Here is a 57,536-nt window from a genome sequence, read left to right as displayed (position 1 = left end):
GAACGAGGCCGACCGCAGCTTCAGCCGCCAAGGCGTCTTCTCGCCGCGCGACACCAGGTAGTACCCGTTCAGCCCGAGCGGGTTCTCGGTCCAGGCGTAGGTCTCCCCTTCGGGGGCCTTGAGCACCTTGGGCAGCCGCAGGTTGATCGGTCCGGAGGGCATCTCCGCCAGCCGGTCGAGGCACGCGTCCGCGAGGTCGAGCGAGTTCACGGTCTGTTCGAGCAGGCACTCGAACCGTGCGAGGCAGTCGCCCTCCTCCCGGACGGGCACCCGCAGGACGTCCTGGAGCTCGCCGTACGCGAGGTACGGCTCGTCGCGGCGGAGGTCGAAGTCGACGCCGCTGGCGCGCGCGATCGGCCCGCTGACGCCGTACGCGTGGACGTGCTCGCGGGACAGGACGCCGATGCCCGCCGTCCGGCCGCGGAAGATCTCGTTGCCGAGCACCAGGTCCTCGAAGACCGGCAGTTGCGAGCGGACGACGCCGACGGCCGCCCGGACCCGGCCGAGCCAGCCGGCCGGCAGGTCCTCCTTCAGGCCGCCGACGCGGTTGAACATGTAGTGCATGCGGCCGCCGGAGGCTTCCTCCAGGACGTGCTGGAGTTCTTCGCGGCCGTTGAAGGAGTGGAAGATCGGGGTGATCCCACCCAGTTCCAGGGGGTAGGAGCCCAGGAACATCAGGTGGTTGAGCACCCGGTTCAGCTCGGCCAGCAGGGTCCGCAGCCAGACGGCGCGTTCGGGGACCTCCATGCCGAGCATCCGCTCGACGGCGAGCACCACGCCGAGTTCGTTGGCGAAGGCGGACAGCCAGTCGTGCCGGTTGGCCAGCATGATGATCTGCCGGTAGTCGCGGGCCTCGAAGAGTTTCTCCGCGCCGCGGTGCATGTAGCCGATGACGGGTTCGACGGAGTTGATCCGCTCACCGTCGAGGACGAGCTTCAGGCGCAGCACGCCGTGCGTGGACGGGTGCTGGGGACCGATGTTGAGCACCATGTCGGTGCTGTCGGGCCCGCCGGGCAGGTTCTGTGCGCCCGGGCCGATGCCGACCGTGGTCTCCGTCATGGCCGTCGACTCCTTCATGAGGGGAGAGTCTGCCATCCCGGCAGGCCCGTGAGGTCGTCCGGTACCGGCATGCGGACGGCCTGGACCAGCCAGTGGAACGCTCCGAGTCCGGCCGGGTCGGTGAGTTCGGCGGCCTCGCCGGCCCCGCCGAGGGCCCGCAGGTAGCCGGCCGGGTCGGTGGTGGCGAGCGCGAGCGGGGGGCGGGCGCCGCTGACGCCGAGGGCGTGCAGGGCGGTGCGCTGGGTGGTCAGCAGGGTGGGGTGGCCGGGTGCGGCGGCGGCGTCGAGGGCGACGTGCGCGGTCAGGTCGCAGCTGCCGTCGGGGACGGGCGCGGTCTGCCGACCGTCGCGGAAGCCGGTCAGGGTGCCGAACGGGGGGCGGGTGTCGCGGGTGTGCGCGTAGTCGACGGCCACCGCGAGGCCGCTGCCCAGGGCGCCGACGGCGTCGGCCCAGGCGGCGTCCCGGGGTCCGCCGAGTTCGATCCGCTCACCGTCGGCCCACCACCGCTCGGCCCATCCGGTGTCGTCCGGGTCGAGCGGCGCGCCGAGCCGTTCGCTGCCGTCGGGGGCGACCTCGACGTACCGCAGCCGCCCGTCCTCGTCGCGTTCGGCGAGGTCCAGCGGCACGTTGTCGAGCCACTCGTTGGCGAACAGCAGGCCGGTGACGCCGGACGGCAGGTCGGGGCCCCAGTCGATCCCGGCGGGCAGACCGGCGGGACGGTCGGCGAGTTCGACGGCGTGGAACGCGACCCGGGCGCGCAGTTCGGCGGGCAGTGCGTCACGGACGGCGACGGTGAGTTCGCCGCGGCCCGCGCCGACGTCCACGAAGGCGAGCCGGGGCGGCGAGCCGAGCGCGGCGTCGACGCCCGCCAGCAGGCGGGCCACCGCGCCGGCGAACCGGGCGGACGCGTGCACGGAGGTGCGGAAGTGCCCGGCCGGGCCCTCCGGCCTGCGGTAGAAGCCGCCGTCGGGCCGGTACAGCGCGTGTTCGATCGCGGGCCGCCACCGCATCCATGTCATAGCGGAGGACGTTACCGGGAGGGGGCGATCTCCACCTTGGGGAGTAGCCGTGGATCGCTCCTACGACGGACCTGAGCACGACGTCCGACTCCCTAGGCTGGACATGTGCATCGACTCAACGCCTGGCTCCGCCGACACCCCATGGTGGTGGACTCCGCCTGGGCACTGATCGTGCTGGTCTTCGGCGTGCTGGTGGCGGCCGAACAGGTCGACGTGAACGGGAACCGGGTCACCGGGCCGCAGCTGTGGGCGGGCCTGGCGATCGCGGCGGTCCTGCCCGGCCTGATGGTGGTCCGGCGGCGCTGGCCCGACGTCACCACCGCGGCCGCCGTCGTCCTCGGCCTCAGCCAGATCGCCGGCCGGATCGAACCCGGCCTGTCCTCCGTCGCCTACCTGGTGTTCGCGTACACCGGCGCGGCCTTCGGCCGGGCCTGGACGTCCAGACTGGCGCTGGCCGCCAGCCTGGCGGCGGGGCCGCTCACCGTGTGGCGGCTGGTCCCGTCCCCCGACAGTGCGAACGACACCCTCACCAAGCGGGTGGTGCTGTCCGCGCTGATGACCACTCCGTTCGTGCTGTGCTGGGCGTGGGGCCGGCTGACCCGGGTCCGCCGCGCCTACCTGGTCGAACTGGAGGACCGGGCCGCCCGGCTGGAGCGCGAACGGGACGCCCAGGCGCAGGTCGCGGTCGCCGCCGAACGCGCCCGGATCGCCCGCGAGCTGCACGACGTGGTCGCGCACAACGTGTCCGTGATGATCGTCCAGGCCGACGGCGCCGCGTACGTGATGGACACCTCCCCGCAGCAGACCAAGGAGGCGCTGGGCACCATCGCCTCCACCGGCCGCCAGGCGCTCGCCGAGATGCGCCGCCTGCTCGGGGTGCTGCGCACCGCCGACACCACCGGTGAGTACGTTCCGCAGCCCGGTGTCGAGGAACTCCCCGAACTCCTCGAACAGGTCCGCACCGCCGGCCTGCCGGTCGAGTTCACCGCCACCGGCGAGGTCCGCGAACTGCCCCGCGGCCTGGAGCTGACCGTCTACCGGATCGTCCAGGAAGCCCTCACCAACGTCCGCAAGCACGGCGGCCCCGGCGCCAGCGCCCAGGTCACCGTCGACTTCCGGGACGGCGACCTGGAGGTCCTGGTCGAGGACGACGGCCGCGGCAGCACCCGCGAACAGCTCACCGCCGGCGGCGCCGACGGCCTAGGCCACGGCCTGATCGGCATGCGTGAACGGGTCGGTATGGTCAGCGGCAGCCTGGACGTCGGGCCCCGGCCCGGCGGCGGCTTCCGGATCAGGGCCGTCCTGCCCCTCAAAGTGTCCAAGTGAAGGAGACCCGACCGATGCCGATCCGCGTGATGCTGGTCGACGACCAGGAACTGCTCCGCACCGGCTTCCGCATGGTGCTGCAGTCGCAGGGCGACATCGAGATCGCCGCCGAGGCGGGCGACGGCCAGCAGGCCCTGGAGGTGCTGCGCACCGCCGAGGTGGACGTGATCCTGATGGACGTCCGGATGCCCCGCCTCGACGGCGTCCAGGCCACCCGCCGGATCTGCCTCGACGACCGCGGCACTCCGATCGAGGGCGCGCCCCGGGTCCTCATCCTCACCACCTTCGACCTGGACGAGTACGCGTTCGCCGCGCTCAAGGCCGGCGCGTCCGGCTTCCTGCTCAAGGACGTGCCGCCGATCGAACTCGTCGCCGCGATCCGGGCCGTGCACGGGGGCGACGCGGTGGTCGCGCCGACCACCACCCGCCGCATGATCGACCGCTTCGCGGAAGTCCTCCCCACCCCCGCCTCGACGCCCGGCTCCGCCGTCCTCGGCCCGCTCACCGAACGCGAACGCGAGGTCTTCCTGCTGGTCGCCCAGGGCCTCTCCAACGGCGAGATCGCCGCCCGCCTCGTCCTCTCCGAGGCCACCGTCAAGACCCACGTCGGCCGCATCCTCGCCAAGCTCGGCCTCCGCGACCGCGTCCAGGCCGTCGTCCTCGCCTACGAGAACGGCCTCGTCCGCGCCGGCGAGACTCCCTGACACCCTGCGCCCACCCACCCCACCCGAGCACCCGCCGTCTGCCGCTCGCCGGCGGGTCACGGGTGGGCGGGTGGGCGGGAAGGAACGGCCCCGCCCGCGGCCAGATCGCAGGCACGGGCAAGCCACGGCCCTCATCGCGACCTCGCTGCCGGACGCCTTCCGCTTCGCGCAGCTCCCCCTCTCGCCGGCGGGTCACGGGCGGGCGGGTGGGCGCAGGAAGGGCGGCGACCGTTGCCCGTACCATTGACCGGTACGTCTGGTACCCGTCGAGGACTGGAACGGAAGAGTGCTGCACGACTTCGGAGACCCCTCCGACCCCGGTAACCGCCCGGCCCGGCTTGCTGTCGGGGTGGTCGGGGCCGGCCGGGTCGGTCCTGCGCTGGGTGCGGCGCTGCAGTTGGCCGGGCACCGGGTGGTTGCCGCGTCCGGCGTGTCCGCGGCTTCGCGGCGTCGCGCCGAGTCCCTGCTGCCGGGCGTCCGCCTGGTGACGCCGCCGCAGGTGATGGCGGCGGCCGATCTGGTGCTGCTGACCGTCCCGGACGACGTGCTGCCCGATCTGGTGAGCGGTCTGGCCGCGACCGGTGCCGTCCGTCCGGGCCAGCTACTCGTCCACACCTCGGGCGCCCACGGCGTGGCCGTGCTGGAGCCCGCCACCCGCAAGGGCGCGCTGCCGTTGGCGCTGCACCCGGCGATGACGTTCACCGGCACCTCGGTGGACGTGGCCCGGCTGGCCGGCTGCCCGTTCGGGGTGACGGCGCCCGAAGAGCTGCGTCCGGTCGCGGAGGCCCTGGTGGTGGAGATGGGCGGCGAGCCGTCCTGGATCCCCGAGGACGTCCGGCCGCTGTACCACACGGCTCTCGCGCACGGCGCGAATCACCTGGTCACGCTGGTCGCGCAGGCGATGGAGCTGTTGCGCACCGCAGGTGTCGCCGAGCCCGGCCAGATGCTCGGCCCGCTGCTCGGCGCGGCCCTGGACAACGCCCTGCGCTCCGGTGACCTGGCCCTCACCGGCCCGGTCGCCCGGGGCGACGTGGGGACGGTGCGCAAGCACCTCGACCGACTCGCCACCGTGACCCCGGACATCGGCCAGGCCTACCGGGCGATGGCGAAGGCGACCGCGCAACGTGCGGTCGCCAACGGATCGTTGAAGCCGGAACCGGCGGCGGCGCTGCTGGACGTACTGAACGAGGAGAAGCACTGATGGCACGCGACAGGCGCCCGGCGAAGGCCCCGAAGGCCCCGAAGGTCCGCAAGGCGGTGCTGACCCGCACCGTGGAGGAGTTCGAGGCGGCGTTCTGGCCGGACGAGCAGCCGGTGGACAACGCCGTGGTGATGACCATGGGCGCGCTGCACCAGGGCCACGCGGCGCTGGTCCGGGAGGCCCGCCGCCAGGTCGGCAAGGACGGCCGGGTGGCCGTCACGGTGTTCGTGAACCCGCTGCAGTTCGGCGCCGGCGAGGACCTGGACCGCTACCCGCGCTCCCTGGAGGCGGACGTCGCGCTCGCCGAGGAGATGGGCGCGGACGTGGTGTTCGCCCCGTCCGCGGACGAGGTGTACCCGAACGGCGAGCCGCTGGTGCGGCTCTCGGCGGGCCCGATGGGCGAGGGCTTCGAGGGCGCGTCCCGCCCCGGCCACTTCGACGGCATGCTGACCGTGGTCGCCAAGCTGCTGCACATCACCGACCCGGACTTCGCGGTCTTCGGCGAGAAGGACGCCCAGCAGCTGGCGATCGTCCGCCGGATGGTCGCGGACCTGGACTTCGACGTGGAGATCGTCGGCGTCCCGACCGTCCGCGAGGAGGACGGCCTGGCGCTGTCCTCCCGCAACCGCTTCCTCTCCGACGACGAGCGCACCCGGGCGCTCGCGCTGTCCCGCGCCCTGTTCGCCGGCCGTGACGCCGGCGCCAAGGGCGCCGAGGCCGTCCGCGAGGCGGCCGCCGCCGTGCTGGACGGCGCGGACGGCATCTCCCTCGACTACCTCGCCCTGATCGATCCGATGTCCTTCACCGAGGCGCCGGACGACTTCCAGGGCGAGGCGGTGCTCGCGCTCGCGGCCAAGGTCGGCTCGACCCGGCTGATCGACAACGTCGGCATCATCGTTCGGTAAGTAGATTCGGCAGTAGCCCCGGCATGCACTCAGAGAGGCGTGACCACATGCTCCGCACCATGCTCAAGTCCAAGATCCACCGTGCCACCGTCACCCAGGCCGACCTGCACTACGTGGGATCGGTGACGGTCGACGAGGACCTGCTCGACGCCGCGGACCTGCTCCCCGGCGAGCTGGTCCACATCGTCGACATCAACAACGGCGCCCGGCTGGAGACGTACACCATCGCCGGCCCGCGCGGCTCCGGCATCATCGGCATCAACGGCGCCGCCGCCCGTCTGGTCCACCCCGGCGACCTGGTGATCCTGATCGCCTACGGGCAGATGGACACCGCCGAGGCCAAGGGCTACCTGCCGAAGGTGGTGTTCGTGGACGAGCACAACCGGATCACCGGCCTGGGCGGCGACCCCGCGGACGCCCCCGAGGGCAGCGGACTGCTGCGCGGCGACGCCGCGTACGGTGGGGCCGACGGCGCGGCCGTCGCCGCGCACTGAAGGAGCAGCTGAAGCCATGTCGCACCGCCTGACCGCCCCCGCCCCCGGCTGGACCACGAGCACCGACGTCGTCGTGGTCGGCTCCGGCGTGGCCGGGCTCACCGTCGCGCTGAACGTCCGCAAGGCCGGCCTGCGGGCCATGGTGGTCACCAAGTCGATGCTCGACGACGGCTCCACCCGCTGGGCCCAGGGCGGCATCGCCGCCGCCCTGGGCGAGGGCGACACCCCCGAGCAGCACCTCCAGGACACCCTGGTCGCCGGGGCCGGGCTGTGCGACGAGGACGCGGTCCGGACGCTGGTCACCGAGGGGCCGGACGCGGTGCGCCGGCTCATCGAGGTGGGCGCCGAGTTCGACCTGGACGAGGACGGCGAGATCGTCCTCACCCGTGAGGGCGGCCACCACCGGCGGCGGATCGCGCACGCCGGCGGCGATGCCACCGGCGCCGAGATCGAACGCGCCCTGGTCGCCGCCGTCGAGGCCGACCCGGGCCTCGAACTCATCGAGCACGCCCTGGTCCTGGACCTGCTCACCGACGCCGGCGGCCACGCCTCCGGCGTCACCCTGCACGTGATGGGCGAGGGCCAGCGGGACGGCGTGGGCGCGATCCTGGCCCGCGCCGTGGTGCTGGCGTCCGGCGGCATGGGCCAGGTGTTCTCCGCCACCACCAACCCGGCGGTCTCCACCGGCGACGGCGTCGGGCTCGCCCTGCGGGCCGGCGCCGAGGTCACCGACCTGGAGTTCGTCCAGTTCCACCCCACCGTGCTGTTCCTCGGCGCGGACGCGCAGGGCCAGCAGCCGCTGGTCTCCGAGGCCGTCCGCGGCGAGGGCGCGCACCTGGTGGACGCCGACGGCGTGCGCTTCATGCTCGGCCAGCACGAGCTCGCCGAACTCGCCCCGCGCGACATCGTCGCCAAGGCCATCACCCGCCGGATGCTCGCCCAGGACACCGAGCACATGTACCTGGACGGTCGGCACTTCGGCGCCCGGATGTGGGAGCACCGCTTCCCGACCATCCTGGCCGCCTGCCGCACCCACGGCATCGACCCGGTCAACGAGCCGATACCGGTCGCCCCCGCCGCGCACTACGCCTCCGGCGGCATCCGCACCGACCTGCACGGCCGCACCACCGTCCCCGGCCTGTACGCCTGCGGCGAGGTCGCCTGCACCGGCGTGCACGGCGCCAACCGCCTCGCCTCCAACTCGCTGCTCGAAGGCCTGGTGTTCGCCGAACGGATCGCCGCCGACCTGGCCGGGCTCGCCGAGGCCGGCCGGCTCCCCGCCCGCACCGTCAACACGGACGCGGCGCACGCCGCCGCGCCCGTTCCGCTGCTGCCGGCGGAGAGCCGCGGCGCGATCCAGCACCTGATGTCCACCGGGGCGAGCGTGATCCGCTCGGCGGAGTCGCTGTCCGCCACCGCGAAGGGCCTGGCGGCCCTGGCCGACCCGGCCCACCCCGCCTCGCCCTCCGTCGAGACCTGGGAGGCCACCAACCTCCACCAGGTCGCCACCGCCCTCACCGCCGCCGCGGCGCTCCGCGAGGAGACCCGCGGCTGCCACTGGCGCGAGGACTTCCCCGACCGCGACGACGCCCACTGGCAGCACCACATCACCCACCCGCTCGGCGACTGACCGGCGTCCCGCGTGCTTCGCGCCCCGCAGGGGCGCGAAGCACAGGTCGACCGACCGAATACCTTTGACCCGACAGCCGGTTGCACCGCCCGAGGAGCCCGGCCCCGCCGACACCGGATCCGACTCCTCGCCCGCCCGACCTCGCGCAGTTCCCCGCGCCCCTGGTTTCACTCCCCTTTGGAGCCCCCTACATGTCCCACGACGAACTCCCCCTCCTCACCGCCGAGTCCGCCGAAGGCGGTTGCGGCGACGGCTGCGCGTGCGGTGACGGCGAGGTGTACGAGACCGGGCTGGACCCGGCGCTGGCCGAACTGCTGGAGGCCGCGGGCCTGGACCCGGTCGAGGTCGAGGACGTGGCGATGATGGCCCTGTCCGAGGACCTGGCCGGCGGCGAGGACGTCACCTCGGTGGCGACCGTCCCCGCCGAGGCCGTCGCGACCGCGGACTTCACGGCCCGCCAGGCGGGCGTCGTCGCGGGTCTGCGGGTCGCCGAGGCGGTCGTCTCGCTGGTCTGCGAGGACGAGTTCGAGGTCGAGCGGCACGTCGAGGACGGCGCCGCGGTCGAGGCCGGCCAGGTGCTGCTCTCGGTGCGCAGCCGCACCCGGGACCTGCTCACCGCCGAGCGTTCGGCGCTCAACCTGCTGTGCCACCTGTCCGGCATCGCCACCGCCACCCGCGCCTGGGCGGACGCCCTGGCGGGCACCGGGGCGGTCGTCCGGGACACCCGCAAGACCACGCCGGGCCTGCGCGCGCTGGAGAAGTTCGCGGTCCGTGCGGGCGGCGGCGCCAACCACCGGATGGCGCTCTCGGACGCGGCGCTGGTGAAGGACAACCACGTGGTGGCCGCCGGCGGCGTCGCCGAGGCGTTCACCGCCGTCCGGGCCGCGTTCCCGGAGCTGCCGATCGAGGTCGAGGTCGACACCATCGAGCAGATCACCCCGGTGCTGGAGGCCGGCGCGGACCTGATCCTGCTGGACAACTTCAGCACCGAGCAGCTGCGCGAGGCGGTCGCCCTGGTCGCGGGCCGGGCCAAGCTGGAGGCTTCCGGCGGTCTGACCCTGGCCACCGCGCGCGAGGTCGCGGAGACTGGTGTCGACTTCCTGGCCGTCGGCGCCCTGACGCACTCCTCGCCGATCCTGGACATCGGCCTGGACCTCCGCAGTTCCTGATCCTTCCAAGCAGAAAGCGCCCCATGCTCCTCACCATCGACGTCGGCAACACCCAGACCACGCTCGGCCTGTTCGACGGCGAGGAGATCGTCGAGCACTGGCGGATCTCCACCGACCCGCGCCGCACCGCCGACGAAATGGCGGTGCTGCTCCAGGGGTTGATGGGCGCCCACCCGATCGTCTCGGCGGACGACCGGGTGGCCGGCCTGGCGATCTGCTCCTCGGTGCCGGCGGTGCTGCACGAGCTGCGCGAGGTGACCCGCCGGTACTACGGGGACGTGCCGGCGGTGATCGTGGAGCCGGGCGTGAAGACCGGCGTGCACGTGCTGATGGACAACCCGAAGGAGGTCGGCGCGGACCGGATCGTCAACGCGCTGGCCGCGAACCACCTGTACGGCGGGCCGTGCATCGTGGTCGACTTCGGCACCGCCACCACCTTCGACGCGATCAACGCGCGCGGCGACTACGTGGGCGGTGCGATCGCCCCGGGCATCGAGATCTCGGTCGACGCCCTGGGCGGCCGCACCGCGATGCTCCGCAAGATCGAGCTGGCCCGCCCGCGCAACGTGATCGGCAAGAACACCGTCGAGGGCATGCAGTCGGGCATCCTGTACGGCTTCGCCGGGCAGGTCGACGGCCTGGTCAACCGGATGGCCAAGGAACTCGCCAAGGACCCGAACGACGTCCAGGTGATCGCCACCGGCGGCCTGGCCCCGCTGGTCCTCGGCGAGGCCGACTCGATCGACGTGCACGAGCCGTGGCTGACCCTGATCGGCCTGCGCCTGATCTTCGAGCGCAACCGGCCGGCCACCGCCTGACGGCGGCTGACGCCCGGTCGGCCGCCGACCGGGCGTCAGATGCACCATCTCATAGGCCAATCGGGACAAACACGTCCTCAATCGCCATAAGTCGGACGTACGCCACGTACTGTCGAGCCATGCCAACGCCACACGGATCGCGCGGCGGCATGGCCTTCAGCGCCGACGAAGTCCGGGTGCTGCGCCGTGTCCTCGCCCAAGCCCTCTATCCGGCCGCGCCCGACCGGCTCCCGATCCCCACCGCCGCGGGCGAACTGTGGGCCGAGGACGTCCAGGACGCGCTTCGGCTCACCGAGGCCATCGACGAGGCGGTCCAGGAGGGCGGGCGGCTGCGCTCCTTCCTGCTGGCCGACCTGGGCCGCTACCGCTCCGCGCTGCCCGGCAGCGCGGGCGGCTACCTGGAGCGGCTGGAGGAGGCCGTCACCGACGGCTACCTGCCCACCGCCGAGGACCTCTCCGCCCTGCGCGCCCTGTCCCGCCAGCCGTGCGGACAGCACGAGCACGCCCGCCGCTCCCGCCTCGCCGGGCGCTGCCACGCACTCGCCGAGGCGGAGGTCCGCGAGCGGCTCTCCCTCGGCTCCGGGCAGCGCCACCTCGCCGCCGTACCGAGCCCCGCGTCCGAACCCCACCCCGCCATCCCAGTTGGAGGACGGTTCCCGATGAGCGACCAGCACCCGCAGTCCCCCGCCGACCGCCCCCGCCCGCGCCGGATGCCCACCCCCGCCGAGCTCTTCGGCCGTCGCACCCGCCCCGCCCCCGAACCCCCCACCGACACCGACCAGCAGGAACTCGCCACCGGCACCGACGGCTGACGCCCCGTCGGCTCCTCCGGCCCCCTCCCCGGAGGGGGCTTTCCGGTCGGCGGCTCGACCGCCCCGCCCGCCGACCCCTCCCCTCCCGGACCGCCCGGCGCGACAACTGACGGCATGTCACTTCCTCGGGGGAGGCCCGCTAACGCTCGGGTAACGATCCCGGACCGATACGAACGATCCTGCCCCGAAGTGTCCGATTCGGGCCGGAACGGCGTTCGGATCCGCCCCCTAACGTCGGGCGCGCACATCATGTGCACACGATTCTTTCTGGGGGGAAGATGCACATCTCACGCTCCCGCTCGCTCGGGCTCGCCTCGACCCTGGCCGTGCTCGCCCTGGGCAGTGCCACAGCGACTCCGGCGCACGCCGCCGATGCCACGCTGAAGATCGAGGCCCCGGACTCCGTCGCCGTGGACCCGTCGTCCACCGCGCCGGACCACGGCAGCGGCTCCACGGCGGTCCAGCTCCACCTGACGCTCAGCGACCACCCGGCGCCCGCCACGGGCCGCGTCACGGTCGACCTCGCCCCGCTGCAGGGCATCGCCTCCGTCATGCCGCAGTCCGGCTGCACGATCGCCGGCCAGGTGCTGACCTGCGACCTGCAGACCATGTACGACGGCAAGCTGGACCTGCGCTACTACCTGTACGGCCCCGCCGCCGCCCGCGAGGCCGGCAGCAGCGCCGTGCTGCACACCACCGCGGTGTTCGACGGCCGGACCGCCACCGCGGACACCAAGGTGACCCTCGGCGGCAGCAACCTGACCGCGAAGGAGGTCGACACCAACCGCGGCCTCAAGCCGGGCGACACCTGGACGCCCGACATCGCCGTCACCAACAAGGGCCAACTCCCGTCCTCCCAGCTGTACTTCACCTTCACCGGCGGGATGGACCTGTCCTTCGTCCCGCGCTTCTCCAACTGCGAGTACGGCACCAGCGCCGACGGCGACGTGGCGATCTGCACCGTCCACTCCGAGGTGGCGGCCGGCGAGACGGTCCACCTGGACCCGATCGGGTTCAAGGTCGACTCCACGGCGTACTACGCGTACGAGGACGTCCGGGTCACCGCCACCGCACCGGCGAAGGACGGCTGGCTCGGCGGCTACACGTTCACCCCCGGCCCGACCGGCGGCCCCCGGCTCACCGTCGGCAAGCCGGAGACCCAGGGCGCGCCGAACGGCGTGATCGACTTCGGCCGCAACAACGAGACCGCACTCGCAGCGGTCGTCCCGAACACCGCCGACTTCTCGGTGGAGGGCGGGTGGGCCCCGGACCAGGGCAGCGGCCTGGGCGAGCTCACCGTCGGCATGGCCAACAACGGCCCCGCGTCCATCTTCTGGCGCTCCGGCTCGTACCCGGCGATCATCCGGGTGACGGTCCCGAAGGCCGTCAAGGTCCTCAGCGGCTCGCAGCCCAAGTGCGAGCTCAACCGGCAGAACCAGGACCCGGCGGTGACCGTCTGGGACTGCACCACCAACCCGTACATCAAGAACGGGCAGCGCTACTGGTCCTTCTTCACCCTGGACCTCGACCACAACGCCGGCCTGTCGGCCAAGGTCACCCTCCCGTCCATCGGTGAGGACGGCCAGGACGGCGGCATGCCGTGGGACCCGAACAAGAGCAACAACGAGGTGGTCATCCCGCTGGGCACCACCACGAACACCACCCGGCCGACCGTGCCGGGCGGCTCCGCCTCGCCCGGCACGCCCACCCCGAGCTCCTCGGCCTCGGGCTCCCCGGCCGCCACGCCCAGCACCTCGCCGTCCACCGGCGCCACCGCCTCCCCGTCGACGTCCTCGTCGACCTCCGCGGTCGGCGGCAGCCTCGCCTCCACCGGCGCGGACGGCATGGGCACCACGGCGACCGCCGGCGGCGCCGCGATCCTGCTCGGCGGCGGCGTGCTCGCGCTGGCCAACCGTCGTCGCAAGCGCGGCGCGCACGAGTGACCGTCACGGCCTGAGCGGCCGTCAGCACGCCCGGAGCCCCCGGGGTCCGCACCTGCGGACCCCGGGGGCTCCGGGCTTCTCACGCGCCGACTCGTGGAGATGTGTCGACATCGTGGGGCGTTGGCGGAGGAACGGCGATCAAGATTCGGTAACGGGTGCGGGCGAAAGCGGCCGCCGCGTCCCGAACTGTCCGAAATCACACTGCTCGGATGTCCGAAAGCCACCCTATGGTCTGGGTCGATCGCATCCGAAAGATCGAAGGATCACCGTGGGCAACTCGCGCATCACGCGCCCGGCCGCCATCGGCGCACCGCTGGCCGCCGCCGCCATCCTGGCCCTTACCTCGGCTCCCGCGCACGCCGCGGACGAGCTCCGGCTCGACGTCCCGTCCGCCTTCACGCTCCCGGCCGCGCCCGCCACCGGCGACGCCACCCCGGTGGAGCTGCCGGTCGGCTCGTCCGGCCCGATCGCCGCGAACGCCTCGCGGGAAGTCGTCGTGACGTACGACGCGACCGGCCTGGCCGGCATCGCGAGCTTCGCGCTCAACCCCGGCTGGGGCACCGGCTGGGGCACCAAGTGCAACACCACCGGTCAGGTGTCCACCTGCACGTTCACCGTGCACTCCTGGCCGCATTCCACCACCTTCGGCAGCCAGTTCAACCCGACGCTGACCGCCGTAAAGGGCGCGCCGCAGGGCCAGGCCGGCCACCTGAGGATCAGCCAGGGCTGGGCGGGCGGTCCCACCGGCCCCGCCGCCGACGTCGCGGTGTACGCCGGCGGCCCGAAGCTGGAGCTCGACCAGAACCTGGGCAACCGGCCGGTCGACGCCGGCAAGCCCGGCGCGGTGATCAAGCAGCCGCTCCGGGTGACCAACAACGGCACCCTGGAGAGCGGCCAGCTGGTGGTCGGGGCCCAGCTCTCGCCGGGTCTGACCTTCAAGCAGCACTACGCCAACTGCTCGTACGGCACCTACGCGGGCGGCGAGAAGAACGAGGTGTTCAAGGACACCCAGGCGGCCATCTGCACCATCAACACCTCGGTCAAGCCGGGCCAGACGGTCACCGTCGACCCGATCGAGGCCGTGGTCGGCTCCGACGCGCTGTACCCGGACATCGACTTCGTCGTCTCCTCCGGCGTCAACGACGACCTCAAGTACGTGCGCGGCGGGTACACGTTCACGCCCGCCTCCAACACCGGCCCGCGGCTCACCGCCGGCCTCCCGGAGAACCCCGCCGCCAAGCCCGGCCCGCCGAACATCGGCCCGCAGGCGCGGAACTCGGCGATCGTCCAGTACAACGTCACCACCAACGCGGACCTCTCCGCCCGCGGCGCCTGGACCCCGGCCGACGGCGGCCGGAAGGGCACCCTGGCGGTCACCGTGCACAACGGCGGACCGGCCTCGGTCGCGTACCTGCGCAGCGGCAACCCCATCGCCTCCGCCCTGGTGACGCTGCCGTCCGGCGTCACCGTCGCCGGCAAGCTGCCCGACGGCTGCGGCGCCCGCGAGGAGCGCCCGAACGTCGTCGCCTGCAGCCTCCCGATGTGGCTGCTCAACGGCGCGGACCGGACCTTCGACCTGCCGCTCGCGGTCTCCGCCCCGGCCACCGGGCCGAAGGCCGTCATCGCGCTGACCACCGAGCAGGGCGTGTACGAGAACAAGGTCGAGGCGCTGCCGTACGACACCGAGAACGCCAACAACACGGTCTCCGTGACGCTCGGCTCCACCGCCGTGACCGCCACCCCGAGCGCGCCGGCCACCCAGCCGGCCGGCGGGCAGTCCACCGCGCCCACCGGGAACGGCTCCGGCGCCGGCACCGCCCCGAGCACCGGCGCGACCCCGACCGCCACCGGCAGCAGCACCGCGGGTGCGGGCAGCGGCGGCGGCCTGGCGTTCACCGGCAGCGAGGGCACCGGCACCATGGTCGGCCTGGGCGTGGGCGCCATCGTGCTGGGCGGCGGCGTGATCGCCGTGGTGGCCCGCCGCCGGCGCGGCGCGCACGGCTGACGCGACGTCAGGAGCCCCCGGGCCGCCAGGTCGGCGGCCCGGGGGTCCGGCGTCGCCGGGCCCGGGGGCCGCGCGGTGCGATATCCCGTGGCGGAACAGCCCGTGAGCCTGGCTACCCTGGTGGGGTGAGCGATCAGAGCACTCTCCCCGCGACCGACGACCTTCCCGAGCAGATGCGCGTCCGGCGCGAGAAGCTGGACCGGCTGCGGGCCGCCGGCATCGACCCGTACCCGGTCGGTTTCCCCCGTACCTCGACCATCGCCGAGCTGCGGGACAAGCACCCCGACCTGGCGCCGGACACCGCGACCGGCGAGCGGGCGGGCATCACCGGCCGGGTGATCCTGGCCCGCACCGGCGGCAAGCTCTGCTTCGCCACGCTGCGCGACGGCTCCGGCGACCTCCAGGTGATGCTGTCCCTGGACAAGCTGGGCGAGGAGCGGCTGGCCGCCTGGAAGGCCGACATCGACCTCGGCGACCAGGTCGGCGTCGAGGGCGAGGTGATCACCTCCCGCCGCGGCGAGCTGAGCGTGATGGTGGACCGCTGGGAGCTCACCGCCAAGTGCCTGCGTCCGCTGCCGGACAAGCACAAGGGCCTGACCGACCCGGAGGCCCGGGTCCGCCAGCGCTACGTCGACCTGATCGTGAACCCCGAGGCGCGCGAGATCCTGCACCTGCGCAGCAAGGTCGTCCGCTCGATCCGCCGCACCTACGAGGAGCGCGGCTACCTCGAGGTCGAGACCCCGATGCTGCAGCCGGTGCACGGCGGCGCCAACGCCCGTCCGTTCACCACGCACATCAACGCGTACGACATCGACCTGTTCCTGCGCATCGCCCCCGAGCTGTACCTCAAGCGGCTGGTGGTCGGCGGCGCCGAGAAGGTCTTCGAGATCAACCGGAACTTCCGCAACGAGGGCGCGGACTCCACCCACAACCCGGAGTTCACCTCGCTGGAGTCGTACGAGGCCTACGGCGACTACAACACCCAGGCCGAGCTGATCCGGGCCACCATCGTGAACGCCGCGCGGGACGCGCTGGGCACCACCGTGGTCAGGGGCCTCGGCCCGGACGGCGCCGAGCACGAGATCGACCTCGCCGAGCCCTGGCAGGAGGTCTCGGTCTACCCGGGCATCTCCGCCCACCTGGGCACCGAGGTCACCCCGGCCACCTCGGTGGACGAGCTGCGCAAGCTCGCCGACGAGGCCGGCATCCCGTACGAGAAGGAGTGGGGCCACGGCCAGATCGTCCTGGAGATGGTCGAGCGCCTGCTGGAGCACCACGCGATCAAGCCGACCTTCATCAAGGACTACCCGACCGAGGTGTCCCCGCTGACCCGCCAGCACCGCTCGATCGAGGGCGTCGCGGAGAAGTGGGACCTGGTGATCTTCGGCACCGAGATCGGCACCGCCTACTCCGAGCTGATCGACCCGGTCGAGCAGCGCGCCCGCCTGACCGCGCAGTCGCTGCTGGCCTCCGGCGGCGACGTCGAGGCGATGCAACTGGACGAGGACTTCCTGCGCGCCCTGGAGTACGCGATGCCGCCCACCGGCGGCCTCGGCCTCGGCGTGGACCGCCTGATCATGCTGCTGACCGGCAAGAACATCCGCGAGACGGTGCTGTTCCCGCTGGTCAAGCCCCAGAAGGCGGAGAAGACCGAAGAAGCGGCGAAGGCAGCCGGCGCCGAGGCCGACGAGGACACCGAGGAGTAACCCCATGGAGTACGTCAGCGCGATCGTGCCGCCCCTGGTCATGGCGATCGGTTTCGCCTTCCTGGTGCGGGCCATCATCCGCACCCAGGGCGGCGCCCAGAAGGCCAAGGAGGACGCCGCCGCCGAGGCGATGGCGACCCGTTCCACGGCCGAATAGTCCGACCGCAGACCGGCGCGTCGTTCCCCCTTTCGGGGAGCGGCGCGCCGGTCTTTTCAGTATTTGCCGCTCTTTGTCCGATTCCGGCCTATCCTGGGCCGCACTATGGTGCGGCAACTCGGAGAACTCGAGAACGACATCATGACCCGGGTGTGGCAGTGGAACCGCCCGGTCACTGTTCGAGAGGTTCTGCAGGATCTGCGTTCAGAACGTGAAATCGCGTACACGACCGTGATGACGGTGCTCGACAAGCTCTATCGAAAGGGCTGGGTGCGCCGGGAGCGCGCCGGGCGCGCATACCGATATGAGCCGGTCTCCTCACGCGAGGCTTACACCGCCGCGCTGATGAACGACGCCTGGGCGACGAGTGACAATCCGGCCGCGGCGCTGGTGCACTTCTTCGGGATGATGTCGCCGGAACAGCGCGAGTGGCTGCGCGACGCGCTGCGAGTGGCCGGCGCCGATACCGAGGAGACCCGCGCGCCCGAGGCACGATAACGTTCCACGGCATGGAGGTCACCATCCGCCGTGCGCGGACCACCGACGTGCGCGCCGTTCGCCGACTCATCGACGCGTACTCGCGGGACGGCATTCTGCTCGACAAGCCGACCGTCACCCTGTTCGAATCCGTCCAGGAGTTCTGGGTCGCCGAACGCGACGAGGACAGCCGCGTGGTGGCCTGCGGCGCGCTGCACGTGATGTGGGAGGACCTGGCCGAGGTGCGCACCCTCGCGGTCGACCCGGTCTGCAAAGGCCTCGGCATCGGCCACCAGCTGCTGGACAAGCTGCTGGAGACGGCGCGCTGGCTCGGCGTCCGTCGGATTTTCTGCCTGACGTTCGAGGTGCCGTTCTTCTCGAAACACGGCTTCGTCGAGATCGGCGAAAACGACGATCGTACGGCAGACCCGGCAGCCGTGGCCACAGAAGTCTATGAAGAACTTCTGCGCTCGTACGACGAAGGCGTCGCCGAGTTCCTCGACCTGGAGCGGGTGAAGCCGAACACGTTGGGCAACTCGCGCATGCTACTGCACCTCTGATGCGCCGCTGCGGCCACGACGGGCGGCACAGGGGTTTGTGTTTTCCGGGAAAAGGCGCTTTCCTTTCACTAGGCAATGGATCGTTATCGCGGAAAGGGAAGCCCGTGGCACAGAGGGTTCAGGTCATTCTGGAAGACGATCTCGACGGCGGCTCCGCGGACGAGACGGTGACGTTCGCCCTGGACGGCGTGGCCTATGAGATCGACCTGAAGAGCGACAACGCGGAGAAGCTCCGCGGTCTGCTGGCCCCGTACGTCGAGAAGGGCCGCAAGCAGAGCGGTCGACTGACCGCCCCGCGGCGCGGCGGCGGCACCCGGGGCGCCGGTCGCTCCGCTTCTTCCGCCGGACAGGCCGACACGGCCAAGATCCGTATTTGGGCGAAGGAGAACGGCCACCCGGTCAACGACCGCGGCCGCGTCCCGAGCAACGTGCGCGAGGCGTACGAGAAGGCGCACGCCTCCTGAGCCCTCGCGGACTACCGCGGGCGGGCGGGCGGCAGGCCCGGACGCGCCCGCGCACCGGCGCCCCGTGGGGGCGTCCAGCAGGCAGAGCGGGTCGGGCGGGAGCAGGTCTTACAGGGGCCGCCCGGCACCGGCCCGCAGCCGGTCGGCGACCCGCCCCGCGCCGGTCGGCCGACGCCTCCCCGGGCGGGCGGCGGCCGGCGGCGAAGTGGTCACGACCTGTGCAACGCTGGAGTGAGCGACGCTGTCACGACCGTCCACCACGCGGCGGTACGTCACGCGCGGCCGACTTGACGGCCCGTCACTCCGGGTGCCCGGTCGGCCGACTTCTCGCCAGGCGAACAAGCGCCCACCGGAAACCGCGCGAAACCCGCCGCGCAACCGGGTATGAATGCAGGTGGACGGGGTCGTAGGAGCCCGGCCGCAGCACTGCGCGGGGCCGGTCCACCGGTTCCACCGGTTCGTGTTCGCCGTTGGCGTAGCGGTATCCGGTGCATCGGGCCCGCCGCTGGGAACACCGTCTCCCAGCATCAGGTTGGGAAAGGTGTCGGCTGGTCGCGCAGCATGTTTCTCCCGCTCCGGCGGGAGTTCCGTAGCCGCGCCGCTGAGCGGGACTAGCATGCGGAAGGACAGGGCGGGGACGGCCCCCGAACTGACCGACCGCTCTGAGGAGCGATTAACGATGTTCGAGAGGTTCACCGACCGCGCGCGGCGGGTTGTCGTCCTGGCACAGGAAGAAGCCCGGATGCTCAACCACAACTACATCGGCACCGAGCACATCCTCCTGGGCCTGATCCACGAGGGCGAGGGTGTCGCCGCCAAGGCGCTGGAGAGCCTCGGCATCTCGCTCGAGGCGGTCCGCCAGCAGGTCGAGGAGATCATCGGCCAGGGCCAGCAGGCCCCGTCCGGTCACATCCCCTTCACCCCCCGGGCGAAGAAGGTGCTGGAGCTGTCGCTCCGCGAGGCCCTTCAGCTCGGCCACAACTACATCGGCACCGAGCACATCCTGCTCGGCCTGATCCGCGAGGGCGAGGGCGTCGCCGCCCAGGTCCTGGTGAAGCTCGGGGCCGACCTGAACCGGGTGCGCCAGCAGGTCATCCAGCTGCTGTCCGGCTACCAGACCAGCGGCGGCAAGGAGTCGGCCACGGCCGGCGGCCCCGCCGAGGGCACCCCGTCCACCTCCCTGGTGCTCGACCAGTTCGGCCGCAACCTGACGCAGGCCGCCCGCGAGGCCAAGCTCGACCCGGTGATCGGGCGCGAGAAGGAGATCGAGCGGGTCATGCAGGTGCTGTCCCGCCGCACCAAGAACAACCCGGTGCTGATCGGCGAGCCCGGCGTCGGCAAGACCGCGGTCGTCGAGGGCCTGGCCCAGGCGATCGTCAAGGGCGAGGTCCCGGAGACGCTGAAGGACAAGCAGCTCTACACGCTGGACCTCGGTGCCCTGGTCGCCGGTTCGCGCTACCGCGGTGACTTCGAGGAGCGCCTGAAGAAGGTCCTCAAGGAGATCCGCACCCGCGGCGACATCATCCTGTTCATCGACGAGCTGCACACCCTGGTCGGCGCGGGCGCCGCCGAGGGCGCGATCGACGCCGCCTCCATCCTGAAGCCGATGCTGGCCCGCGGTGAGCTGCAGACCATCGGCGCCACCACGCTGGACGAGTACCGCAAGCACCTGGAGAAGGACGCCGCGCTGGAGCGCCGCTTCCAGCCGATCCAGGTCGCCGAGCCGTCGCTCCCGCACACCATCGAGATCCTCAAGGGCCTGCGCGACCGGTACGAGGCGCACCACCGAGTCTCGATCACCGACGCCGCCCTGGTCGCCGCCGCCACCCTGGCCGACCGGTACATCTCGGACCGCTTCCTGCCGGACAAGGCGATCGACCTGATCGACGAGGCCGGTTCCCGGATGCGCATCCGCCGGATGACCGCGCCGCCGGACCTGCGCGAGTTCGACGAGAAGATCGCCGAGGTGCGTCGGGAGAAGGAGTCCGCGATCGACGCGCAGGACTTCGAGAAGGCCGCGTCGCTGCGCGACAACGAGAAGCAGCTGCTCCAGGCGAAGGCCAAGCGGGAGAAGGAGTGGAAGGCCGGCGACATGGACGTCGTGGCCGAGGTGGACGAGGAGCTCATCGCCGAGGTCCTGGCCACCGCCACCGGCATCCCGGTCTTCAAGCTGACCGAGGAGGAGTCCTCGCGTCTGCTGCGCATGGAGGACGAGCTCCACAAGCGGGTCATCGGCCAGGAGGACGCCATCAAGGCGCTCTCCCAGGCGATCCGCCGTACCCGCGCCGGTCTGAAGGACCCGAAGCGCCCCGGTGGTTCGTTCATCTTCGCCGGCCCCTCGGGTGTCGGTAAGACCGAGCTGTCCAAGACCCTGGCGGAGTTCCTGTTCGGGGACGAGGACGCGCTGATCGCGCTCGACATGTCCGAGTTCTCGGAGAAGCACACCGTGTCGCGGCTGTTCGGCTCCCCGCCCGGGTACGTGGGTTACGAGGAGGGCGGCCAGCTCACCGAGAAGGTGCGCCGCAAGCCGTTCTCGGTGGTGCTGTTCGACGAGGTCGAGAAGGCCCACCCGGACATCTTCAACTCGCTGCTGCAGATCCTGGAGGACGGTCGCCTGACCGACTCCCAGGGCCGGGTCGTGGACTTCAAGAACACGGTCATCATCATGACCACCAACCTCGGCACCCGGGACATCTCCAAGGGCTTCAACCTGGGCTTCGCGGCCACGGGTGACGTCCAGACCGGCTACGAGCGGATGAAGGCGAAGGTCGGCGAGGAGCTCAAGCAGCACTTCCGCCCCGAGTTCCTGAACCGTGTCGACGACATCGTGGTGTTCCACCAGCTGTCGGAGGCGAACATCATCGAGATCGTCGACCTGATGATCGCGAAGGTGGACCAGCGGATGAAGGACCGCGACATGGGCATCGAGCTCAGCGCGGAGGCCAAGAGCCTGCTGGCGAAGCGCGGCTACGACCCGATCCTGGGCGCCCGTCCGCTGCGCCGCACGATCCAGCGGGAGATCGAGGACCACCTGTCCGAGAAGATCCTGTTCGGTGAGCTGCGGGCCGGCCACATCGTGGTCGTCGGCGTGGAGGGTGAGGGCAAGGCTGCCAAGTTCACCTTCCGCGGCGAGGAGAAGTCCCCGGTGGCGGACACCCCGGCGGCGGTCACGGCGACCGGTCCGGATCTGACGAAGTAATAGCGCCACAAAGCGCGTTCCAAGCCGCCGCCCCCGACCTGATCAGGTCGGGGGCGGCGGCTTTTCGGCGTTCGGGTTTTCAGTTGAAAAACTGTTTAGGTTTCCGTGCGCTGTGAATCCCAAGGGGCGGACGGCCGAACGGGTGGGCTCCGGCGCGGTGCGAGTGCGACCGACCCCGCCATGCCTTGCACCGTAGGTAGATTGACGGATCGTCAGATCATTTGAGTTGGCGGAGCATAGCGGCGTGGCCATGCCAGGGTCAAGGTCTTTCTTTTTTACCCGACCTTGGGTCAAATGTCGTCCACCTGTCTTGCATTGGTTCACCGGCTCGGCCACCGCCGCACCGGTAAGGGGAGGACGTCCCACGTTGAAGATGACCAAGAAGGTCGCCGCGGCCTCCGCCGCCATCGCGGTCAGCGCCGCGCTTGGCGTCGGCATGCTGCCCGGCATCGCCACCGCCGCACCGGCGACCCCGGCCGTGACGGACCCGGCCGACGCCATCCAGAACGACAGCGTGCCGCGCGAACTGCAGAGCCCGCTGGCCGACAAGGTCGAGGCCGAGCAGAAGGCTGCGATAGAGCAGCTGGTCAACGGCACCGCCCAGGTCGAGAAGCACGGCAACGGCTCCTCGGTCAAGCTCGGCCGTGACAAGTACGTCGAGCTGTCGCGCGAGCGCACCGACCGGATCTTCACCATCCTGGTCGACTTCGGCGACCAGGTGGACAGCACCACCAAGACCCCCGACGGCAAGGTGAAGTACGGCGGCACTCCCGGCCCCGCGCGCAACCAGATCGCCGCCCCGGACCGCACCAAGGACAACTCCACTGCCTGGCAGGCGGACTACAACCAGGCCCACTACCAGGACCTGTACTTCGCGCCGAACAAGCCGTCGCTGAAGACCTACTACGAGAAGCAGTCCTCGGGCCGCTACTCGGTCGACGGTCTGGTCACCGACTGGGTCCGCGTTCCGTGGAACGAGGCCCGCTACGGCTCGGACTACTGCGGCCAGCACGTCTGCGCCAACGCGCAGGACCTGATCCGCGACGGCATCAACGCCTGGGTCGCCGACCAGAAGGCCAAGGGCCGCACCGACGCGGACATCAAGGCCAACCTGGCGCAGTACGACCAGTGGGACCGTTACGACTACAACGGCAACGGCAACTTCAACGAGCCGGACGGCTACCTGGACCACTTCCAGATCGTCCACGCCGGTGAGGACCAGTCGGCCGGCGGCGGCGTCCAGGGCACCGACGCCCTGTGGGCGCACCGCTCGTACGTGTACGCCAACCAGGCCGGCAAGACCGGCCCGGAGAACAACAAGCTCGGCGGCACCCCGATCGGCGCCACCGGCCTGTGGGTCGGCGACTACACCATGCAGCCGGAGAACGGCGGCCTGGGCGTGTTCGCCCACGAGTACGGCCACGACCTGGGCCTGCCGGACCTGTACGACACCAGCGGCCAGGGCATCGACAACTCGGTCGGCTTCTGGTCCCTGATGTCCTCGGGCTCCTGGCTGGGCGAGGGCCGCAACGAGATCGGCGACATGCCGAACGACCTGGACATCTGGTCGAAGCTGAAGCTGGGCTGGCTGGACTACGACACCGCCAAGGCGGGTCGGACCACCACCACCCTGCTCGGCCCGGCCGAGTACAACAACAAGCGCAAGCAGGGTCTGGTCGTCGACCTGCCGGCGAAGACCGTCACCACCGAGATCAACACCCCGTTCGCGGGTGGCAACGAGTGGTGGAGCGGCAGCGCCGACAACCTGAACGTCACGCTGACCCGTGGCGTCGACCTCACCGGGAAGACCTCGGCCACGCTCACCGCCAAGGGCTGGTTCGACCTGGAGCAGGACTACGACTTCGCGTTCGCCGAGGTCTCCACCGACGGTGGCAAGAACTGGTCCTCGCTGGCCGGCACCTTCAACGGCACCGCGCTGCCGGAGAACTCCATCACCGGTAACTCGAACGGCTGGGGCGACCTGTCGTTCCCGCTGGACGCGTACGCCGGCAAGGCGATCCAGATCCGCTTCCACAACACCACCGACCCGGGCGTCCACCTGAAGGGCCTCGCCCTGGACGAGATCGCGGTGACCGCGAACGGTGCGACCGTCTTCACCGACGGTGCGGAGAACGGCGACAACGGCTGGACCGCGTCGGGCTTCTCCCGGATCTCCGGCAAGTTCAACAAGGACTACGACCAGCACTACCTGGTCGAGAACCGTCAGTACGTGTCCTTCGACTCCACGCTGAAGACCGGCCCGTACAACTTCGGTTCCGCCGCCCGCCCGGACTGGGTCGAGCACTACGCCAACCAGAACGGCGTCCTGATCTGGCTGTGGGACTCCTCGCAGTCGGACAACAACGTGGCCAACCACCCGGGCCAGGGCCTGATCCTCCCGATCGACGCCCACCCGACCCCGCTGAAGTGGAACGACGGCTCCCTGATGCGTCCGCGCTTCCAGGCGTACGACTCCACCTTCCGCTTCGACCGCACCACCGGCCTGCAGCTGCACAAGGCCGACGCGCTCACCAAGATCCCCAGCGAGCGCGGCGTGACGGTCTTCAACGACCGCAAGAACACCTACTGGGACAAGTCGAACCCGTACAGCAGCGTCCAGGTGCCGAACACCGGTACCCAGATCGAGGTGCTGTGGCAGTCGAACAACCAGCTTGAGGCCCTGATCCAGGTCAAGCACGCCAAGTGACGCTTGCCTGAACACGGCTGAACGGCAGGGCCCCGACGGTTTTCGAACCGTCGGGGCCCTGCTCCGTTTCCCGCCGCGGTCGCTCAGAGCAGGGCGAGGAAGGCCGTCATCGCCTCGGTGACGTCCTCGGCGCTCCACTCCAGTGCGTCGGCGGCCACCGTCACCTCGGTCATCGCCGCGCCGGGCTGCGGGCCGGGCTCCCACCAGCCGCCGAACAGCGACACGCCCTGCTCCTCGGCCTGCCGGTGGCCGGCCTCGATCAGCTGCTCGGCCGGGTGCGGCAGCCAGAGCTGGAACTGGTGGGTGTGCGGCGGCTCCGGGTTGATCCGGGCGCCCGGGGTCCCGGCGAGCGCGGCGGCGACCACCTTGGCGTGCGCCACGTAGTCGGGCAGCCGGGGCAGTTCGCGGTCCAGGCCGGCCAGCGCGGACAGCACGGCGGGCCACTGCTGCCAGATCCGGCCGCCGTAGCGGTGCCGCCAGACCTTGATCCGGCGGACGAACTCCTCCTCGCCGGCGACCAGCGCCCCGCTGTGGCCGCCCAGCGACTTGTAGCAGGAGACGTACACCGACCCGGCGCGGGCGCAGATCTCCGGCAGGCTCCGGCCCAGGTGCGGGGCGGACTCCCACAGCCGTGCGCCGTCCAGGTGGACCGGCAGGCCGCGGTCGGCGGCGAAGTCGTACAGCGCGGACAGCTCCTCCCAGCCGGGCAGCAGGAAGCCGGCGTCGCGCAGCGGGAGCTCCAGCATCAGCACGTCGAACGGCTCGTCCAGGGCGGCCAGCTGTGCGGCGGTGGGCTGCTGCGGGCCGGTGGCCTGGGAGACCGACCGCAGGCCGCTGAGCACCTGGTGGGCGCGGCGTTCGTGGACCTCGGGGTGGGCGAGCGGGTGCATCGCGACCACCGGGCCGTGGGTGTCGGCCCAGGTCTTGAGGGCAGCCTGCTGGGCCATCGTGCCGGTGGGGAACCAGGCGGCGTCGGGCTTGCCGAGCAGGTCGGCGGTGCGGCGTTCCAGGGTGCGCACGATGCCGTCGCCGTACCGGTCGGTGGGCTCGTCCAGCGGGTAGGGGCCGTCGGCCAGCGCGGCGAGTTCGGCGAGCGATTCGCGGACGGTCTGCGGGCGGCCGCCGGACAGCAGGCGCTCGGCCTGGCGGCGGGCGGTGAAGCGGCGGTCCTGCACCGGAATGTCGTTCATCAGCTGATCATCTCCGACGGCTGGGTGGATCGGACGGTGCAGCTGGTTCGGAGGCCGGTTCTACCCGGGCCGCTTCGGACTCAAACCGGCCGCTTCCCGGTGGCGATGGTCACAGGCCTCCGGCGACCTACGACCGGAAGTAGGAGGTTTACGCCTCGATGTACCGGTCTGTCCGATGCTCCGGACCGTTGTTCCGTGAGCTTCACCCACTACCCGTCGTCGTACGTCACACCTTTGGGCCCACCCCGGGAGGTCGTTTACACCGGAGTCGTTCCCCCAGTTCGGCGAGCCCCCCGGCTCGGCCCCGCTCTGGCCCCGTCCGTGAGGTACCGACTCCGATGCGTTCTTTCCCCGCCACCGGCCGCCGGATTCTCCAGGCGATCAGCACCCGCCACGTCTACACCGTCACCGGCTCCGACTCCGCCGTCGCGGCCCCGGCCCGCCGGACCCCCGCCAAGGCACTCGCCACCGGCGCCGCCGTGGTCGCCTTCGGCGCCATGCTGATCCCCGGCGGGCACGCCGTCGCCGCGCAGGCCCAGCCGGCCGCCCTGGGCGACTCCCCGTTCGCCTCCGCGGACGTCCAGCCGGGCGAGCTGCAGCTGTCCGAGCCCGAGACGCACCAGGCCGACACCACCAGCCCGCTGGCCGTGGTCGCCGCCAACCTGGAGCAGCTGACGAACCCGGTGGACGAGCACGCCGCGGACCAGCACCCGGCCGACGAGCACGCCGCCGACGAGCACCAGGCGCAGCCGCAGCAGAACGAGCAGCCGGCCGCCCCGGCCGAGCAGCCCGCCGAGCAGCCCGCCCTCACGCCCGAGCCGGCCCCCGCGCCCGCTCCCGCGCCGGAGCCCGCCCCGGCCCCCGCGCCGGTCAACCCGGACTGGTCCTCCCCCGCCCCGGGCGCGCCGATCAGCAACCCGTACCACAGGACCAACCCGTCGTACGCGGCCGGCTACCACACCGGCACCGACTTCGCGGTCTCCGTGGGCACCCCGCTGATGGCGGTCGGCAACTCGACCGTGGTGTCGTCCGGCTGGGCCGGCGCCTACGGCAACCAGGTCGTGCTGAAGCTGTCCGACGGCCGCTACGCCCAGTACGCGCACCTGTCGCAGCTGGAGGTGAAGGCCGGCCAGCACGTGAACGCGGGCGACCGGATCGGCAAGTCCGGCAACACCGGCAACTCGACCGGCCCGCACCTGCACTTCGAGATCCGCACCGCCAACCAGTACGCGAAGGTGATCGACCCGATCGGTTACCTGAAGGGCCACGGCGCGAACAACTTCTGATCCGCCGCCCCGCCCCCTCGCAGGGGACCCCGAGCCGTCCGCGTCAGTGCGCGGGCGGCTCGATGTGTGCGGCGACCTCCAGGGCGACCTCCAGGGCCGCCTCCATCGCCTCGTCCAGGCTGACGCCCGTCGCGCAGGCGACCGGTTCCCGGCCGGGCTCGCACAGGTCGGCCTTGAGCAGGAACATCGCCGAGTGCATGGAGGTCAGCGCGACGGTGGCGCGCAGCTTGTCGCGGAAGCTCGGCTCCGGCCCGTGCAGCAGGGTGATCATCTTGATCATCCGCTCCTTGAACGCCAGCCCGGCCGCGGACTCCCGCAGCGCGGGCTGGTTCTCGTGGAAGAAGCGCAGCAGCGGCGCCCGCTCGCCCATGCCGGCGGCGAACCGGCGGAGCAGTTCGTCGCGCAGTTCGGGCGACCAGTCCTTGCCCTCGCCGAACGCGATGGCGTCGTCCAGCGGGGCGGCCATCTTCTCGACGATGCCGCGGACGATGTCGTCCTTGGTCTTGAAGTGGTAGTACAGGGCGGCCTTGGTGACGCCGAGGCGGTCGGCGATCTCACGCAGCGAGGTCTTCTCGTAGCCGTGCTCGGCGAACAACTCCAGTGCCACGTCGATGATCCGCGCTCGGGTGTCGCTACGGGGGCTCTGGGGAGTGGTCATCGCTGGCGGCCTGCCTCGTTGAAGCGGTGCGGACGGGTGTCAAGGCCCGGTTCTGTTCGCATTCTCCCTGCCCAGAGGGGCTGCTTCGAAACTGGCTTGACGACCGGCTAGGTAACAACTTACCGTGCCGAACGGCAATTAACTAGCCGGTCGTCAAGTAAGTACCGTCGCGGGCAGCACCGCGGCACTGCGCCCCGGGAGAGACGCACCATGACAACCCAGCAGTCCGAGGCGGCTCCGGAGGAGCCGCCGGTCGAGCTCGGCAAGGCCGACGACGACGGATTCGAGCAGCGGCCGCACCGCGAGGTGCGCCTGGTGATGATCGGCCTGGTGATCACCATGCTGCTCGCCATGCTCGACAACCTGATCGTCGGCACCGCGATGCCCACCATCGTCGGCGAGCTGAACGGCGCCGAGCACATGTCCTGGGTGGTCACGGCCTACACCCTGGCCACCGCCGCCTCCACCCCGATCTGGGGCAAGGTCGGCGACCTCTACGGCCGCAAGGGCTCGTTCCTGGTCTCGATCGCGATCTTCCTGCTCGGCTCGGCGCTGTCCGGCATGTCGCAGTCGATGGACCAGCTGATCGCCTTCCGCGCCGTCCAGGGCCTGGGCGCCGGCGGTCTGATGGTCGGCGTGATGTCGATCATGGGCGCGCTGGTGCTGCCCCGCGACCGCGGCAAGTACCAGGGCATGTTCGCCGCCGTCATGGCGCTGGCCACCATCGGCGGCCCGCTGATCGGCGGCTTCATCACCGACCACCTGAACTGGCGCTGGACGTTCTACGTCAACCTGCCGCTGGGCGCGATCGCGCTGGCCTTCATCGTCGTGGTGCTGAAGCTGCCCAAGATCCGCTCCAACGCCAAGATCGACTACCTCGGTGCGGCGCTGCTCACCATCGGCATCGTCTCGATGGTCCTGATCACCACCTGGGGCGGCCACGAGTACGCCTGGGGCTCCAAGCAGATCCTCGGCCTGGGCGCGCTGTCCGTCGCCTCGGTGATCGGCTTCTGCTACGTCGAGCAGCGGGTCGCCGAGCCGATCATCCCGCTGGGGCTGTTCCGCAACCGGAACTTCACCATGGTCTCGATCATCGGCTTCATCGTCGGTTTCGCGATGTTCGGCGCGGTCACCTTCCTGCCCACCTACCAGCAGATCGTCCAGGGCGCCTCGGCGACCAACTCCGGTCTGCTGCTGATGCCGATGATGTTCGGCATGCTGGTGATCTCGCTGGTGGTCGGCCAGGCCATCACCAAGACCGGCAAGTACCGGATCTTCCCGATCATCGGCACCGTGGTGATGGGCGGCGGCTCGCTGCTGCTGTCCACCCTGTCCGTGGACACCTCCAGCTTCGCCTCGTCCTGCTACATGGTGGTGCTCGGCGCCGGCATGGGCTTCCTGATGCAGGTCACCATGCTGGTCGCGCAGAACAGCGTGGAGATGAAGGACATGGGCGTCGCCTCGTCCTCCGCCACCCTGTTCCGCACCATCGGCGGCTCCTTCGGCGTGGCCCTGTTCGGCACCCTGTACATCAACCAGGTCAACAAGAGCGTCGAGAAGCTCCCGCCGGAGGTCCTGCAGCACATGCAGCAGAGCGGTGGCGGCGGCGAGGGCATGTCGGCGATGAACCCGGCCACCCTGAGCAAGCTGCCGCCCGACGTGCTGAACGCCTACCAGCACGGCATCTCCAACGGCATGCACACCGTCTTCCTGTGGGGCGCGGTGATCAGCCTGGTCGCCGTCGTCGCCTCGCTGTTCCTGCGCGAGGTCAAGCTGCGCGGTGGCGCGGACGCCGCCGAGGCCAAGGCCGAGGCCGCGCTGGAAGGCGCGATCTGACGATCGCCCCCGCATGACGTGCGGCCCGGGACCGGACGGTCCCGGGCCGCTGCGCGTTACTGGGGCAGCCGGTAGGTGCCCGGTCCGACGGGTTCCACCAAGCCGTCGGCGACCAGGCCGTCCAGGGCCCGGGCGCGCTGGATCGCGTCCGGCCACACCACGTCCAGCCGGCCCTGGGTGACCAGGCCGTGGGCGTCCCGCAGCACCGCCAGCAGCTTGCCGCGGACCTGCCGGTCGGTGCCCTCGTAGGTCTGGCCGCGCCGGGCCGGGCCCTGGTACGGCGGGCAGCCGGCCCGCTGCCAGGCGCACTCGGCGAACAGCGGGCAGGCACCGCACTCGGGGCCGCGCGCGGTGCACACCAGGGCGCCCAGCTCCATCACGGCGACCGCCCAGGTCGCGGCCCGCTCGTCGCCGGCCGGCAGCAGCTCGTGCGCGGTGCGGCGCTCGGCGGCGGTGGTGGCGTTCGCCGGGTACTCGACGCCGGTGACGGCGCGGGCGAACACCCGGCGCACGTTGGTGTCCAGCACCGCGTGGCGCTGCCGGAACGCGAACGAGGCGACCGCGGCCGCCGTGTACTCGCCGACCCCCGGCAGCGCCAGCAGCGCCGCGTGGTCGTCCGGGACGACGCCGTCGTGCTGCTCGGTGATCGCGGTGGCCGCCGCGTGCAGCCGCAGCGCGCGGCGCGGGTAGCCGAGCCGGCCCCACATCCGCACCGCCTCGCCGGGTGCGTCCGCGGCCAGGGCGGCGGGGGTGGGCCAGCGCTCCAGCCAGGCCGCGTAGGCGGGCAGCACCCGCTTCACGGGCGTCTGCTGGAGCATGAACTCGCTGACCATCACCGCCCAGGGCGAGGCGTCCGGGGTCCGCCAGGGCAGATCGCGGGCGTTGGCCTCGTACCAGCCGATGACAGTGGTGTGCAGCGCCTGGACGGCGGCGGGGGCGGGAGTCGAAGCAGTGGCAACCATGGCACCCCGATCCTGCCACGAGGTGCCGTGCGGGCTTAAAGCCCCAGGTCGTCGAGCTCCTTCAGCAGGTCCGCGCGCGGGCCGGCCGACGCCCCGCCGCTGTTGCCGAGCACGGCCGGGGCCGCGGACGGCTCGGGGTCCGCGGCGGCGGTCGCCGTCCGCTTCGGGCCGCGGGTGCGGAAGATCCAGGCGCCGGCCAGGCCGCCGACCAGGCCGCCGAGGTGACCCAGCCAGGACACTCCGGGGGTGCCGGGGATCGCCGTGGTCAGCAGGTACGCGAAGGACGCGCCCATCACCAGGCCGATCAGCGAGTCGATCAGGTTGCGGTCGAACAGGCCGCGCAGCACCACGTAGCCGAAGTAGCCGAAGATCACGCCGCTGGCGCCGACCGTCACCACGTGGTCCCGCTCGAACAGCCAGACCGCCATGCCGCTGGTCACCACCAGCAGCGCCGTCAGGCCGAGGAACTTGCGCACGCCGCGGTAGGCGGCGAGGAAGCCGAACACGAACAGCGGGCCCGAATTGCCTTCCAGGTGCTGCCAGTTCAGGTGCAGGAACGGCGCGGTCAGCAGGTCCGGCAGGCTGCTCGCCTGGCGCGAGACGATGCCGTGCTGCAGGGCGAGCTGCTCGTCCGTCGCCCAGTTCGCCAGTTGCACGGCCCAGATCAGGCAGAGGAAGCCGAACATGGTGAAGAACGCCCGGCGCGCCTCGGCGATCAGCTGCGCGGGGTCGAGGGTCGCGGGAGCGGAGTCGTGCGGGGAGGCCATGAGGGCGACTATAGGGCGGCGCACCGTCGTGTCGAGTCCCTCTGACGGAGCAAATGGCGGATCATGTGAAAGAAGTGCCCCTGCTGCGGTGTTGATGCGTCAACAGATGCACAAGGTCTCGTAGAGTTTGCCCGTGCCTTCTCTGCGCCAGCCCGTCGGACCGCTGCCCGCCTCGATCTACTGGCGGCGGCGCGTCGTGGTCCTCGCCGTCCTCGCCGTCGTCCTGCTGCTGGTCGGCTGGCTCGCCTTCGGCACCGGCGGGGACGGGAAGCAGAAGAAGGCGGCCGACACCACCAATCCGCTGCCCGCGCCCGCGCAGTCCATCACGCCCGGCGCCTCCCCCAGCGGCTCCGCCATCACCAGCCGCCCCGGCGGCGGCTCGGGCTCGGGTTCCGGCGGCACGGCCGGCGACCTGAACGTGACCGGCGGCAGCGGCAGCGGTGGCGGCTCGGGCACCGGTGGCGGCTCGGGCACCGGCGGTACCGGCGGCACCGGTTCGAACGGCGGCAGCGGCGGCGGGCGCGCCGCCACGCCCGGCCCCTCGCCGGCCGTCAACACGCCCGAGGTGATGGCCCTCCCGGTCTGCGCCACCTCGCAGCTGTCGCTGGAGCTGGCCCCGGCGCAGAACTCCTTCGCCGCCAAGGACAAGCCGCGCCTCGCGCTGACCGTCCGCAACTCCTCGGGCTCCGGCTGCCGGGTCAACCTGTCGCACGAGCACTCGGCGCTGACCATCACCTCCAGCACCAACGAGCGGATCTGGTCGTCCGCCGACTGCATCCCGGAGCGGGTCGACGCCTGGGCGCAGATCGCCGGCAACAGCGGCGTCACCGAGACCTTCGGCTGGGACCGCAACCGCTCCAAGCCGCAGTGCGCCACCGCCGACCCCACGCCGGCCCAGCCCGGCAACTACCTGGTCCAGGCCGACCTGACCGGCCCGGCCGGCGGCCCGCTGTCGGCCCGCACCTCGATCCGCCTGGAGGGCTGACGCCCCGGGCGGCCGGACACGTCCCACGGCCTGTCTTCACACCGCCGCCTGCCCCACGACGCACCCCCAGGCACCCGCTCTCATCGCACCGGGCGAAGAGCCGAGGACACCCAGTGCGAGGCCTTCCACCCGGCACGCCGAGCGCACGCACCCGACGCAGCGGGGCTGCGGCGCGGGTCGGAAGACAGGCCTCAGGCCAGGCCCAGTGACCTGATCAGCTGGGCGAGTTCGACCCGGAACAGCTTGTCGGGCGAGACCGTCTGCACGCCCAGGTGGCCGTAGACCTCCAGGGCGACCAGGCCGTGCAGGTGGCCCCAGATCCGCAGGGCCAGGGCCACGCCGGCCGGGGGCAGGGCGGGGAACGCCGGGCGAACCTTGTCGAGCAGGCCGGCGTCGAAGTCGTCCCAGTCGAAGTCCGCGCCGCCGTGCGCGGGTTCGGCGTGCGCCCAGGCGGCGTCGGCGAGGGCGGCGATGCCGACGCAGACCCGGCGGGCCGCGTCGGGTGCGGCGCCGCCCCCGGGGGCCCGGTAGCCGGGGACGGGGTCGCCGTAGATCAGCCGGAAGCCTTCGGGGTTGGCCAGCGCCCAGGCCCGGAACGCGTCCGCCCAGGCCCGGATCCGGGCCGCCGGGGGTTCGGCGGCGCCGGCGGCCCAGGCGGAGTCCACGGCGTCGGCCAGCGCCGTGTAGACGTCGGCGATCAGGGCGGTGACCAGGTCGTCGCGGGTCGCGAAGTAGCCGTAGATGGCGTTCGCGGTCATGCCCATCTCGCGGGCGATGGCCCGCAGGGTGATCGCGTCGGGGCCGCCGGAGCGCATCAGGTCCAGGGCGGTGCGCTTGATCTCGGCGGTGGTCTCGGCGCGCAGTCGTTCGCGCCGTCCGGTGCTGGGGGTGGCTGCCACGGGTCGAATCTACAGCGTCACGGTCCTGATTGCCGTGCGAAAACTTCACGCCGTATAGTCACTGCATGGCGTGCAGCACCCGGCTGCCCGCAGGCATGAGACCAGGGGAGAACCATGCACATCGGCGTCATCGGAGCCACCGGCACCATCGGCAGCCGGATCGTCACCGAAGCCCTCGGCCGCGACCACCGGGTCACGGCGTTCAGCCGGGACGCGTCCGCGATCACCGACCGGCGGGAGAACCTCGACTGGGCGAGCATCGACGTCCTGGATCCGGCGAGCGTCGCCGCCGCGCTGCCGCCCGGGCTGGACGTCCTGATCAGCGGCTTCCAGCCCGGCAACGCCTCGCTCGACTTCCACGACACCGTCCGGCGTTCGATCGCCGACCCGGGCGTCTACGCGCAGGCCGCCCGCTCGCTGCTCACCGCGCTGGACGGCCGCCCGCGGGTCCGGCTGATCGTGATCGGCGGGGCCGGCAGCCTGGAGCTCGCACCGGGCGTGGTGCGCGCCGACCACGACGGGCTCCTCCACGCCGCCCTCGACGAACTCGGCCTGCCGCGCGAGTACGCCGCCGCCGTCCGCGGCCACCGGGAGGCGCTCGACGTGCTGCGCACCTCCAACCGGCTGTGGACCTACTTCAGCCCCGCCGAGCAGATCGGCCCCGGCGAGCGCACCGGCCGCTTCCGCCTCGGCGGCGACCAGCCCGTGCTGGACGCCGACGGGCTCAGCCGGATCTCCGCCGAGGACGCCGCCGTCGCCCTGGTCGACGAGGCCGAGCTGCCCCGCCACGTGCAGCGCCGCTTCACCATCGGGTACTGAAGCACCCGGCACCGGGACCTCGGGCACTGAAACCCGCGGGCGCCGTCCCGGCCCCGCGGCTCACGCCTTCGGCCAGCTCGTGCCGCGCAGCGAGCGGCCGAGGGTGAGCGGGAGCAGCCCGGCGGCGAACAGCGCGGCGAGCAGGGGCAGGACGGTGGTGGCGGGGAGGTGGTCGAGCAGCAGGCCGGCCGTCATGGTGCCGACGGGCAGGCCGGTCATCAGCAGCGTCATGGTGGCGGCGACGGCGCGGCCGCGCATCGCCTCCGGGACCTGCTGGAAGACCAGCACGTCGAGCATGACGCGCAGCGCGGGCACGCCGAGGGACATCGCGGCGAGGGCGGCGAACACCACCACGGGGCCGACGGCGAAGGCGGGGACGAGGAACAGCAGCGCGGCGCTCCAGGCGACGGCGAGCAGCAGGGGGCCGGGGGCGAGGGTGCGGTGCAGGCGGGTGACGAGGGGGGCGCCGAGCAGGCCGCCGACGGCTTCGCCGGTGAGGGCGAGGCCGGTGCCGGCCTCGGAGGTGCCGTGGTCGCGCAGCAGCACCATGACGGCCAGCAGCATCGCGGAGCCGGCCAGGTTGAGCGCGACGGTGACCAGCACGGTGGCGCGCAGCGCGGGGTCGGTGAGCAGGTACCGCAGTCCGGCGAAGACCGCGCCCTTCTCCTTCCCGCCGTCCGCCGCACCGTCCGCCGCGCCGCCTGTCGTCCCGCCCGCCGCCCCGTCCGTCGTCCCGCTGTCGAAGCGGACGGCGATCGACGCGCCGAGCGCGGCCGCGGAGGCCAGCACGGTGGCGAGGAACGGCACGGCCCGGCCGAGGCCGAGCAGCAGGCCGGCCAGCGGGGGCCCGGCCAGGGCCGCACCGTTGACCCGGAGTTCGTCCTGGGACAGCGCCTGGCGCAGCTGCTCGGGCGGGACGACGGCGCGCAGCGCGAGCATCCGGGCGGGGCCGCCGTAGGCCATGGTGGCGCCGATGGCGGCGGCGGCCAGCAGGGCGTGCGGGACAGTGAGGCGGTGGGCGAGCAGGGCGACGGCCACGCTGAGCGCGGTGAGCAGGCGGACGGCGTCGGCGACGATCAGCACCCGCCGCCTGTCGTGCCGGTCGGCGACGGCGCCGCCGTGCAGGCCGAACAGCACGGACGCGCCGAACTGGACGGCGCCGAACGCCCCGGCGAGGGTGGGCGATCCGGTCATGGCGAGCAGCAGCAGCGGGTACGCGGTGTCGGCGACGCAGGTGCCGAGCATCGCGGCCGCGGATCCCGCCCACAGCGTCTGGAACCTTCGGTTGCGGCGCAGCGGCACCGTCCCGGGCGCCACCGTCGTCGGGTTCTCGGCCACCGTCATCACTCCACCCCGTTCACACATCGGCAACCATTCACGTTGGCGTGAATAGTTGCACGGGCGCGAATGATTGCACAAGACCTGAACGCTGTGGCTGAATGTGAACGTGGTTGATCAGATGAAGGAACGCGAGGTCACCGACGTCGCGACGCTGAAAGCGCTCGCCGACCCGCTGCGCCTGGCCGTGCTCAGCGCGCTGATGAAGCGGGATCCGCAGCCGCTGTCGGTGAAGGAGATCGCGACCGAGCTCGACGAGGCGCCGACCAAGCTGTACCGGCACATCAAGCAGCTGGAGCAGACCGGGCTGGTGTACGTCGCGGAGACCCGGCTGGTCTCCGGGATCGTGGAGAGTCGCTACCGCTCCGCCCAGCAGTCACTGCGGCTGTCCCCGCAGGTCCTTGCGGAGGGCGAGCAGCCGCCGGCCGCGCTGGACACCATGCTGGCGACGATGGACCTGGTGCGGGCCGACTTCCGGCGCAACTTCCTGGCCGGCCGGATCGACCTGACCCCGGCGTCCCAGGGCAACCCGCGCCCCAACAAGTTCGCGCACACCTCGGTGCGGCTCACCCCGGAGCGGCTGCGCAAGCTGCGCTCCCGGCTGGACGAGGTGCTGGACGAGATGTTCGCGGAGGACGACTCCGCCGCGCCGGACGCCGTCGAGGTGACCCTGTTCGCGCTGATGTACGCCGTGCTGCCCGCCGACGACTGACGGGCCCTCAGACGTAGCGTTCCAGGATGGAGGACTCGGCGAGCCGGGACAGGCCCTCGCGCACCGAGCGGGCCCGGGTCTCGCCGACGCCCTCCACGGTCTGGAGGTCGTCGATGGACGCGGCCAGCAGCTTCTGCAGGCCCCCGAAGTGGTCGACCAGCCGCTCGATGACGGTGTTCGGCAGTCGCGGCACCTTGGCCAGCAGCCGGTAGCCGCGCGGGGAGACCGCGGAGTCCAGCGACTCGGGGGCGCCGGTGTAGCCGAGCGCCTTGGCGACGGTCTGCAGGTCCAGCAGCTCGGCGTGGGTCAGCGCCTCCAGGTCGTCGAGCACCTCGGCGACGGTGCGGCCCTTCTTGGCGGCCCGGTCCGGGAAGTAGTCGCGGACCACGAGTTCGCGCTCCGGCTCGACGCCGGCGATCAGCTCGTCCAGCTGGAGCGACAGCAGGCGGCCGTCGGTGCCGAGTTCCAGCACGTACCCGGCAATCTCGCCGGCGATCAACCGGACCATCTCCAGGCGCTGCACCACGGCGGAGACGTCCCGGACGGTGACCAGGTCCTCGATCTCCAGCGCCGACAGCGTGCCGGCCACCTCGTCGAGGCGCAGCTTGTAGCGCTCCAGGGTGGCCAGCGCCTGGTTGGCGCGGGACAGCACGGTGGTGGAGTCCTCCAGCACCCGGCGGGTGCCGTTCACGTACATGGCGATCAGCCGCATCGAGTGCGAGACCGCGACCACCGGGAAGCCGGTCTGCCGGTTGACCCGCTCGGCGGTGCGGTGGCGGGTGCCGGTCTCGTCGGTGGGGATGTTGGCGTCCGGCATCAGGTGCACGCCGGCCCGCAGGATCTTGGTGATGTCCTTGTCGAGGATCACCGCGCCGTCCAGCTTGCACAGCTCGCGCAGCCGGGTGGCGGTGAACTCGACGTCCAGCACGAAACCGCCGGTGCACAGCGCGTCCACGCTCTTGTCGAAGCCGAGGACGATCAGACCGCCGGTGTTGGCCCGGAGCACCCGCTCCAACCCGTCCCGCAGCGCCGTGCCCGGCGCGACCGCACTGAGGGAAGCCCGCAGCAGGGCCTCCTCGCGGGTGGACTTGTCCGCCCGGTCGATGGCTGCCACGTGACTCCTTGGGCCGACCCGGACCGTGTGGCGCGGCGCCCGACGGTCTGTCTGTTATTACTGCACTTGATGGCAATTAGCAGGTGCAGTCTAACTGCGTGCGGCAGCAACAGGACGTGGGTCAGGCCAGTTCGTCCGAGTCGAGCGGCTCCCAGCCCGCCATCAACTCGTCCGGGTACGCCGGCACCGGGGCGGCGGCGCGCTCCCGCGCGGGGGCCCGCCCGGCCGGAACGCCCTGCGGCGCGGCGTCCTGACGGGGCTTCGAACGGGCGCGGCGGCCGGGGATCGCCCGCAGCGCCTCGCCGATGTCGGACACCTCCACCACCTTCATGCCCGGCGGCACCTTGCCCGGGTCCGGTGGCACCAGGGCGTGGGTGAATCCGAGCCGGTGCGCCTCGGCGAGCCGCCGCTGCACACCCGTCACCCGGCGTACCTCGCCCGCGAGTCCGACCTCGCCGATCGCCACCAGGTTGTTCGGCAGCGGCGTGTCGGTCGAGGAGGACGCCACCGCGAGAGCGATCGCCAGGTCCGCGGACGGCTCGGTGAGCTTCACGCCGCCGACCGTGGCGGTGTAGATGTCCTGCTTGCCGAGCTTCACGCCGCCGTGCCGCTCCACCACCGCCAGGATCATCGCGATCCGCGGCGACTCCAGGCCCGAGGTGGTGCGCCGCGGCGAGGGGATCTGCGAATCGACCATCAGCGCCTGCACCTCCGCCACCAGCGGGCGCTTGCCCTCCAGGGTGACGGTCAGGCAGGTGCCGGCCACCGGCTTGTCACGGCGCGTCAGGAACAGGCCGGACGGGTCGGCGAGGCCCACGATGCCCTCGTCGTGCAGCTCGAAGCAGCCGACCTCGTCGGTCGCGCCGTAGCGGTTCTTCACGCCGCGGATCAGCCGCAGCCGGGCGTGCCGGTCGCCCTCGAAGGACAGCACCACGTCGACCAGGTGCTCCAGCAGGCGGGGGCCGGCGATCTGGCCGTCCTTGGTGACGTGGCCGACCAGCAGCGTCGCCATGCCGCGCTCCTTGGACGCCCGGATCAGCGCGCCCGCCACCTCGCGGACCTGCGCGGGGCCGCCGGGCGCGCCGTCGAGTTCGGCGGACGCGATGGTCTGCACCGAGTCCAGGATCAGCAAGCCCGGGTTGACCGCCTCGATGTGGCCGAGCACCGCGCCGAGATCCTGCTCGGCGGCCAGGTACAGGTGCTCGGAGAGCGCGTTGATCCGGTCGGCGCGCAGCCGGACCTGCCCGGCGGACTCCTCACCGGTGACGTACAGCGTGCGGTGCCGGTCGGTGGCGGCCTTCGCCGCGACGTCCAGCAGCAGGGTGGACTTGCCGACGCCCGGCTCGCCCGCCAGCAGCACCACCGCGCCCGGCACCAGGCCGCCGCCGAGCACCCGGTCCAGCTCCGGCACGCCGGTGGAACGGGCGGTGGCCACCTGGCCGTCGACCTGCGCGATCGGCTTGGCCGGCGCGGAGACCGGCCCGGCCGCCGTGGTCCGGATCGGCACCGCGCCGTACTCCTCGACCGTCCCCCACGCGTTGCACTCGGGGCAGCGGCCGACCCACTTGGGCAGCTGGTGGCCGCACTCGGTGCAGCGGTATGCCGGGCGCGGCTTGGCGGTGGTCTTGGTACGGGCAGCCATGCGCGCCACGGTAGCGCCTCGCACCGACAGTCCACGGCGGACGGCGGCCGGGGCGTCAACGGGCGAGGTCAACGCTCGGCGTCAACGGGCGACGTCAACGCTCGGCGTCAACGGGCGACGTCAACGCTCGGCGTCAACCAGGCGAACAAGGAAGCGGTGGTGTTACCCGAAAGAAGGACAAGCGGCGCAAACCCACCGGGCGGAGGGTTTGCGCTGCCTACCGTCGATGACGTGACCACCGGCCAGCTCCACCCCGTCGCCCCCTCCCCGGCCCTGCGGGCGTACGGCGCCAGCGTCGACGGGCTGTTCACCTACTGCCTGTCCGTGCTCTGCGACCACGACGCCGCCACCACCGCCGTGCTGGAGGTCCGCGACCTGGCCCGCCGCCACGGCGACCGGCTCACCGAACCCGCGCTGCTGCGCGCCTGGCTGTACGCGCTGGCCCGGCACCGCTGCCTGGCCCGGCTGAACGGCGCCGGCCCCGCCGCGTCGCTCGCGCCCGGCACCGCCCGCGAGCTCGCCTCGCTGGCCTGGCCGGAGGCGGCCGGCACCGACCCGGAGCAGCGCGAGGCGCTGGAGCTGGCGGTCCGGCACCGGCTGGACGCCGCCGAGGTCGCGGCGGTGCTCGGCCTGACCGGCGAGGCCGCCGCCGCGCTGCTGGACGCCGCGGGCGCCGAGGTCGGCCGGACCAGGACGGCGCTCCTGGTGCTCGGTGTGGGCTCCTGCCCGCAACTGGCGCAGCTCGGCGGGACGGGCGCGGAGTCCTGGCGGGGCTGGGTGCTCGGCGCGGCGCTCCGCCGGGAACTGGTCGACCACCTGGTGGAGTGCCCGACCTGCCGGGGCACCGCCGAACGAGTGGCCGGGCAGCTCGGGCAGGGCCTGGCCGGGCTGCCCGGTCTGCCGCTGCTGACGGCCCCGACCCGGCTGCGCCCGATTCCGCCGCCGGGGGGCGGCACCGCGTTCCTGTCCGGCGCGGCGGCCGGCCGGCGGGCCGCGCGGGGCCTGGCCGGCGGCGAGCCGCAGTTCGACCGGCGAGGCTTCCCCCGGCACCGGGTGGTGGTGCCGGTCCGCGGCTCGGCCGTGCGCCAGCGGGTGGTGACCACGGGTGTGCTGGCGGCGGTGCTGGCCGCGCCCGTGGTGGCGCTGTGGAGCGCGCACCAGGGCGGCGGGCCGGACGGACGCACCGCGGCGGTGTCCTCGGTGCGGGTCGACGCGCCGACGGACCAGCAGGACTCGCAGCCGCCGGCCGTGGCGCTGCCGCCCGCGGTGAGCTCCCTCCAGCTGGCGGGCGCGATCGCCGCAGAAACGTCTTTGCCGACGACGCACGGCCCGGTGCTGGCGGCCCCCTCACCCGGCCCGACCCGGCCGTCCGGCCCGCCCCCGACCGCCGAGCCCGCCCCGCCGACCGCCGCCCGGGAGCAGCTGACCGTCGAGGCCGGCGAATACGGCAGCCGCACCGTCCTCACCCTGACCAACTCCGGCGACCGCCCGCTGACCTGGCACGCCGTCCTGGACGTCGACTGGCTGCGCCTCAGCCGGGACTCCGGCACCCTCGCACCCGGCCAGCGGATCACCGTCATCGTGACGGTGGACGAGTCCCGCGCCCCGCAGTCGCGCTGGACGGCGCACCTGGCACTGGCCCCGTCCACCGCCGTGGTCACCCTGGAGGGCGGCACCGACCACCGCGGGGTGCCGACACCCGGCGGCTCCTCGTCGCCGTCGCCCCCGCCCCCGTCGCCGTCGCCGTCGTCGTCCCCGCCCCCCACGGAGAGCCCGAGCCCGTCGGCCACGCCCACCGGCACGCCGTCCTGACCGAGTGGACGGAACTGCGCGACAAGCGCAAGGCCCGTCCGCAAGGTCGCGATCAGGTGCAGGTCATTGCCCCCGTCGCGATCTCGCTGGTGGGTGCGTTCCCCCTTCGCGCGGTTCTCCCCCAGCCCCGGCGGGCCGGGAGGTACCGCCACGCGCCCCTGGTTTCGCGCCCGTCGGCTCTCGCGCCCCTGGTTTCGCGTCCGCCTGCCGGCTCAACGGGGCTTGATCGGCGGGAGCCGGTAGCTGCCGTCGAGGATCGCGTCCTGTGGCTGGTACATCCGCACCATCGGTCGGAAGCCGGACGGCGGGGTGGGCAGCCAGTTGGCGAATTCGTCGGCGTCGGTGGGCTGCCGGTGCTGGAGGTAGAGGGTGAGGGAGCCGTCGGGGGCGTGCACCAGGCCGGGGGTGCGGTCGCCGATCGAGTAGCGGTCGATGTCGTTGGGGACCAGCAGGTACTCGGGGGTGTCGTACATCGTCAGCGACCAGAACGCGCCGACCGGTGGCGGCTGTTCGAAGCGCAGCGTGTAGGCCCGGGCGCCGTCCAGCGGGTGGCCTTCGGCGTCGTGGTAGGTGGTGGCGTAGGTGGCCTCGTAGGCGTGGTTGCCCCACAGGCCGGTGCGGGCGGCGACGGCGCGGGTGAGGTAGGTGGCGCGGCGGTCGGCGACCTTCCACTGCGGTTCGTCGCGGGTGCCGGGGCCGAGGTGGTCCAGGTTGTAGTCGAACAGGTGCAGGTTGGCGGTCCATTCGCCGGTGGGCTCGACGGTGCCGACGCTCGCCGCCTCCACTCGTTCGCGGCCCGCGGCCAGGCCCTTGGCGAGTGCCTGCACCCAGTCGGCGGGCCCGTCCAGGTACGGGGAGCGGCCGCGGTCGAGCAGCCCGATCGGGGCGAAGCGGTGCTGGAACTCGACGTCGGCGGGGGCGGGCGGGAAGGCGGCCATCCACACCCGCAGCCGCTCCAGGAACCCCAGTTCCTCGGGCACGCCGTCGGCGGGCCCGGGCAGCCCGGCGAGTTTCCGGCCCGCTTCGAGCGGGGTGAGCGTCAACTTGTCCTGCAGGGCCCGCACCCGGGGCAGGTCCTCGGGTCCGGCGCAGGCGTGGCGGGCCGCGATCGCCGCGACGAGGGTCGGGGCGACGATCACCGGCACGCCCTCGGGCGGAGTGCCCCGCCAGTGCGGCGGGGCGATCAGCCAGGCCTGTTCGGCGGTGCCGGACGAACGGCGGCCCAGGTAGGCGAAGTTGTTGGTCCAGGCGTCGATGAACTGCAGCACGTAGTAGGCGCCGGCGGAGTCCGGGACGTGCAGCAGCAGCGGGCCGCCGGACAGGTCGAGCGGGGCCACCGAGTACACCGTGTCGTTGTTCACCGACACGAAGTGCGAACCGGGGCCGGCCAGTTCGGCGCCGTGCCCGAAGGCGTTCCACTCGGTCGGGGGGATCGAGCCCATGCCCCGCCGGTGGATGGTGTCCACCATGGTCAGGTCGGCGACCAGCGGGTAGCCGTACACGAAGGCCTCGGCGGCCAGCATCTCGGGCGTGGCGTCAACCATGGCGGACGTCCTTTCTGCGGGTTCAGCGGGGAGTGGGCATCGGCAGGCGCCAACTGCCGTTCAACAGCTCGGGCTCCGGCCCGTACGCGCGCACCACGACCTGGTAGGGGCCGGCCGGGGCGGGCAGCCAGTTCGCCGACTCGGCCGGGTCCGTGGGGCGTTCGTGCTGGAGGTACACGGTCAGCGAGCCGTCGGGGGCGTACACCAGGCCGGGGGTGCGGTCGCCGATCGAGAACCGGTCGATGTCGTTGGGCGCCAACTGCCGTTCCGGGAAGCGGTACATGGTCGCCGACCAGAAGTACCGGGCGGGCGGGAGCCGGCCCGGATCGAACCGCAGCACGGCCGGCAGCCGGCCGCCCGCCTCGGACTCCCAGCCGCCGTACCAGGCTTCCTCGGCGGGCAGCCCGTACAGGCCGGTGAGCGCGCCGCACGCGCGGTCCAGGTAGCGGGTGCCGAGCTGTTCGCGGGTGCCGAACAGGGCGCTCCCGGTGGCCGCGCCCGGTGCCGCCGCGGCCAGCTGCTCGCGGCCGTCGGCGATCCCCGCGAGCATCGCCCTGCGGACTTCGGCGGACAGTGCGGCGGGCTCGAAGTCGCCCGTTCCGACGCCGAGTTCGGCCAGGCGTTCGCGCAGCTCGGCGTCGGCCGGCAGGACCGGGAAGAAGCCCAGCAGGAAGTCCAGGAAGGTGAAGAACTCCAGGGTGCCGAGCACCTCCTCGCCGCGCCACACCGGCCACGCCGGCTCGGCCGCCACCGGCCGCGGGGTGCCCAGGTGCTCGCTGAGCGGCTTCAGCCGGTACCCGGCCTGCACGCGTCGCAGCTCCGGCACGTCGGCGGGCCCGGCCAGGTACGTCCGGGGGACGATGCCCGCCAGGTTGGTGTCCGTCCGCACCACCGTGTCGAAGCCGTCCGGCGGGTCCGCCCGGTGGCCGGGGCCGGCGATCAGGTGACGGCCGCCGCCGCTGCCGGTGGCCCGGGTGCCGACGAAACCCGCGTACGCGGTGTCCAGGTCGTGCACCGGCAGCACGTGGTACCGCTCGGTGGCGGGCACCTCCAGCACCCACGGCTCGGCCCGCAGGTCGAGCCACGCCCACGAGTACGGGGTGTCGTTGTTCGGCGTCACCACGTCCGTGTCGGCCGGGGTGAACGGGCGCGCGAAGTGCCGGAACACGCCGAAACCCCCGACGTACCGGGGATCCGCGTCGTCGATCGCCTGCACGTGGAGCGTCCCGTAGTTCGCCAGCATCGGGTAGCCCCGGATCCACGCCTGCGCCGCCGTCCGCCGGACCGCCGCCGGATCCCCGCTGGCCGGGCCGCCCATGCCGTCCACCCTCCTCCCCGAAAAGGGATCATTCAGACATACCGGTACACCGGGGATGCTATGCGGCCCTCCGCCCGACCGTCGCCGCGACCCTCCGACGCACCACCGGCCGACCTTTCTCCTCTGCCGACAGCGAAGAGTGCGGATGGCCGGCCGGCCGACCGGACACGCTGCACCCATGGACATCCTTCTGCTCGGCGGTTCCAAGTTCCTCGGCCGCGCCTACGCCGCCGAGGCGCTCGCCCGCGGCCACCGCGTCACCACCTTCAACCGCGGCGTCAGCCGCACCGACCTGCCCGGCGTGGAGGCCGTCCACGGCGACCGCACCTCGCTCGACGACCTGCACCGACTGGTCGACGGCCGGCAGTGGGACGCGGTGATCGACACCTCCGGCCAGCAGCCGCACGACGTCGCCACCGCCGCCCGGCTGCTCCGCGACCGGGCCGGCCACTACGGCTTCGTCTCCTCCATCCATGCCTTCGCCGACTGGCCCGCCCGCCCGGTGGACGCGGACTCCCCCACCCTCGACTGCGCCGGCGACGTCGGACCGGACCAGCCGTTCGCCAACGCCCTCAAGGCCGGCTGCGAGCGCGCCCTGCTCGATGACTTCGGCCCCGCGGCGATCCTCAACTGCGGCCTCCTGATCGGCCCCCACGAACCGATCGGCCGCCTCCCCTGGTGGCTCGACCGGATCGCCCGCGGCGGCCGCGTACTCGCCCCGGGCGCCCCCGAGAACCCGCTCAGCCTGATCGACGCCCGCGACTTCGCCTCGTTCGGCCTCGACCTCGCCGAGAGGCGCGCGACCGGGCGCTTCGTCACCACCTCACCGATCGGCTCGACGACGATGGGGGCGTTCCTCGCCGCGTGCCGCTCCGCGACGGGCTCCGACGCGGAGTTCGTCTGGACCCCCGACGCGACCCTGCTCGCCGCCGAGGTCTCCCCCTGGGTGGAACTCCCCCTCTGGGCCCCCGTCACCGAGGGCTGGCACGGCACCTGGCACGCCGACCCGTCGACCGCGACGGCCGCCGGCCTGCGCATCCGTCCCCTCGCCGAGACCGTCTCCGACACCTGGGCCTGGCTGGAATCCGGCGGCCGCGACGAGGTCGCCTACCGGCAGCTGGAGACCCCGCTGGGGATCGACCCGCAGAAGGAAGCGGCGTTGCTCAAGGGATGACCGCGGGCGGGCGCGAAAGCCGGGGCCGGGGGTACCCCCGGGCGAAGCCGAGGGGGCGGAACTGCGCGGCAGGCGCAGAGCACGTCCGTACCCTGGCGGTGCTCTCCCCGCTCCCGCGCCGCCGGCTCTCAGTAGTTGCGCCGCGTGACCAGCTCCGCCAGCGCGAGCAGCTCGTCGGTGCGGGTCGGGTCCGGGACCGCCACCGCCAGGTGGCTGATCGCGGCGGCCATCCGTTCGCAGCTCTCGCCCTGTGCCCACGCGCGGCCGCCCGCGCGGTCGACGGCGGTCGCGGCGGCGGCCAGCTCCGCAGGACTGAGCGGGCGGCCGGAGGCGTAGAGCGTGGCGAGTTCCGCACCGTCCGCCGTGCCGGAGGAGAGGGCGTGGACGACCGGCAGGGACTTCTTGCGGGCGGCCAGGTCCGCGCCGACCGGCTTGCCGGTGACCGCGGGGTCGCCCCAGATGCCGATCAGGTCGTCGATCAGCTGGAAGGCGAGGCCGATCTCGCGGCCGAAGGCGTCCATCGCGTCGGCGGTGGCGGCGTCCGCGCCCGCGTAGAGCGCGCCGAGGGCGCAGGCGCAGCCGAGCAGGGCGCCGGTCTTGCTCTCCGCCATGGCGAGGCACTCGGCGAGGGTGACGTCGGAACGCTGTTCGAAGGAGCAGTCGGCCTGCTGTCCGGCGCAGAGTTCGACCACGCAGTCGGCGAGGCGGCGGACGGCGGCCGCGGCGGCCGGGTGGGGGTCCTCGGCGAGTACCCGGAGGGCGAGCGAGTGCATGGCGTCGCCGGCCAGGATCGCACCGGTGGTGCCGAACACCCGCCAGGCGGTGGGGCGGTGGCGGCGGGTGTGGTCGCGGTCGAGGACGTCGTCGTGCAGCAGGGTGAAGTTGTGCACGAGTTCGACGGCGGCGGCGGCCCGGACGGCATCCTGCGGACGGCCGCCGACGGCCTGGGTCGCGGCGAGGACCAGCGCGGGGCGGATGGCCTTGCCGGCGCCGGCCGCGCTGGGGGTGCCGTCGGCCTCCTGCCAGCCGAAGTGGTAGCCGGCGATCTGCCGCATCGAGTCCGGGAGGGTGTCCACGGCGGCGCGCAGGGCCGGGTCGACCACGGTGCGGGCCCGGCCGAGCAGGGCGAGTGCCTCGGCGGTGTCGCGGGTGCCGTCGACGAGCGGGGTGTCACCGCCGGGCTGCTCGCGTTCGAACACGGTGATGGCCATGGTGAGTCCTCCCCCTGGGCCCGCCCCGGGTGCGGGGCGGGCGGATCTCCGCGCCGGCCGAGTGCCGGTGCGGTCGGCGGGGCGGGCCCGGGACGGCGGGCCCGCCGCCCGGTCAGTCGTGCCAGTTGGCGACGTCCACGTTCTCCAGCACGCCGATGGCGTCCGGGACGAGGATCGCGGCGGAGTAGTAGGCGCTGACCAGGTAGGAGATGACCGCCTTCTCGTCGATCCCCATGAAGCGGACGTTCAGTCCCGGCTCGACCTCGTCGGGCAGCTTGCCGGGGCGCAGGCCGATCACGCCCTGGTTGTCGTCGCCGACGCGCATCGCCAGGATCGAGGTGGAGCCGTTCACCACCGGGATCTTGTTGCAGGTGTAGATCGGGACGCCGCGCCAGGTGGGGACCGTCTTGCCGTCCACCTGCACCGTCTCCGGGTACAGGCCGCGGCGGTTGCACTCGCGGCCGAAGGCGGCGATCGCCTTCGGGTGGGCGAGGTAGAACTTGGTGCTGCGGCGACGGCAGAGCAGTTCGTCCATGTCGTCGGGGGTGGGCGGGCCGGAGTGGGTCTGGATCCGCTGGCTGTACTCGGCGTTGGCCAGCAGGCCGAACTCCGGGTTGTTGACCAGCTCGTGCTCCTGGCGCTCGCGCAGGGCCTCGACGGTCAGCCGGAGCTGGTGCTCGGTCTGGTCCATCGGCTTGTTGTAGAGGTCGGCGACCCGGCTGTGCACCCGCAGCACCGTCTGCGCGACGCTCAACTCGTACTCGCGGGGTGCGAGTTCGTAGTCGACGAAGGCGGTGGGCAGGTCGTACTCGCCCTCGTGGCCGGCCGACATGCCGATCTCCGCCTCGCCCTTGCGGTTCTGCGGGAGCCGGGAGTCCGCGACGAAGGCGAGGATCTGGTCGCGCAGCGCCTCGGAGCGGTCCACCAGCTCCTGGAAGGCCGGCCAGGACAGCACCATCACCGTGCCGGCGGTGGCGGCCTTGACGCTGTAGGGCCAGCGGCGGTCGGCGACGGTGAGCGCCTCGTCGCCGATGTGGTCGCCGTCGGCGAAGGTGCCGAGCACGGTGGCGTCGCCGTACCGGCCGGTGCCGATCCGGTCGACCTTGCCGTGCGCGACCAGGTACACCTCGTTGATCTCGCGGCCCTGCTCGATCAGCAACTCGCCTGCCGCGAAGTCCCGCTGGACGAACCGGCCGGCCAGCTCGGCGAGCAGCGCGTCGTCCTCGAAGCCGCGCAGCACCGGCACCTCGCGCAGCGTGGGCGGCACGACCGAGACCTGGCGACCGGTCTGCGTGAAGCTCACCCGGCCCCGGCCCACCGCGTACGACAGCCGCCGGTTCACCCGGTAGGTGCCGCCGGAGACCTCGACCCAGGGCAGTGCGCGCAGCAGCCAGCGGTTGCTGATCTCCTGCATCTGCGGCGCCGACTTGGTGGTCGACGCGAGATTCTTGGCGGCCGCCACCGAGAGGCTGCTCTGCGGCCTCGTCTGGGGAATTCCGGCGGTGGTTTCGGTCGTCATTCCGAGGGCCTCGTGATCGTGTCGACGGCGGTTGGCGGCAACCATGCTGACGGTCGGTCAGGGGCCGCGGCAATCACTCGTGCGGGTGATTCAGGTGTGCAAGCCGAACGGTGCGACCAGTGCGCGGGGCCGATCGCCGTCCGGTCCGCCCGAGCCTCCCGGCGTCCTCCCGCACGCCCCGCCGGGCGCTCCCGAGGGCCCCGCCGAACCCCGGTTTCGAAGCGTCCGCGCAGCTCACCGCCCCCTTGTTCGAACCGCTCCGGAACAGCGCTAAGGTGGCCCCCACACCGCATGGTGACCGCCGCCACAGCGCAGGCGAACCGGTCGGTGACCTCCCATCGGCACGCCCTTCTCCAGGGAGACCTTCCGTGACCGCGCCCGTCCGCGTCTGGCTCAACCGCACCTACGCCGAGAACGTCTTCTTCATCGAGCTGCTGCGGTCCGCGCCGCGCCCGGTGCACGTCCTGGCGACCCACGTCGACCCCGACTCCCCGGTGCTCGCCGCCGCCGACCTCGGGCTGCTGGAACCGGATCTGCCGTCCGCCGAGAGTTACGTGGAATTCGCGCTGGAATTCTGCGCCCGTCACCGGGTGGACGTGTTCCTGCCCCGCCTGCACCAGTTGGCGATCTCGCTGCGCCGCCGGGAGTTCGAGGCGCTCGGCACCGCGCTGATCTGCCCGCCCGCACCCGCGATCGCCCTGTTCGACAGCAAGGCGGAGGGCTACCGCGCCCTCGACGCCGCCGGCCTGCCCACCCCGCTGTGGCGGCACGCCGACACCGCCGCCCAACTCCTGGTCGCCGTCGAGGAGATCGAGGCCACCGGCGCGACGGCCTGCCTGAAGCCCGCGAGCGGCGCCGGCGGTGAGGGCTTCCGGATCCTCACCCGCGAGCCGTTCAGCCTCCGCCGGCTCGCCGGGTACGTCGACGCCCGGGTCCAACTCGACCTGGTCCTCGCCGCGTTGATGTCCTCCACCGCACCCGCCGACCTGCTGGTGATGCCCTACCTGAGCGGCCCCGAGGTGTCGGTGGACTGCCTCGCCGACCAGGACGGGCGACTGCTCGCCGCCGTCGGCCGCACCAAACAGGGCCGCCGCCGGAGCTTCACCGTCGACCCCTGCTACCTGGAGCCGGCCCGCCGCCTGGTCGAACAGTTCGGCGTCGGCCACCTCTCCAACGTCCAGTTCCGGCACGAGCCCGACGGCCGCCCCGTGATCCTCGACATCAACACCCGCCCGTCCGGCGGCCTGCACCAACTCCGGCTCTGCGGACTCAACCTGCCCGCCGCCGCGCTCGAACTCGCCCTCGGTTCGCGCCCGTTGCTGCCCCCGGCGGCCGAACTCGCGCTCGGCGAGTACACGTTGGTCTCCGGCGTCCAGGCCGTCCTGCCGCGACAGTCCGCGGCCCCCGCGCTGGAGCGGCTCGACGAGGCGCTGCTGCCGACCGCCGCGGCCCGCTGACCCGCGGGCTCAGTCCGCCGGCCCGTCCCAGTCGAGGGTCGGAGGCAGCACGCCCTCCAGGGTGAGCAGCCACCGCTTCGTCTCCACCCCGTGCCAGGCCCCGCCGAAACCGCCCAGCCCGTCCGCCGCCACCACCCGATGGCACGGCACCAGCAACGGCAGCGGATTGGCCCCCATCATCTGCCCCACCGTCCGGGCCGGCAGCCCAGGACCCGACAGATCCTCGAACACCCCACTACGGGCGGCGAGTTCGCCGTACGTGATGGCCTTGCCGTACTCCACCTCGGTGAACAGGCAACGCAGCACCGTCAGATGGGGCCCGGTCGCGTATCGCCAGTCGATCGGCAGCCCCAACTCCCGCCGCCGCCCGGCGAAGTACTCCCCCACCCGGGCCTCCACCAACGCCCGCGCCCGGGTGTCCCCGCACTCCGGCACTCCCACCGGCTTCCCCGCGAAGACCTCCCCCGCGTACGTCGCCGCGGCCACCCCGTTCGCCGTCACCCCGAACTTCATCGCCCCACTCGGCAACGGCGTGTCCACGGTCACCCATGACAGCTCCATCCCTCCAACTTACCTGCCCGCAAGGGCTGTCGGACGCACAAACAGGGGAGAGCACCACCAGAGGCGCACGGGGACACCTCCCGGCCCCGCCAGAGCTGGGGGAGGACTGCGCGAAGGGGAACGCACCTGACCGCAAGGGCGCGACGCGGGCAAAGACTCGCCGTTGATCGCGACCTTGCGGTCCGGTTGTGCGCCTGTCGCGCGGTTCCCCACCCCCGCCGACCACTCAGAGGTGATCGCGCAGGTAGTCCGAAAGGTTGTGGCACCAGGTCGCGAGTTCCGCGCGGTCCGGAGGGTCGCCGCCCGACAGGGCGGCGGTCGCGGCGGCGGGGAGCTGGCCGGTCGCCGCGAGGCGGGAGAGGCCGGAGAGGACGCCGGCGAGCCGTTCGGCGTCCTGGTGGCTGAGCATCACGAGCGCGTCGGTGTGGCTGATGGTCATGGAGCCGGGCATCGCGTTCTCCTCGGGTCGGTCCCCCGGGTTGCTGCCCCCTCGATCCACCGTACGACCGGTGCGGCGGGCTCGCGCGAGTGCTGCTCGCCCGTTCGGCGCGCCCGGATGGCCGGTGGCGGCGGGCCGCAGGACGGTCGGAGCAGGTGTGTCCGGGTGATCAGGGAGCGCAGATGGCAGAGCAGGCCGCCGGGATCCGGGAGTTGCTGCGCAGTCCGGGTTACGGGCGGTTGCTGTTGGTGTCCGCGCTGGTGGGTGTACCGGTCTCGTTGGCGGCGTTCGGTTTCGTGAGTCTCGAACACGAGTTGCAGCACTGGGTGTGGGAGTCGGCGCCGGAGGCCCTGGGGTACGGGCGGGCGCCGTGGTGGTGGGCGTTGCCGGCGTTGGCGCTGGCGGGTCTGCTGCTGGCGCCGATCGTGACGAGGATGCCGGGGCGGGGCGGGCACATCCCGGTGCACGGGTTGGGCGGGCCGCCGACGCTGCCGGTGGAGGTGCCGTCGGTGGTGCTGGCGGCGTTGGTCTCGTTGCCGCTCGGTGCGGTGCTGGGTCCGGAGGCTCCGCTGATGGCGGTGGGCAGCGGGTTGGCGCTGTTGGCGGTGAGCCGGGCCCGGCGGGCGGCGAATCCGAGGGTGGGGCCGATGCTGGGCGCGGCCGGGTCGACGGCGGCGATCTCGACGATCTTCGGGAGTCCGCTGGTGGCGGCGGTGATGATGATCGAGGCGGCGGGTCTGGGCGGGCCGCAGCTGACGTTGCTGATCCTGCCGTGTCTGCTGTCGGCGGGGGTGGGCGCGCTGGTGTTCACGGGCTTCGGGCACTGGACGGGGCTGTCGATCGGGGCGTTGACGCTGCCGGCGGTGCCGAAGGCGGAGCTGCCGGACGCCGGGGACTTCCTGTGGGGGGTGCCGTTGGCGGTGCTGGTCGCGGTGGTGATGGTCGCGGCGCGGACGCTGGGTCACCGGTTCGCGGCGTTCACGGCGCAGCGGACGGCGGTGCGGACGGTGATCTGTGCGGTGCTGGTGGGTCTGTGTCTGACGGGGTACGCGGTGGCGACGGGCCGGTCGCCGGAGGAGGCGGCGCTGTCGGGGCAGGCGACGCTCGGGCAGTTGGCGGCGGATCCGCAGTCCTGGTCGGTGGGGGCGCTGTTGGCGTTGGTGGTGTTCAAGGGGCTGGGTTGGGGGGTGGCGCTGGGATCGCTGCGGGGTGGGCCGATCTTTCCGGCGGTGCTGTTGGGCGCGGCGCTGGGGGTGGCGGTGGGCGGTCTGCCGGGGATGGGGGTGGAGGCGGGGTTGGCGGCGGGGTTGGCGGCGAGCAGTGCGGCGGTCACCCGGCTGCCGGTGACGAGCACGGTGCTGGCGGCTGCATTGCTGGGTGATCAGGCGACGGATTCGATGCCGTTGGTGATCGTCTGCGCGGTGGTGGCGTTCCTGACCGCGTCGTTCGTGCACCGGGTGGCAGATGCTCCGGAGGCCCGGCAGGCCTCGTCGCGGCCGGCCGACTGATCGTTTCCCGGCCGTCGGACGGCAAAGTTCGAGTCAAAACGGTGAACGCCTGCCGAACCTGTCGCGGACTCCTGTCGCACGGGTCCCACCATTCTCCTGCCCACCACCCGGGACCAGGAGTGTTCATGGTTTTCGCTGCTGAAACCTGGCCGCCGGCGCCCCGCCCCGAAATGGACAGCGTGCGCACCGTCCGGGCCTGGACCGGTCGGCGGCCCAGCGCGGGACGAACCGCAGGTGGCGGGGGTCGCGGGGGCGACGGGCCGCCGCCGGGCGGGCGGCTGCGGCCAGGTTGGCCAGGACAGCACTCACCACATGGTGGGAAGCCGGGAAAAAGTTGGCCTCGGCACCGGATGCGAACGCTCGTTCACGACCGGTGCTGCGGCCGGGGCTCCGCTCCGGTCGGACCGACGAACCCTCTGGAGGGGAACATGCGTAACGAGATCCTCGTGCAGCAGGACACCGACCTCGACCTGGACCTCCGCATCGCGGAGGTCGCGGAGGAGACCCAGGCCTTCGGCCAGGGCACCTTCACCTCTCCGAGCAGCTACGCGATCGGCACCCGCTGCCCGGTCTGCTGCTGACGTCACGTCGGTGAGCAACGTGCGCGGGGCGGGCTGCAGCCCGCCCCGCGCTCTGTGTTTCCCGCCGTTCCCCCGCTGTTTCCCGCGGTTCCCGCAGTTCCCCGCAGTTCCCGCCGTTTCCGACCTAGAGGGGCACCACGAACGTGCGACCGGAGCAGGCCCTGTTCGAGATCCGTGAGCCGGTGCTGGTGCGGATGGCCAGCACTCCCCGAACGGGCGCCGAGGCCCTGATCGACCCGGACGACCCCGTCCCCGGTGTGCGCCGGCTGGCCGCGAGCCCGCTGCTGCGGCAGGCCGTCGAGGTCGCCAGCGGCAGCCTCGCGCTGAGCCTGCAGCGCCTCGGTGAGCCCGACGGCGCGGCGGCGCTCGGCCGCAAGCGGACCGTCAGCGCCGCTCGCACCCTGACCCGCTACGCCCGGCGTTCGGGCGGCCGGCCCACGCCGTTCGGGCTGTTCGCGGGTGTCGGCCGGGCCCGGTTCGGGGCCGCCGCGAAGTCCTCGCCCGTCGGCTCCGGCCAGGTCCGGGTGCGGTTGGACGGCGGCTGGCTGCACCGTCGGGTGCTGGCCTGGCTGGCCGTGCCGGAGGTCCGCCGCCGGGTCGAGGTGGTGCTCGACGACCTGTCCGTGCTGCGCGACGGCCGGCTGCTGCGGCAGACCGACGAGCGCGAGATCTCGGTGCGCGACAACGCGCTGGTCGCCCGGGTGCGCGAGCTGGCGGCCCGACCGGTGGGCTACGCCGCGCTGCTGGCCGACCTGGTGCAGCGCTTCCCGCAGCTGTCCGCCGAACGGATCGACACGGTGCTCGCCGGGCTGGTCCAGCACGGCTTCCTGCTCACCTCGCTCACCCCGCACCGGATCGACGACGCGCTGCTGACGCGGATCGAGTCCGCCGTGGACGGGGCGGTGCCGGGCGCCGCCGAGGGGCTGCGGGCCGTCCGCGCCGCCGCGGCCGTGCACGAACGCGACCGTCCCGGCGAGGGGCTGGAGTCCTGGCGGGCCCTGCTGCGCGAGGTCCGGGCGCTCGACCCGGCCGACCGGGCCGGTGAACGGCCGCCCGTCCAGGTCGACCTGCGGATGCCCGCCGACCTGGTGCTGCCGGAGGCGATCGGCGAGGAAGTGCGCCGGTACGCGGAGGCGATCTGGGCGATCACGCCGGAGTGGACCTCGCTGGAGCACCTGCGGGACTACCGGGAGCGGTTCATCGAGCGCTACGGCACCGCGAGCGCCGTCCCGCTCGGCGACCTGGCCGACCCGCACCGCGGCCTCGGCCTGCCGCCCGAGTACGGCGGCGCGCTGCCCGCGCACGCCCGCACCGGCCCCGGCGACGACGCCGACCGGCCGCGCCGCAACGCCGTCGCCGAACTCGTCCAGCAGGCCGTGATGTCCGGCCGGGACCTGGTGCTGGACGACGCCGACGTCGCCCGGCTCGCCGACGCCGCCGGCCACACCCCGGGCAGCACCCGCCCGCCGCGCACCCTGGAGCTCTGCTTCCAGCTGCTCGCCGACTCCACCGCCGCGCTCGACCGCGGCGAGTTCCTGCTGCTCGGCAGCCCGCACATCGGCTCCTGGACGGCCGGCGCCACCGCCGGCCGGTTCGCCGAGCTGACCGGCCTGACCGAGGGCCTCGCCGCGCTCGCCGCCGGGCCGGCCGAGTCCACCGAGAACGCCGCGCTGCCCGTCCAGGTCGAGCTGGCCCCGCGCGACCCGCGGTCGCTGAACATCGTCCAGGTCCCGCAGCTGCTGCCGCACCGCCTGCCGATCGGGGTGCCCGCCGACCGCGGCGACCCGCACTGCCTGGACTGGCGCACCCTGCTGGTCGCCGCCGGCGAGGACGGGCTGCGCCTGCTGCACCCGGAGACGGGCCGTCCGGTCGTCCCGGTCTTCCCGCACATGCTCGCCCTGGACGGGCAGGCCCCGCCGGTCGCCCGGTTCCTGTCCGAGCTGGCCGCGGCCCGCCCCCGGGTGTGGTCCGGCTGGGACTGGGCGGGCCTGGACACCCTGCCGTACCTGCCCGCCGTCCGCTACGGCCGGGTCCTCACCACGCCGCGCCGCTGGCTGCCCGGCCGCCGCCTGCGCGACGCCGCCCGCACCGCCGGGCCCGCCGCCTGGGCGGAGGGCCTGCGCGAGTGGCGCGAGCGCTACCGGGTGCCCGACCGGCTGCAGATCGCCAGCAACGACCGGATGTTCCCGATCGACCTGCGCGAGAGCTGGGACACCGAGCTGCTGCGCGCCGAACTCACCGCCCCCGAACCGCGGTTCCAGCTGTTCCAGGACCTCACCGCGGACGGCGCCGGACTCGGCTGGAACCACGGCCACAGCACCGAGATCGTCGTCCCGCTGTTCCGCACCCCCGCGCCGGAGCCCGCCGCCGACGCCCGCCCGCCGCTCGCCGCGCCGGCCCTGCGCACCGCCCCGACGGACGTTCACCTGCCCGGCGAGGACTGGCTGTTCGCCAAGCTGTACGCCGACCCGTCAGCCCACGAGACGCTGCTCGCCGACCACCTGCCCCGGCTGCTCGTCGACCTCGACGGCGACATCGACCGCTGGTTCTTCCTGCGCTACCGCGACCCCGAACCGCACCTGCGGCTGCGCCTGCACGGCGACCCCGCCGCCCTGGCCGGCCGCGTCCTGCCGACCCTCGCCCGGCACGTCCGGAAGCTGATCGACACCGGCGCGCTGCGCACCATGGCGCTGGACGTGTACCGGCCGGAGACCGACCGCTACCTCGGGCCGGACGCCCTGCCGGACGCCGAGGAGCTGTTCCTGACGGACAGCCGGTCCGCGATCGTCCAGCTGCAGGCCCGGCGGGCCGGCGCGGCCGCGGTGCCGGACGAGGTGCTGGCCGCCGTCGGCCACGCCGTGCTGCTGGACTCGCTCGGCGACTGGGACTGGTGCGACTGGGCCGACCGCCTGTTCGACAAGACCGCCGACCACCAGGTCTACCAGCGCCACCGCGCCCTGACCGACCGGCTGATCCGCCCCGGCGACGCCGCCCGGCACGCCGCCGAACTGCTCGGCGTCCCCGCCCTGGCCACCCTCTGGACGGAGTCCTCCGCCCCGCGCGCCTTCGGCCGCCGGCTGTTCGCCGCACCGGAGGCCGACCGGGACGAGGCCCTGATGTCGTTGCTGCACATGCGCCACAACCGCCTGTTCGGCATCGACCGGGCCGCCGAGTCCCGCGGCTACGCCGTGCTGCGCGGCACGGCCCGCTCCCTGCTGGGCCGCCGGGCGCACGCCGATCGCCGGCCGTGACGTCGAGTCACCCCAGTTCCGCCGCCCGCCCCTTCACCACCCGGAGCCCCCGATGACCGTCACCGAACCCACCGCAAGGACGTCGTCCGAGCTGCGCGAGGCGGCCGGGGAGGTGTCCGACCGGATTCTCGACCGGTTGGCCGACCCGGCCGCGACCATGGCCGCCACCCGGATTCCGGCCGAGGCCGCCGAGGACGGGGTGGCGGAGGGGGTGTGGGTCGAGCTGACGCTCGGCAGCGGCAGTCCGGGCCTGTCGCTGGCGTTCAGCGGCGGCGCCCGGCCGCGCGCCGACCGGGTGGCGCGGGCGCACGGCTGGCTCGCCGTCGGCACCCGGGCCGCCGCCGACGGCGACACCACGCCCAGCGGGATCTTCAAGGGCCCGGGGGCGCTGGCGTTCGCCGTGCTGGTCGCCAACCGGGCCACCGGCGGGTACACCACCGCCCTGCACCGACTGGACGCCTACCAGCGGCAGTTGGTGCACACCGCGCTGCCCGCCGTGCCGGACGGGCCGCTGGCCACCATCGGCCACTACGAGGTGGTGCGCGGCATGACCGGCGTCGGCCGGTACCTGCTGGCCCGCGCCGAGACCTGCGGCGAGGAGCTGGAGGGCGTCCTCGGCTACCTGATCGAGCTGGCCCGCGGCGAGACCGAGCACCGCGGGGTGCGCGTCCCGCGCTGGTGGGCGCTGGACGCGCCGCGGATCGGCTCCGAGCACCTGATGCCCGACGGCCACCTCAACCTGGGCCTGTCGCACGGCGTCGCTGGCCCGCTGATGCTGCTCGCGCTGGCCTGGCGGGACGGCATCCGGCTGCCCGGCCACCAGGAGGCGATGGAGAGCGCCGCCGGACTGCTGCTGCACTGGGCGGTGCGCGACGAGCACGGCCCGTACTGGCCGGGCTACCTGGACCTGGACGAGTACCTGGCCGGCCCGGACGCCTTTGCGAAGCCCGCCAGTTGGCCGTCCTGGTGCTACGGGGCCCCCGGCGTCTCGCGCGCCCTGCAGGTGGCCGGCGCGGTGCTGGACCGCCCCGACTGGACGGCGGTCGCCCGCGACTCGGTGGAGCGGCTGCTCACCGTCCCGCTCGACGACTGGGGCATCACCGACCACGCGCTGTGCCACGGCTGGGCCGGCGCACTGCACCAACTCGGCCGTCTGAACGAGCACTTCGAGGACCCGCGGATCGAGCGGCGGCGCGACCTGATCGCCGCCCGGCTGATCGACGCGTTCGACCCGGACGCCCCGTTCGGCCTGCGCTTCTCCATGACCGCCGAGCCGTTCGCCTCCGACGTCTCCGGCTACCTGGACGGCGCCTCCGGCGTCGCGCTCGCCCTCGACTCGTACGCGTCGGGCGGCACCCCGCACGACTGGGACATGCCGCTGCTGCTCGCCTGAACCTCCCGACAACGGGGCCGGCCCCCGGCCGTGGCGGGTGCCACGGCCGGGGGCCGGCGGGTTGTGGTGGGGCATCAGGCGTTGGGCAGGGACGCGGTGAGGGCGGTCGGGACGCGGACCACGTCCAGGAAGGAGTAGCCGCCGTCGCCGAACTCGCTCGTGGCCATCGGGCGCTTGTGGCCGTTGTTGACGACCTGCCAGACGGTGGTGTTGTCGGGCGACAGGAGCATGGTGCCGTCGGACGGGGCGGTCTTCGCCGCCGCGGTGGCCTCCCAGGCGCCGGGGACGCCGCGCAGCGGCTGCTGGTCGTAGCCGAGCGCGGTGAAGTCGGCGCCGCTGAGCGGGACGGCCTTGCCGCCGGCCATCACGTAGCGGGTGGCCTCCTGTCCGCTGGCGTTGGTGATGACGGTGCCGTTGGCCAGCGGCTTGGCGACGATCCAGGCCAGCCAGCGCTCCGGGGCGCCGGTGGTCGCGCGGTTGGCCCAGACGTCGTTGTACTCGGGGACGGTCAGCGGCAGGGCGGAGCCGTTGGCGGTGACGTACACCGACGGGTCGGCGCCCGATTCGCCCTTCAGCAGCATTCCGTCGGCGGGCTTGGCCGCGGCCGCCCGGCCCAGCCAGGCGCCGGGGACGCCCATCAGCGGGCGGTCGCTGTAGCCGTCGTTGTCCCACTCGGTGCCGGAGATGGCGGCGGCCGCGCCGCCGACCATCACGTAGCGGCTGTTGTCGGCGCCGTGCTGGTCCATCACCACGGTCCCGTCCGGCACCGGCTTGGCGGCGGCCGCCTTCAGCCAGGCGGCCGGAACGCCGACCGAGTGGCGGGCGGCGTAGTTGTCGTTGTCCCACTCGGCGCCGGTGATCGGCAGCGCGGCGCCGTCGACCATCACGTAGCGGCTGTTGTCGGCGCCCGACTGGTCCAGCACGACCACGCCGGTACCCAGGGTGCGCTGCGTGGCATCGCGCAGCCAGGAGGTGGGGACGCCCATCTGCGGCTTGGTGCTGTAGCCGCCCGAGACCCAGTCGTCGCCGCCGATGTTCAGGGCGACGCCGTCGACGACCACGTAGCGGGAGTTGTCGGTACCGGACTGGTCCATCACGACGGTTCCGTTCGGCGGGACGGCGGGCAGCGCGTTGAACGCGGCGTCGCCGACGGTGACGATCTTGCTGAGGTCGTAGTGGTCGGCGTCCACGTCGGAACCCTGGAT

At 72.8% G+C, this 57,536-nt stretch carries 47 protein-coding genes (2 of these 47 running past the window's edge); 30 read left to right on the top strand and 17 right to left on the bottom strand.

Annotated elements, in window-relative coordinates; translation table 11 throughout:
* Both CG736_RS24480 and CG736_RS24475 read right to left on the bottom strand, forming a co-directional pair.
* A protein-coding gene (locus CG736_RS24480) for an NADH-quinone oxidoreductase subunit D (protein ID WP_100588324.1) crosses the window boundary here: on the bottom strand, window positions 1-1,059 show its 5' portion. Its footprint begins 105 nt before the window's first position; 1,059 of the gene's 1,164 nt are visible here — the first part of the coding sequence; it begins with the start codon at window positions 1,057-1,059; its stop codon lies beyond the left edge, outside the window.
* A 14-nt stretch (window positions 1,060-1,073) separates the two neighbouring features.
* Window positions 1,074-2,078 carry an SAM-dependent methyltransferase gene (locus CG736_RS24475; RefSeq protein ID WP_100588323.1) on the bottom strand — a complete coding sequence of 335 codons (1,005 nt, stop codon included), beginning with the start codon at window positions 2,076-2,078 and terminating at the stop codon, window positions 1,074-1,076.
* Window positions 2,079-2,183: 105 nt separating this feature from the next.
* On the opposite strand from CG736_RS24475, the gene CG736_RS24470 reads away from it, so the two are divergent.
* The 18 genes from CG736_RS24470 (at window position 2,184) to CG736_RS24395 (ending at window position 24,355) form a co-directional block, all read left to right on the top strand.
* Window positions 2,184-3,404 carry a sensor histidine kinase gene (locus CG736_RS24470; RefSeq protein WP_100588322.1) on the top strand — a complete coding sequence of 407 codons (1,221 nt, stop codon included), beginning with the start codon at window positions 2,184-2,186 and terminating at the stop codon, window positions 3,402-3,404.
* Between the two features lie 14 nt (window positions 3,405-3,418).
* Entirely contained in the window at window positions 3,419-4,108 is a 690-nt protein-coding gene (locus tag CG736_RS24465) for a response regulator transcription factor (protein ID WP_100588321.1), read from the top strand.
* A 286-nt stretch (window positions 4,109-4,394) separates the two neighbouring features.
* The gene (locus CG736_RS24460) at window positions 4,395-5,309 is read left to right on the top strand and encodes a Rossmann-like and DUF2520 domain-containing protein (protein WP_100588320.1); all 915 of its coding nucleotides are present in this window, start codon (window positions 4,395-4,397) and stop codon (window positions 5,307-5,309) included.
* Window positions 5,309-6,214: a pantoate--beta-alanine ligase gene (gene panC, locus CG736_RS24455; RefSeq protein ID WP_100588319.1), complete on the top strand. Its 906-nt coding sequence runs from the start codon at window positions 5,309-5,311 to the stop codon at window positions 6,212-6,214. The genes CG736_RS24460 and panC overlap by 1 nt, the downstream gene beginning before the upstream one ends.
* A gap of 47 nt (window positions 6,215-6,261) precedes the next feature.
* Window positions 6,262-6,708, top strand: coding sequence for an aspartate 1-decarboxylase (gene panD / locus CG736_RS24450; protein WP_043914829.1), 447 nt, complete (start codon window positions 6,262-6,264; stop codon window positions 6,706-6,708).
* A gap of 16 nt (window positions 6,709-6,724) precedes the next feature.
* On the top strand, window positions 6,725-8,338 hold the full coding sequence (locus CG736_RS24445) for an L-aspartate oxidase (RefSeq protein WP_100588318.1): 1,614 nt from the start codon (window positions 6,725-6,727) through the stop codon (window positions 8,336-8,338).
* Between the two features lie 191 nt (window positions 8,339-8,529).
* Complete coding sequence (gene nadC, locus CG736_RS24440) at window positions 8,530-9,507, top strand: carboxylating nicotinate-nucleotide diphosphorylase (protein WP_100588317.1); 978 nt, start codon at window positions 8,530-8,532, stop codon at window positions 9,505-9,507.
* A 23-nt stretch (window positions 9,508-9,530) separates the two neighbouring features.
* On the top strand, window positions 9,531-10,325 hold the full coding sequence (locus tag CG736_RS24435) for a type III pantothenate kinase (RefSeq protein WP_035863765.1): 795 nt from the start codon (window positions 9,531-9,533) through the stop codon (window positions 10,323-10,325).
* Window positions 10,326-10,444: 119 nt separating this feature from the next.
* Window positions 10,445-11,137 carry a hypothetical protein gene (locus tag CG736_RS24430; RefSeq protein WP_052509634.1) on the top strand — a complete coding sequence of 231 codons (693 nt, stop codon included), beginning with the start codon at window positions 10,445-10,447 and terminating at the stop codon, window positions 11,135-11,137.
* 278 nt (window positions 11,138-11,415) lie between these two features.
* Entirely contained in the window at window positions 11,416-13,080 is a 1,665-nt protein-coding gene (locus CG736_RS36465; protein ID WP_157815708.1) for a hypothetical protein, read from the top strand.
* A 268-nt stretch (window positions 13,081-13,348) separates the two neighbouring features.
* A complete protein-coding gene (locus CG736_RS24425) occupies window positions 13,349-15,085 on the top strand; it encodes a hypothetical protein (RefSeq protein WP_157815707.1) in 1,737 nt (578 codons plus the stop codon).
* A gap of 125 nt (window positions 15,086-15,210) precedes the next feature.
* Window positions 15,211-16,791 (top strand): bifunctional lysylphosphatidylglycerol synthetase/lysine--tRNA ligase LysX, encoded by a 1,581-nt coding sequence (lysX, locus tag CG736_RS24420; RefSeq protein WP_100588315.1) that lies wholly within the window; start codon window positions 15,211-15,213, stop codon window positions 16,789-16,791.
* A 4-nt stretch (window positions 16,792-16,795) separates the two neighbouring features.
* A complete protein-coding gene (locus CG736_RS37170) occupies window positions 16,796-16,948 on the top strand; it encodes a hypothetical protein (RefSeq protein WP_198520590.1) in 153 nt (50 codons plus the stop codon).
* A 105-nt stretch (window positions 16,949-17,053) separates the two neighbouring features.
* Window positions 17,054-17,446 (top strand): BlaI/MecI/CopY family transcriptional regulator, encoded by a 393-nt coding sequence (locus tag CG736_RS24415; protein ID WP_100588343.1) that lies wholly within the window; start codon window positions 17,054-17,056, stop codon window positions 17,444-17,446.
* 11 nt (window positions 17,447-17,457) lie between these two features.
* Complete coding sequence (locus CG736_RS24410) at window positions 17,458-17,985, top strand: amino-acid N-acetyltransferase (protein ID WP_100588314.1); 528 nt, start codon at window positions 17,458-17,460, stop codon at window positions 17,983-17,985.
* Window positions 17,986-18,089: 104 nt separating this feature from the next.
* Window positions 18,090-18,449, top strand: coding sequence for an Lsr2 family protein (locus CG736_RS24405; protein ID WP_100588313.1), 360 nt, complete (start codon window positions 18,090-18,092; stop codon window positions 18,447-18,449).
* A 679-nt stretch (window positions 18,450-19,128) separates the two neighbouring features.
* Window positions 19,129-21,648 carry an ATP-dependent Clp protease ATP-binding subunit gene (locus CG736_RS24400; protein ID WP_043914849.1) on the top strand — a complete coding sequence of 840 codons (2,520 nt, stop codon included), beginning with the start codon at window positions 19,129-19,131 and terminating at the stop codon, window positions 21,646-21,648.
* Between the two features lie 373 nt (window positions 21,649-22,021).
* Window positions 22,022-24,355 (top strand): immune inhibitor A domain-containing protein, encoded by a 2,334-nt coding sequence (locus CG736_RS24395; protein WP_198520596.1) that lies wholly within the window; start codon window positions 22,022-22,024, stop codon window positions 24,353-24,355.
* 83 nt (window positions 24,356-24,438) lie between these two features.
* On the opposite strand, the gene CG736_RS24390 is transcribed toward CG736_RS24395, so the two are convergent.
* On the bottom strand, window positions 24,439-25,545 hold the full coding sequence (locus tag CG736_RS24390) for a low specificity L-threonine aldolase (protein ID WP_100588312.1): 1,107 nt from the start codon (window positions 25,543-25,545) through the stop codon (window positions 24,439-24,441).
* A gap of 338 nt (window positions 25,546-25,883) precedes the next feature.
* Here CG736_RS24390 and CG736_RS36460 point away from each other — a divergent pair, with 338 nt between their 5' ends.
* The gene (locus tag CG736_RS36460; RefSeq protein ID WP_232734140.1) at window positions 25,884-26,831 is read left to right on the top strand and encodes a M23 family metallopeptidase; all 948 of its coding nucleotides are present in this window, start codon (window positions 25,884-25,886) and stop codon (window positions 26,829-26,831) included.
* A gap of 43 nt (window positions 26,832-26,874) precedes the next feature.
* On the opposite strand, the gene CG736_RS38700 is transcribed toward CG736_RS36460, so the two are convergent.
* Window positions 26,875-27,489 (bottom strand): TetR/AcrR family transcriptional regulator, encoded by a 615-nt coding sequence (locus tag CG736_RS38700; protein ID WP_100588310.1) that lies wholly within the window; start codon window positions 27,487-27,489, stop codon window positions 26,875-26,877.
* A gap of 210 nt (window positions 27,490-27,699) precedes the next feature.
* Here CG736_RS38700 and CG736_RS24370 point away from each other — a divergent pair, with 210 nt between their 5' ends.
* A complete protein-coding gene (locus CG736_RS24370) occupies window positions 27,700-29,325 on the top strand; it encodes an MDR family MFS transporter (RefSeq protein WP_100588309.1) in 1,626 nt (541 codons plus the stop codon).
* 56 nt (window positions 29,326-29,381) lie between these two features.
* Here the strand turns inward: CG736_RS24370 and CG736_RS24365 are convergent, their stop codons facing one another.
* The gene (locus CG736_RS24365; RefSeq protein ID WP_100588308.1) at window positions 29,382-30,287 is read right to left on the bottom strand and encodes an A/G-specific adenine glycosylase; all 906 of its coding nucleotides are present in this window, start codon (window positions 30,285-30,287) and stop codon (window positions 29,382-29,384) included.
* A 35-nt stretch (window positions 30,288-30,322) separates the two neighbouring features.
* Entirely contained in the window at window positions 30,323-31,054 is a 732-nt protein-coding gene (locus tag CG736_RS24360) for a rhomboid family intramembrane serine protease (protein ID WP_100588307.1), read from the bottom strand.
* Between the two features lie 133 nt (window positions 31,055-31,187).
* On the opposite strand from CG736_RS24360, the gene CG736_RS36455 reads away from it, so the two are divergent.
* Window positions 31,188-32,039 carry a hypothetical protein gene (locus tag CG736_RS36455; RefSeq protein WP_157815706.1) on the top strand — a complete coding sequence of 284 codons (852 nt, stop codon included), beginning with the start codon at window positions 31,188-31,190 and terminating at the stop codon, window positions 32,037-32,039.
* 191 nt (window positions 32,040-32,230) lie between these two features.
* On the opposite strand, the gene CG736_RS24345 is transcribed toward CG736_RS36455, so the two are convergent.
* Entirely contained in the window at window positions 32,231-32,938 is a 708-nt protein-coding gene (locus tag CG736_RS24345; RefSeq protein ID WP_100588305.1) for a TetR/AcrR family transcriptional regulator, read from the bottom strand.
* A 114-nt stretch (window positions 32,939-33,052) separates the two neighbouring features.
* Here CG736_RS24345 and CG736_RS24340 point away from each other — a divergent pair, with 114 nt between their 5' ends.
* A complete protein-coding gene (locus tag CG736_RS24340) occupies window positions 33,053-33,757 on the top strand; it encodes an NAD(P)-dependent oxidoreductase (protein ID WP_100588304.1) in 705 nt (234 codons plus the stop codon).
* Window positions 33,758-33,817: 60 nt separating this feature from the next.
* Here the strand turns inward: CG736_RS24340 and CG736_RS24335 are convergent, their stop codons facing one another.
* Window positions 33,818-35,101 carry an MFS transporter gene (locus tag CG736_RS24335; RefSeq protein ID WP_100588303.1) on the bottom strand — a complete coding sequence of 428 codons (1,284 nt, stop codon included), beginning with the start codon at window positions 35,099-35,101 and terminating at the stop codon, window positions 33,818-33,820.
* Between the two features lie 103 nt (window positions 35,102-35,204).
* Between CG736_RS24335 and CG736_RS24330 the strand changes: the two genes are divergently transcribed.
* Window positions 35,205-35,807, top strand: coding sequence for a helix-turn-helix domain-containing protein (locus CG736_RS24330; protein ID WP_157815705.1), 603 nt, complete (start codon window positions 35,205-35,207; stop codon window positions 35,805-35,807).
* A gap of 7 nt (window positions 35,808-35,814) precedes the next feature.
* On the opposite strand, the gene disA is transcribed toward CG736_RS24330, so the two are convergent.
* Both disA and radA read right to left on the bottom strand, forming a co-directional pair.
* Window positions 35,815-36,921, bottom strand: a complete 1,107-nt coding sequence (gene disA, locus CG736_RS24325) for a DNA integrity scanning diadenylate cyclase DisA (RefSeq protein WP_043914862.1) — start codon at window positions 36,919-36,921, stop codon at window positions 35,815-35,817.
* A 121-nt stretch (window positions 36,922-37,042) separates the two neighbouring features.
* The gene (gene radA / locus CG736_RS24320) at window positions 37,043-38,563 is read right to left on the bottom strand and encodes a DNA repair protein RadA (RefSeq protein ID WP_100588301.1); all 1,521 of its coding nucleotides are present in this window, start codon (window positions 38,561-38,563) and stop codon (window positions 37,043-37,045) included.
* A gap of 231 nt (window positions 38,564-38,794) precedes the next feature.
* On the opposite strand from radA, the gene CG736_RS24315 reads away from it, so the two are divergent.
* A complete protein-coding gene (locus tag CG736_RS24315) occupies window positions 38,795-40,375 on the top strand; it encodes a sigma-70 family RNA polymerase sigma factor (protein ID WP_100588300.1) in 1,581 nt (526 codons plus the stop codon).
* 212 nt (window positions 40,376-40,587) lie between these two features.
* Here the strand turns inward: CG736_RS24315 and CG736_RS24310 are convergent, their stop codons facing one another.
* Both CG736_RS24310 and CG736_RS24305 read right to left on the bottom strand, forming a co-directional pair.
* A complete protein-coding gene (locus CG736_RS24310; RefSeq protein WP_100588299.1) occupies window positions 40,588-41,919 on the bottom strand; it encodes a DUF1254 domain-containing protein in 1,332 nt (443 codons plus the stop codon).
* Window positions 41,920-41,941: 22 nt separating this feature from the next.
* Window positions 41,942-43,237, bottom strand: a complete 1,296-nt coding sequence (locus tag CG736_RS24305) for a DUF1254 domain-containing protein (protein ID WP_100588298.1) — start codon at window positions 43,235-43,237, stop codon at window positions 41,942-41,944.
* 178 nt (window positions 43,238-43,415) lie between these two features.
* On the opposite strand from CG736_RS24305, the gene CG736_RS24300 reads away from it, so the two are divergent.
* Window positions 43,416-44,411, top strand: coding sequence for an NAD-dependent epimerase/dehydratase family protein (locus tag CG736_RS24300; RefSeq protein ID WP_100588297.1), 996 nt, complete (start codon window positions 43,416-43,418; stop codon window positions 44,409-44,411).
* A 128-nt stretch (window positions 44,412-44,539) separates the two neighbouring features.
* Here CG736_RS24300 and CG736_RS24295 read toward each other — a convergent pair whose 3' ends face one another.
* Entirely contained in the window at window positions 44,540-45,622 is a 1,083-nt protein-coding gene (locus CG736_RS24295) for a family 2 encapsulin nanocompartment cargo protein polyprenyl transferase (protein WP_100588296.1), read from the bottom strand.
* A gap of 112 nt (window positions 45,623-45,734) precedes the next feature.
* Window positions 45,735-47,141, bottom strand: coding sequence for a family 2B encapsulin nanocompartment shell protein (locus tag CG736_RS24290; protein WP_100588295.1), 1,407 nt, complete (start codon window positions 47,139-47,141; stop codon window positions 45,735-45,737).
* Window positions 47,142-47,509: 368 nt separating this feature from the next.
* Here CG736_RS24290 and CG736_RS24285 point away from each other — a divergent pair, with 368 nt between their 5' ends.
* On the top strand, window positions 47,510-48,598 hold the full coding sequence (locus tag CG736_RS24285; protein WP_100588294.1) for an ATP-grasp domain-containing protein: 1,089 nt from the start codon (window positions 47,510-47,512) through the stop codon (window positions 48,596-48,598).
* A 9-nt stretch (window positions 48,599-48,607) separates the two neighbouring features.
* Here CG736_RS24285 and CG736_RS24280 read toward each other — a convergent pair whose 3' ends face one another.
* Both CG736_RS24280 and CG736_RS24275 read right to left on the bottom strand, forming a co-directional pair.
* A complete protein-coding gene (locus tag CG736_RS24280; protein ID WP_232734139.1) occupies window positions 48,608-49,144 on the bottom strand; it encodes a methylated-DNA--[protein]-cysteine S-methyltransferase in 537 nt (178 codons plus the stop codon).
* A gap of 241 nt (window positions 49,145-49,385) precedes the next feature.
* Window positions 49,386-49,610, bottom strand: coding sequence for a hypothetical protein (locus tag CG736_RS24275; RefSeq protein WP_100588292.1), 225 nt, complete (start codon window positions 49,608-49,610; stop codon window positions 49,386-49,388).
* A gap of 170 nt (window positions 49,611-49,780) precedes the next feature.
* On the opposite strand from CG736_RS24275, the gene CG736_RS24270 reads away from it, so the two are divergent.
* From CG736_RS24270 to CG736_RS24255, 4 genes are all read left to right on the top strand, one after another.
* Window positions 49,781-51,106, top strand: a complete 1,326-nt coding sequence (locus tag CG736_RS24270) for a chloride channel protein (protein ID WP_100588291.1) — start codon at window positions 49,781-49,783, stop codon at window positions 51,104-51,106.
* A 428-nt stretch (window positions 51,107-51,534) separates the two neighbouring features.
* Window positions 51,535-51,687, top strand: a complete 153-nt coding sequence (gene lanA / locus CG736_RS24265; RefSeq protein WP_063856615.1) for an SCO0268 family class II lanthipeptide — start codon at window positions 51,535-51,537, stop codon at window positions 51,685-51,687.
* Window positions 51,688-51,881: 194 nt separating this feature from the next.
* On the top strand, window positions 51,882-54,938 hold the full coding sequence (locus CG736_RS24260) for a lantibiotic dehydratase (protein WP_100588340.1): 3,057 nt from the start codon (window positions 51,882-51,884) through the stop codon (window positions 54,936-54,938).
* Window positions 54,939-54,990: 52 nt separating this feature from the next.
* Window positions 54,991-56,331 carry a lanthionine synthetase C family protein gene (locus tag CG736_RS24255; RefSeq protein WP_100588290.1) on the top strand — a complete coding sequence of 447 codons (1,341 nt, stop codon included), beginning with the start codon at window positions 54,991-54,993 and terminating at the stop codon, window positions 56,329-56,331.
* 74 nt (window positions 56,332-56,405) lie between these two features.
* Here CG736_RS24255 and CG736_RS24250 read toward each other — a convergent pair whose 3' ends face one another.
* A protein-coding gene (locus CG736_RS24250) for a CHAP domain-containing protein (RefSeq protein ID WP_100588289.1) crosses the window boundary here: on the bottom strand, window positions 56,406-57,536 show its 3' portion. The gene runs 663 nt beyond the window's last position; only the last 1,131 of its 1,794 coding nucleotides appear in the window; its start codon lies beyond the right edge, outside the window; it ends in the stop codon at window positions 56,406-56,408.

The organism is Kitasatospora sp. CB02891, from assembly GCF_002803145.1.
Classification (GTDB): Bacteria; Actinomycetota; Actinomycetes; order Streptomycetales; family Streptomycetaceae; genus Kitasatospora; species Kitasatospora griseola.
This window is presented reverse-complemented; position numbering and strand designations above follow the sequence as displayed.

Excerpts from the sequence above, each read along its gene's own strand:
- CG736_RS24365 (WP_100588308.1), bottom strand. The coding sequence starts at position 30,287 with ATGGTTGCCACTGCTTCGACTCCCGCCCCCGCCGCCGTCCAGGCGCTG.
- CG736_RS24430 (WP_052509634.1), top strand. The coding sequence starts at position 10,445 with ATGCCAACGCCACACGGATCGCGCGGCGGCATGGCCTTCAGCGCCGAC.
- CG736_RS38700 (WP_100588310.1), bottom strand. The coding sequence starts at position 27,489 with ATGACCACTCCCCAGAGCCCCCGTAGCGACACCCGAGCGCGGATCATC.
- CG736_RS24415 (WP_100588343.1), top strand. The coding sequence starts at position 17,054 with ATGGTGCGGCAACTCGGAGAACTCGAGAACGACATCATGACCCGGGTG.
- CG736_RS24410 (WP_100588314.1), top strand. The coding sequence starts at position 17,458 with ATGGAGGTCACCATCCGCCGTGCGCGGACCACCGACGTGCGCGCCGTT.
- CG736_RS36465 (WP_157815708.1), top strand. The coding sequence starts at position 11,416 with ATGCACATCTCACGCTCCCGCTCGCTCGGGCTCGCCTCGACCCTGGCC.
- CG736_RS24360 (WP_100588307.1), bottom strand. The coding sequence starts at position 31,054 with ATGGCCTCCCCGCACGACTCCGCTCCCGCGACCCTCGACCCCGCGCAG.
- nadC (WP_100588317.1), top strand. The coding sequence starts at position 8,530 with ATGTCCCACGACGAACTCCCCCTCCTCACCGCCGAGTCCGCCGAAGGC.
- CG736_RS24260 (WP_100588340.1), top strand. The coding sequence starts at position 51,882 with ATGGCCAGCACTCCCCGAACGGGCGCCGAGGCCCTGATCGACCCGGAC.
- CG736_RS24445 (WP_100588318.1), top strand. The coding sequence starts at position 6,725 with ATGTCGCACCGCCTGACCGCCCCCGCCCCCGGCTGGACCACGAGCACC.
- CG736_RS24310 (WP_100588299.1), bottom strand. The coding sequence starts at position 41,919 with ATGGTTGACGCCACGCCCGAGATGCTGGCCGCCGAGGCCTTCGTGTAC.
- CG736_RS24390 (WP_100588312.1), bottom strand. The coding sequence starts at position 25,545 with ATGAACGACATTCCGGTGCAGGACCGCCGCTTCACCGCCCGCCGCCAG.
- CG736_RS24340 (WP_100588304.1), top strand. The coding sequence starts at position 33,053 with ATGCACATCGGCGTCATCGGAGCCACCGGCACCATCGGCAGCCGGATC.
- CG736_RS24370 (WP_100588309.1), top strand. The coding sequence starts at position 27,700 with ATGACAACCCAGCAGTCCGAGGCGGCTCCGGAGGAGCCGCCGGTCGAG.
- CG736_RS24270 (WP_100588291.1), top strand. The coding sequence starts at position 49,781 with ATGGCAGAGCAGGCCGCCGGGATCCGGGAGTTGCTGCGCAGTCCGGGT.
- CG736_RS24275 (WP_100588292.1), bottom strand. The coding sequence starts at position 49,610 with ATGCCCGGCTCCATGACCATCAGCCACACCGACGCGCTCGTGATGCTC.
- CG736_RS24255 (WP_100588290.1), top strand. The coding sequence starts at position 54,991 with ATGACCGTCACCGAACCCACCGCAAGGACGTCGTCCGAGCTGCGCGAG.
- CG736_RS24300 (WP_100588297.1), top strand. The coding sequence starts at position 43,416 with ATGGACATCCTTCTGCTCGGCGGTTCCAAGTTCCTCGGCCGCGCCTAC.
- radA (WP_100588301.1), bottom strand. The coding sequence starts at position 38,563 with ATGGCTGCCCGTACCAAGACCACCGCCAAGCCGCGCCCGGCATACCGC.
- CG736_RS24335 (WP_100588303.1), bottom strand. The coding sequence starts at position 35,101 with ATGACGGTGGCCGAGAACCCGACGACGGTGGCGCCCGGGACGGTGCCG.
- CG736_RS24400 (WP_043914849.1), top strand. The coding sequence starts at position 19,129 with ATGTTCGAGAGGTTCACCGACCGCGCGCGGCGGGTTGTCGTCCTGGCA.
- CG736_RS24290 (WP_100588295.1), bottom strand. The coding sequence starts at position 47,141 with ATGACGACCGAAACCACCGCCGGAATTCCCCAGACGAGGCCGCAGAGC.
- CG736_RS37170 (WP_198520590.1), top strand. The coding sequence starts at position 16,796 with ATGGAGTACGTCAGCGCGATCGTGCCGCCCCTGGTCATGGCGATCGGT.
- panC (WP_100588319.1), top strand. The coding sequence starts at position 5,309 with ATGGCACGCGACAGGCGCCCGGCGAAGGCCCCGAAGGCCCCGAAGGTC.
- CG736_RS36460 (WP_232734140.1), top strand. The coding sequence starts at position 25,884 with ATGCGTTCTTTCCCCGCCACCGGCCGCCGGATTCTCCAGGCGATCAGC.
- lanA (WP_063856615.1), top strand. The coding sequence starts at position 51,535 with ATGCGTAACGAGATCCTCGTGCAGCAGGACACCGACCTCGACCTGGAC.
- panD (WP_043914829.1), top strand. The coding sequence starts at position 6,262 with ATGCTCCGCACCATGCTCAAGTCCAAGATCCACCGTGCCACCGTCACC.
- CG736_RS24305 (WP_100588298.1), bottom strand. The coding sequence starts at position 43,237 with ATGGGCGGCCCGGCCAGCGGGGATCCGGCGGCGGTCCGGCGGACGGCG.
- CG736_RS24295 (WP_100588296.1), bottom strand. The coding sequence starts at position 45,622 with ATGGCCATCACCGTGTTCGAACGCGAGCAGCCCGGCGGTGACACCCCG.
- CG736_RS24475 (WP_100588323.1), bottom strand. The coding sequence starts at position 2,078 with ATGACATGGATGCGGTGGCGGCCCGCGATCGAACACGCGCTGTACCGG.
- CG736_RS24435 (WP_035863765.1), top strand. The coding sequence starts at position 9,531 with ATGCTCCTCACCATCGACGTCGGCAACACCCAGACCACGCTCGGCCTG.
- CG736_RS24465 (WP_100588321.1), top strand. The coding sequence starts at position 3,419 with ATGCCGATCCGCGTGATGCTGGTCGACGACCAGGAACTGCTCCGCACC.
- CG736_RS24395 (WP_198520596.1), top strand. The coding sequence starts at position 22,022 with ATGACCAAGAAGGTCGCCGCGGCCTCCGCCGCCATCGCGGTCAGCGCC.